The organism is Actinomyces bowdenii, assembly GCF_017592395.1.
Taxonomy (GTDB): domain Bacteria; phylum Actinomycetota; class Actinomycetes; order Actinomycetales; family Actinomycetaceae; genus Actinomyces; species Actinomyces bowdenii.
In genome coordinates this window covers 1-56,398 of the sequence record NZ_JAGFOU010000001.1, presented here as the reverse complement: position 1 = coordinate 56,398, position 56,398 = coordinate 1, and the positions used below count along the sequence as shown (strand labels likewise).

Below are 56,398 nucleotides of genomic sequence, written 5' to 3'. Positions count from 1 at the left end.
AGGACCCGGGCGGGCCCGGCCGGCGGGGGCTCCCCGCAGGCCCCGCCCGCGCCGCCGGCCGCTGCCCCGGCTGCGCCCCCCTGGCCGGCGCGCCCGTGCGGATGGGGCGCGGGCTCGGTGGAGCGCTGGGACAGGAACCACAGGCCGCCGACGATCTGCATGACCAGGGCCGCCGCCCACCCGGAGGTCACGGGGAGGAGGGGGGAGGTGCTCAGTGCGGTGGCCAGCACCGGGCCGATGATGAAGGCCACCTCATCGAGGGCCGCCTCCAGGGAGAACGCCGTGTGGATGTCCTCGGGGGTGCGCAGGATGGCCGTCCATCGTGCGCGCACCAGGGAGCCCATTGAGCCCGCCAGCCCACCGGCGAGGGCGGACAGGGCGACGATGACCACCAGGGGCATGCGCATGGTGGCCGCGGCGATGAGTCCGGCCAGGGCCGCGCCTGAGACGAGCGTGGCCGGGATCATCACCCGGGACTGGCCGCGCGCATCGACCAGGCGCGCCAGGAGGGGGGCGCCGATGGCCACCGCCACGATGTTGACGGCGCTGACCAGCCCGGCCGCGAAGTACTCCTCGTAGATGGACTCCACCGCCAGGATGGTGGAGATCCCCACCATCGACATGGGGAAGCGCGCGATGAGTCCAGCGGCGCTGAAGGATCGCGCCCCGGGGTGGGCGAGGACCCGGGAGTAGGGACTGGCCATAGAAGATATTAGCGCGAGGTGGTCTCCGAGGTGTCACGCGACAGGGAGAAGCCCTGGCCGGTGAACTGGTTCCAGCACTCGATCCCGGTCTCGGCGGAGGTGCAGGCGAAGGTGCTGTTCTTGGCCGAGGCCCCGTAGTTGAGGCTGGCGCCCGTGGTCCGGAAGGCCTCGGCGCATGAGCCCGTCGCCTGCCCCTCGGTGCCCACGGAGGCGGTGAAGGGCTTGGATCCGTCCGTGCAGGAGGGGTCCCTGCCGACGAAGTTGTAGCTGTTGATCGTGCAGGACACGGTGGACTCGCCGAGCACGCAGGTGATGTTGCCGCTGGGGGAGGTGAAGGAGCTCAACTCCACTGCGTCGTCGGGGGCGGGCGCCTTGACCTGCTGGGAGGGCGTGGCCGAGGGAGTGGCCGAGGGTGTGGGCGCCTGTGTGCCCTGCGCGGCGCCCGGGGTGGCCGGGGCGGTGGTCCGGTCGGCCTGCGGGCTGGCCGTGGGGTCGTTGTTGTTGCTGGTCAGGTACCAGGTCATGGCGAAGACCAGGAGGGCCAGCACCATCGCGCTGAGGATCCACAGGAAGAGGCCCGAGGGCGCCCCGCCGGAGCGCTCCTCGGTGCCGATGTCGGTGCCGACGCCGAAGACCGTCGCCTCGCTCCCGCCGGCCGCGGCCGCGGGCCCGGGGCTGACGGGGGAGGGGGAGGCCGCCTGGCCGGCGCTGGCGGTGGCCTGGACGGGGCGGCGGTAGACGGTCTGGGAGGCGGTCTGCTGCTCGGAGGCCGGCGCATCCGCCTGGTAGGGGGAGTGCGCGCGGGGGCCGACCGGCCGGGGCTGGTAGCTCGACGGCGCGGGCATCGCCTGGGTGGAGCGGGGGTCGGGTGAGGAGGCGGAGGAGTAGGGGGAGGCCGGGCTGTTGACCGGTGCGCTGCTGCCCGCGGCCACCTGCTCCGAGGCGGCGCCGGGCCGGGTGCCCACGGGGCCGCCGAAGGACTGGCCCATGACATGCCCCTGGCCCTGGAGCCCTGCGGCGCCGGCCGTGGCGGCGGAGCCGGCGGTCCGGGCGGTCGCAGCGGAGGCCGAGGAGGCCGCGGAGGCGGCCGAGACGGCCGAGGCCGCTGACATGGTCGGGCTGGCGCCGCGCGAGGCCAGGGCCTGGTCGACATCGGGGTCGCCCAGTGTTCCCAGCCACTTCAGCAGTGCGGGGTAGGTGCGGGGATTCGCAGCGATGTGCGGGCGCAGGGAGGGGTAGTTCTGCGCCAGCTGGTGCAGGGTCTCCAGAGGGGCATTGGGGTCCTGCGCGCGGGCGACAAGCTCATCATTGGCCTGTGACATGCTGGGTCCTTCGCTGGGTCGGGAGTCTGCATCCTGATGGATCGCCCGGGATGCCGGGCCACCACGCAGGGGCTGCCATGGGAGCGCAGCCCCACCGGGGCGGCGCGGCCGGGGCTCCGGCCTCCTGCAGGAGCGTACCCGAGGTGGGTGGCGCGGCCTCCTGGCGGATGTGGGTGTGCAGGGGGCCGCAGACCGGTATCGTCGCACCCGGATCGTTATACGGTGACCCATGGCCCATGCTCCTGGCAAGGCCGTGCCGTGATCCGGCTGGACAGAAAGGAAGCCGATGACTGAGGCCATCTGGGCAGGTAATGATGGCCACACCGCTGGTGAGGCCGGGAACGGCCCGGCAGTGACTGCTGAGTATGAGGCTGTCGGCGCCACCGAGTGGGGGCCGCCACATGCTCCTGACGCCTCCTTGCCGCCCATGAGCGCGGGGGCGGCCACCGATGTGGGGCGACTGCGCACCGTCAACGAGGACGGATACCTGGCGGTCAACCCGGCCTTCGTCGTCGTCGATGGGATGGGCGGGCATGCGGCGGGGCAGGCGGCCGCCCAGGCGGCCCTGGAGGAGCTCTACGCCCTGGCGGGAGCCACCATCACCTCCATCGATCCCATCCTGGGGGCGGTCTCGGCCGCCCAGGAGTCCATCATCGCCATCCCCTCCCATGCCGCCTTCCTGCCCGGGGCGACCATCGCCGGGGTGATCATGGCGCTCTTGGGCCCTCAGGGCTCGGAGCCGGCCGCTCAGGAGGCGCCGGCCCGGCCCACCTGGCTGGTGTTCAATATCGGGGATGCCCGGGTCTACCTCCTGCGGGACAACATCATGTCCCAGATCACCCGCGACCACTCCCAGGTCCAGGTGCTCATCGACACCGGCCAGCTCACCCCTGAGCAGGCCCGCCATGACCCCCGCCGCAATGTGGTCACCCGCGCCCTGGGCGGGGGGATCGCGGATTCAGCGATCCCCGACCTCTACAGCGTGCCCGTTCAGGCGGGGGATCGCATGCTCGTGTGCTCCGACGGCCTGAGCGATGAGCTCGACGACGACGCGCTGGCCACGATCCTGGCTGCGGGCTTCCCGCCCCAGCGCACCGCCGAGCTGCTCGTGGCCGCCTCCCTGGAGGAGGGCGGGCATGACAACTCCACGGCGGTGGTGGTCGACGCCCTGGCCGCGGACGGCTCGGCCCAGGTGCCCGCATGACGGGGGCTCTTGGGCGCGAGGCGCGGATCGTGGGCGGGACCGGTGCGGGCCCACCCGCGCCAGGAGGCGCCGATGAGGCCGGGGACGGCCTTCCGGAGGGCGTGACCCTCACGCGGGAGGGGGCTCTGCGCATCGAGGGCCTCGACGGCGCGGTGCTGCTCCTGGAGCCTGTCGCGCGGGCCCGCGGGCCGGTGGGCTCCGCGGCCACTGAGCCCGGGGCGCCGCGGCCGGGAGCCCCGCAGGAGGGGAGCCCGGTGGGGGAGGCGGCGGTGGATCCTGAGGCCCTGGAGGTGGCCGCACGACTCCTGGGGGCCCTGGGAGGGCCCCGCCTGTTCAGCACCGCCCCCTCGACCGTGGGGGAGGAGGCCGCGGAGCCGCCCCCGGCCCCTGGGGCCGACGTCCTCGAGGCGGATGACTCTGAGGCCGGCGGGAGCGCGACGGGAGCCCCGGGTGCGCCCGCCTCCCAGGGGGCCCAGGATCCGGAGGGGCCCGAGGGGGAGGACCCCCAGGCCACGGGAGTATGGATCGACCCCGATGATCCGCCCGTGGAGGAGGCCCCGGATGCCGAGGGCGCCGAGGGCACCGGCGGCGCAGAGCCCTCCCGGCGTGCGGCGGACTCCGCAGTGGCGCCGGAGCGGGCGGACCCGGCATGGTCGCGGGCCCCGCAGGCCGCAGCAGCCCCCGCCCGCGAGAGGGGGCAGGCCCCCGCGCAGGCGGGGGCTGCCGGGGGCGCTGAGGCATCCGGGACCCCCGGTCCCCCGGCCGGACCCCCAGCATCCTCCGGCACTCCGCCGCCGGGCCCCGCCATCGACCTGCCGGTCTTCAGCGGCTTCCCCGAGCCCGAGCCCGGGTCGGGGCGCCGACGCCGCAGCCCCCGCTCCGCCGCCAGCGCCTCGGCTGTGGCGGGTGCCGCATCGGCGGCCTCGGGCAGCCTGCCGCTCCCGGGGACGGCGACCCCGCCCCCGGCCCGCCATGAGCCCTCCCCCGGCCCACCGGGGGAGGGCGGTGCCCGCAGCGCTGAGACCTCCAGCGCTGCCGGGACGGAGGCGGGCCCCGGTGCGGGCTCCTCGGGAGCCGCGGCCTGGGACGAGGGCGAGGCGGGCAGGAGCACCGCCGTCATCCCCGCGGCCCTGGCGGCCCTGGGCGCCGCCCCCATCGTCCTGGCCTCGCTGTGCCCGCGCGGGCACGCCAACCCGCCGGACCTGGGCCAGTGCGTGCGCTGCGGCCACGCCCTCCTCGGCGACCTCCGCCAGGTGCCGCGGCCGGTCCTGGTCACTCTGGCCCTCTCCAGTGGCGAGCAGGTGCCGGTGGCGGGGGACGTCGTCGTCGGACGGGCGCCGCAGCCGCCCGCGGGGGCCGATGCCCATCTGGTGGCGCTGGTGAGCGTCCCGAGCGCCACCCACCTGGTCTCCCGCTCCCACCTCATCTTCACCACCGCCGAGTGGAACGTGTTCGTCCAGGACCTGGGCTCCTCCAACGGCACGGTGCTGGCGAGGCCGGGGCATGCCGCGGTCCTCCTCCCGCCCTATGTGCCCACGCCCCTGCTCGTGGGAGACTTACTCGATGTGGGGGACGGCGTGACGATCCATGTCGAGGCGCCCAGGTAGCCGCCCCGTCTACGGGCGCCCGCCATTGTCAGATCAACCGCAACCGCACTCGCGGCGAGTGCACCGCTGAACAGCCGCCGCACCGGAAGGAGATCTCATGAGCGACATGACCTGGACCGAGCTTCCCGAGGTCAGCCCCGACCGCCCCGATGAGCTCGTGCTGGACTTCTCGGGGGAGGTGCACCGCATCGCCACGGATGCCACCTTCGTCATCGGCCGGGGCGGTGACCTGGACATCGATGACAACCCCTACCTGCACCGCCGCTTCCTGGTCTTCGCCCACGCCGAGGGCCTGTGGTGGATCGCCAACGAGGGCTCCCGCCTGTCGGCCACCCTGACCGACGGCGAGGGACTGGTCCAGTCGCGCCTGGCGCCCGGGGCCCGCATGCCCCTGGTCTTCCCCCGGGTCATCCTCACCTTCTCGGCGGGCCCCACCACCTACGAGATCGACCTCATCACCGCGGGCGAGGACCACTTCAACCACATCGAGGGCGCGCGCCAGTCCACCGGGCAGACGACGATCGGCGTGACCCCCATGACCCGCTCCCAGCTGCTCCTGGTCCTGGCCCTGTCCGAGCCCGTCCTCAAGCGCGCGGGCACCGGGGCCGCCGAGATCCCCTCCTCCGCGGCGGCGGCCGCGCGCCTGGGCTGGCCCCTGACCAAGTTCAACCGCAAGCTCGACAATGTCTGCGAGAAGCTCGACCGGGTGGGCGTGCGCGGGCTGCGCGGCGGCCGCGTGGCGGGGGCTGCCTCCAACCGGCGCACCGCCCTGGTGGAGCACGCCGTGTCCACCCTCATGGTCACCGCCGAGGACCTCCACCTCATCGATGAGGAGCACGCCGCCAACCAGGAGGCCTCCCGCACTCAGGCCACCACCGCCTCGGTGGAGGACGGCCTGGGCGGATGAGCCGCCGCCACCGGCTGCCGCAGCGGGCCGGGGGCGCGTATGCTGCACCGCTCAGTGGCCCGTCACGGGGACGCGCCGCAGGGGAGGAAGGCCGCGATGGACGAGAGGGACGATGGGACTGCGAGAGGATGAGCCTGTGAGGCCGGAGGAGCTGTCGGATGATGCGCGGGGCGCCGGGGGCGGTCGCGAGACCATGACCATCCCGTCCACCGCCGCGTGGGCGGCCGCGGCCCCTGATCGGGCCGAGCCCGGCTCGCACGAGACCGAGGACGGCCGCCTCGACCTCGACGCCCTGGTGGCCGACCCGCCCGGCGGGGCAGGGGATACTGCCCCCCGGGTGGTGGGGCGGCGCCGTCGCCCCAGGCCCCTGGCGGCGGTCCTGGTCATCCTCCTGGTCCTGGTGGCGGCCCTGGCCGGTGGCGCGGTGTGGGCCGAGAACCACGCCCGTGAGCGGATCAGCGCTGCGGTCCAGGACGGCATGTCGGGACTGAGCCAGGACGCGAGGGTGACCACCGAGGGGATCATCCTGCCCCAGCTCGCCAGCGGATCCCTGCGCCGTGTGGATGTGGAGGCCTCCCGCCTCAGCCTGGGGCCGGTGCTGGGGATCCTCTCGGGCGAGCCGAGCCTCGGGCCGGAGGCGGAGCTGGCCTTCGACGACTTCGACGCCTCCATGACCCAGGTGGGCACCTCCTCCCCCCATCGCGCCAGGACGATCACCATGAGCGGGACCCTGGACTGGGAGACCGCCTCGGTCCTGCTCCGGGCCAGCTCCCAGGGGCTGGAGGGGGCCACGGCCTCGGCCGGAGCGGTGGGGACCTCGGCCCAGGAGCCCGGGACGGTGTCCATTGCCACCTCCCGCTACGGCGTCAACGCCTCGGTGGAGGCAGCCCCCTCGGTCACCCCCGAGGGCAACCTCCTGCTGACGGTGGAATCGGCGAGCGTGGGCTCCCAGGCCTCGGCCGACGTCCCCGCCGAGTGGCTGCGCTACGTGGGCCTGGACAGCACCGAGACGGAGGTGCCCATGACCCTGCTGCCCAAGGGACTGAAGCTGTCCGGCGCCGTGGTCACGCCCGAGGGACTGCGCCTGACCTTCGAGGGCCGGGACGTCAACCTCTCCGGGCTGTGAGCGGCCGGCTCGAGCCTCGGCGGTCACCAGACATCGCGACTCCTCGCGAGTGGGTCGTTTTGGGAAATTCCTTCCCCGATCGAGGGTCTCGATGTAGGCTGTTCTTATGCTGCTCACCTTCTCCGTTGGGAACTACCGGATCTTCCGAGATGAGGTGACCCTCGACCTCATCCGGGACAGCCTCACCACGCTCTCGCCCCGCCCCGGCTCCTCCTGGTCCGAGGCGGTCAGGCAGGTGGCGGCCGTCTACGGCGCCAACGCCTCGGGCAAGTCGACCCTGCTGGAGGCCATTAATGGCCTCCGCTACGCCGTGCGGGGACACCGCGACATCCTGCACCGCCCGTACGCCCTGGATGACCGCCACCGTCTGGAGCCCACGTCCTATGCGGTGGACTTCGTGCACGAGGGTGCGCGCTACCGGTACAGCGTGGAGGCGTACTCCTGGGGCATCGGGAGGGAGGAGCTGTGGCAGGCAGGCGCGCGCTGGAGGAAGCTCTTCGTGCGCACCCAGGAGGATGCGGACCAGGATCTGACCATGGAGCCCGGACCCTCGCTCAGGGGCGCGACGACGGAGGTACGGCGTATCACCACGGCCAGGGACCTCTTCCTGGCCATGGCCCTGCGCTACGAGCATGCGACGCTCGCCCCCGTGGCTCGAGGCCTCCAGGGGATCCGTATGATCCACCGCGACGACGATGAGCGGCTTGCCCGACTCCAATGGCTGATGGGGCGACTTGCTGATGGGCCAGCGCGATGGAGTGCGCTGTGCGATGCGATCGCCGTGACCGCTGACCTGGGCGTGATGCGGGTCGGCCTTGAGGAGCGGGACGTCCCCGATGAGGTTCTCGAGGAGGTGCGGCGCCTCCTTGCCGGCGATGAGGCCGAGGAGGATATCCCTGAGACGATCCTGCAGCAGCTCCAGCGCTCCCTTGTCTTCTTCCATGCGGGGGCTGATGGGAAGGAGCGCCGTCTGCCCGTCGGCGCTCAGAGTCAGGGCACCCTCACCTGGCTCGCCACCATGGGCCCCGCCGTCGATGCTCTCCGGCTGGGGCAGACCCTTCTCGTCGATGAGCTCGATGCCAGCCTGCACCCGGTGCTGGTCGCCGAGCTCGTTTCGATGTTCCAGGACCCCGAGGTCAACCGCACAGGGGCCCAGCTGGTGTTCACCACCCATGACGCCTCCCTGCTCGACAACTCGCCCACGCAGCTGCTCGAGGCGGGCGAGGTGTGGCTCTGCGAGAAGAACAATGAGGGCGCGAGTGATCTCTTCAGCCTGTCCGACTTCTCCACTACCCGCAAGGGCACCAACAAGCAGCGGCGCTACCTGGCGGGAGCCTTCGGTGCGGTTCCCCGGGTCGATACCTCCGGTATTCGCCGTCTTCTGCGCACCGAGGGATCGGAGGGCTGAGGTGGCGCCCAGGAGGTCTCAGCGGCGCCAGAAGCGTGCGGAGCGCCGCACCGTCCTGCTTCTCACCAACGGCAGGAAGACTGAGAAGACCTATCTCGAGAGTCTCAAGAGAAGGGTGGGCCGGGGCATCTCGGTGAACACCCGCCTGATCGAGGGCGATCCATCGACCATCCTCAAGGAGTTGAAAGGGCCCAGATCCGATATCCGCGCCTACCGCGAGGTGTGGATCGTCGTCGACCATGACGGGACCGATCGTGAAGGCTTCCTGGCCGGGTGCCGCAGCCTCAGCAGTCGGCAAACCACTGTGCACGGCGCCGTGTCCGTGCCGTGCTTCGAGGTCTGGCTCAACGCCCACTACGAACCGATCCGCAGTTACCAGGATCAGCGTGATGCCCAGCGCCACTACCGTGAGCTCACCGGCCTGCCGTCAGGGCAGGACAAGGAGATCCCGGGTTCCTTCCCCTGGGATGCGATGGAGCAGGCGGCCCGGCGCTGCTACCTGCCCTCCCAGGGATTGCCGGGGCTCGATACCCAGGGGCCGTGCCCCTCCACCACCATGCCGCACCTCCTGCGCAGTCTCGGCCTTCTGGATGAGCTGTCCTGAGAGGGCCTGCCGGGACGGGACTCACATCCGGCTGCGGATCGGCGCGCTCGCGCCCAGAACCCGGGCAGGTGAAGGCCTCCGGGCGGTCATGGGGACTGCGATCCACGCCGCGGGGCCCGTTGGAGGCCCACGGAGGCGGCGCCCCGTATTACCCTTCCAGGGCGCCGCCGGCGCACCGCGCTCGCAGGGCCCACGCAGGATGACCAGGAGAACCATGAGCACGCAGCCCGATCACGGAGCCCGGACCCCGGGACGGCAGCCCGCGCCGCACGGCGGGCAGCCGGGGGGTCACCGGCCCCCCAGCATCGCCCCCGGGGAGAGCGCGCCCCAGGCCGCGGCGGGCGCCCCCGGCGCCGTAGCGCCGGGCTCCGGAGTGCGGGGCCCGGCCTCCCAGGCGGGCCCCTCGGCGCCGGTCCCCGCGCCCATCCCCGGTGGGGCGTCCGGCGCTGCCGCTGGGCCCGCTGGGCCCGCCGTGCCCGCGCCCCCATCGCAGGGACTGCTCCAGCCCCCCGGGCAGCAGCCGGTGCAGTACAACCCCGCGCCGCAGCGCCCCGCACAGGCCGCGGATGCGGGCATGGGCTACGGGGTGCCGCCGGCCGCGCCCGTGGAGGAGGCGGCCACCACCGGCCCGCTGCCCTCGCGCGAGGCCCTCAAGCGCGAGGCCCGGGCCGCCTCCACCTCCTCGGGGGGCTCGGAGGCCGACGTCGAGAGGGCCGGCGCCCTGCTGGGCACGGTGGCCGAGATCTTCGCCCAGCGGGTGGTCGGCCAGGAGCAGCTGCGCATCGCCCTGGTGACCACGCTCATGGCCGGGGGCCACATCCTCCTGGAGTCCGTGCCCGGACTGGCCAAGACCACGGCCGCCCAGACCCTGGCCTCCGCCGTCTCCGGCTCCTTCCGCCGCATCCAGTGCACCCCCGACCTCATGCCCAACGACATCGTGGGCACCCAGATCCTCAACTACGCCACCGGTGAGATGACCACCCAGCTGGGGCCGGTGCACGCCAACATCGTCCTGCTCGATGAGATCAACCGCTCCAGCGCCAAGACCCAGTCCGCGATGCTGGAGGCCATGCAGGAGCGCCAGACCTCCATCGGCGGCGTCGTCTACCCCCTGCCGCACCCCTTCATGGTGCTGGCCACCCAGAACCCCATCGAGGAGGAGGGCACCTACGTCCTGCCCGAGGCCCAGATGGACCGCTTCCTGCTCAAGGAGGTGCTCAGCTACCCCCGGCCCAGCGAGGAGGCCACGGTGCTCGAGCGCATCTCCTCGGGCTCCTTCGACAAGCCCATCACCACCGAGGCCATCTCCACTCAGGACGTCGAGTGGCTCCAGGGCGCGGCCGAGCGCGTCTACGTCGACCCCGTCATCAAGCAGTACATCGTGGCGCTCATCAACACCTCCCGCGGCGGCGGCCCGCGGCCCGTGGCGGGCCTGGAGGCCCAGGTGCGCGTGGGCGCCTCGCCCCGCGGCGGCATCGCCCTGATGAAGGTGGCCCAGGCCATCGCCCTGCAGGAGGGCCGCACCTACGTCATCCCCGACGATGTGCGCCTCCTGCGCCACAGCGTGCTGCGCCATCGCCTGGTCCTGACCTACGACGCCCTGGCCGACGGGGTGGCTCCAGAGGCGATCATCGACGCGATCTTCGCCGCGGTGCCCACGCCCTGAGCCCCGCGGAGGAAGCCTCGTGATGAGCAGGAAGGCCCGGCGCGGCCCCACTGGCGATCCCGGCCGGCCGAGTCGGCAGAGCCGTCAGGACCATCCTGATCGGGGCGGCCGCCCCGGCCAGGAGGCCCCGGGCGCTGCTGGCGCGCCGGGCGCACCCGGGGCGCCGGGGGAGGCACCGGGCGAGGAGCCCCGGACCACGGGCTGGTCGCGCCGCCGGGGCAGCCGCATGGAGCGCCTGCGCGCCGCGCTGACCCTGCCCACCCTGCGGCGCGCCACCGGCCTGCTCGATGGGCGGCACAAGTCGATCTTCGTGGGCCGCGGCCAGGACTTCGACGACATGTCCCTCTACCGGCCCGGCGACGATGTCACCGATATCGACTGGAAGTCCTCGGCCCGGGTCGGCCAGCCCGTCATCAAGCGCTATCAGCGCGAGTCCATGGTGCCCCTCATCCTGGCGGTGGACACCGGGCGGACCATGGCCGCCCAGGCCCCCAGCGGCCAGGACAAGCGCGACCTGGCCCTGGGGGTGGCCGAGGTCTTCTCCTACCTGGCCCGCATGCGCGGGGACTCCGTGGCGCTGGTGGCGGGGGACTCGGCCCGCACCATCTCCCGGCCCGCCCGCAGCGGGGCCAAGCACGCCGAGACCCTCCTGGCGCTCCTGGCGCGCACCTTCGAGGCCCTCGACGGCCCCGACGGGCGACTGCTGCCCCAGGCCCCGGCCTCCAGCCTGCCCCGGCTCATGGAGCGCGTGGTCACGTGGCACCGCCGCCGCAGCCTGGTCATCCTCATCACCGACACCTCCCACCCCGGCCCCGAGAGCGCCCTGTGGCTGCGCCGCCTGTCGATGCTCCACGAGGTCATCGTCGTCCAGGTCGACGACGACGACCCGCTGCGCGCCGACGGCGGCCGGGCCTGGGACATCGACGCCCCCGTGGAGGTGCCCGCCTTCCTGCGCCACGACCCCCTGCTCAGGTCGCAGCTGGAGCTGGCCGCCGCCTGGCGGCGGGACGTCGCCGAGGACCTGCTGGACGCCCGCCACCTGGAGCACGGAACCATCAAGGACGAGGAGGGCCTCATCGACTCCCTGGCCGATCTGCTCCAGCGCGAGCGGGCCGCCGTGGCCCGGGGGAGGCGGTGAGCATGTCGCCCCATCCCCCCGTGCTCATGCCGGCCTGGCTGGTCATCGTGGCCACGATCTGCCTCATCATCGTGGTGGCCTGGCTCCTCTTCGTCTTCCTGACCACCCGGCGCGACACCTCCGCCCAGGTCGGGGACATCCCCATGGCCCCGGGCGAGCGGCGCCAATGGGTGGAGCGGCTCGATGAGGTCACCGGGCGCTGGCGGGCCGGGGAGCTGGATCTGCGGGGCCTCCACCTGGAGCTGGCGGCCCTCGTGCGCGGCTTCGCCGAGGCGCGCAGCGGCCAGGAGATCACCACCGCCACCGTCACCGAGATCCTGGCCATGGCCGACACCACCGGCCCGCGCTCGGTGATGGCCCGGCTGCGCCAGGTGCGCAGCGCCGGACGGCCACTGGATGCCAACCCCCTGGGGCGCGTGGGCGAGCTCCTGGCGATCTGGGAGCAGCCCTCCTTCGACCGCGAGTCCGAGGCCGTCGCCCAGGAGGCCCTCGACCATGCCGGGGAGGTGGTTCACCGATGGTGATGCCATGGCTGCTCGCCCTGCTGCTCCTCGCGGCGGTGGGCATCGTCCTGCTCATGCTCCTGCGGCCCGGGGCCGGGCCGCAGCGCCCCTCCCGGGAGGCGCAGGGCCCCGGCCCGCGGCGCCTGGCCAACTCCGTGAGCCTGTTCGACCTGCCCCAGGTCCGCGCCCGCATCCGCCAGCGCCGCTGGCTGCACGCCGCGATGGCGGTCCTCATCGTCCTCGCCCTGGTGTCGGCCTCAGCGATCGCCGCCCGGCCGGTCCGCGAGCGTGAGCGCTCCGACCGCCTGGCCAACCGCGATATCGTGCTGTGCCTGGACGTGTCCACCTCCATGGTGAAGGTGGACGCCTCCGTGCTCGAGACCTTCGCCGACCTCATCGAGTCCTTCGACGGCGAGCGCGTGGCACTGGTGGCCTGGAACTCCTCGGCCCAGACCATCGTGCCCCTGACCGACGACTACGAGCTGCTCCAGACCGAGATGGAGGATCTGGCCGACGTGCTGGACATCGACCCGGAGAACCCGACCACCCTTCAGGCCACGCGCTACGCCCTGGAGCTGGGCGGGACCATCGACTCCTCCCTGGACGCCTCCTCCCTGGCCGGCGACGGCCTGGCCTCCTGCGCCACGGCCTTCGACAACCAGGGGCTGGACCGCTCCCGATCCATCATCCTCGCCACCGACAACCAGGTCATCGACCCCTACGACCAGCAGATCTACCCCCTGCCCGATGCCACCGAGCTGCTCAAGGAGCGTCAGATCCGCCTGTTCTCCATCTTCGGCGCCGATGAGCGGTACAGCGGCGACTGGGAGGCGGAGAAGACCCTGGAGGAGGGCCGCGAGGAGCTCAAGACCCTCACCGAGGGGCTCGATGGCCGCTTCTACGACGTCGAGGACTCCGGCGCCGGCGGCGATATCGTCGCGCGCCTGGAGTCCACCCAGGTCGCCGAGCTCGGCGGCAACACCGAGGTCAGGCGCACGGATGAGCCCGAGAGGCTGAGCATCCTGCTGGCCGTCGCGGTGCTGGCCCTGCTGGGGCTGGCCGCATGGAGGCGGGCATGACGCTGCGTCCGATGCTGCCCATGGCGCTCGTCGTCCTCATGGCCCTGGTCATGGCGGCCCTGCTGGGGCTGGCCCGATGGCGCATGCGCGCCTCGGAGGCCGAGCCCGGCGCCCGGGCCGCCTGGTGGCGCCGGGCGGGAGCGGCCGCCCTGGTGATCGTCATCCTCGCGGGCCCCTCGGTGCGCGCCTCGGAGGCCGTCTCCGTGTCCAATGTGGAGATCTACATGCTGGTGGACCGCACCGGCTCCATGGCCGCCGAGGACTGGGCCGGCGATCCCCCCGAGGGGGTGGAGAACCCCACCGCCACCCGCCTGGACGGGGTGAGGGCGGATATGGCCTCCATCAGGCAGGCCTTCCCCTCCGCCCGCTACTCCATCGTCGCCCTGGACTCGGCCGCGGCGGTCGAGCTGCCCCTGACCACCGACGTCGACGCGGTGGACTCCTGGGTGGGCTCCCTGACCCAGGAGGTCACCGACCGCTCCACCGGCTCCTCCCTGGAGACCGCACTGCCCCAGCTCTCCCAGCTGCTCGCCCAGTCCCACGAGGCCAATCCGCAGAACATCAGGCTGGTCTACATCCTCTCCGACGGCGAGGCCACCGACGGCGGCCGGGCCGCCCAGGAGGCCCAGTCCCAGGGCTGGGACTGGCAGGCCATGGCCCCGGTGGTCGACGGCGGCGCCGTCCTGGGCTACGGGACCGCCGAGGGCGGGCAGATGCGCTCCTACGACGGCAGCCCCTCCACCGGCGAGCACACGAACGCCGACTACATCCCCGACGGCCCCGACGGCCAGCCCGGCCTGTCGGTCATCGACGAGCCCGCCCTGGAGGCCGTGGCCCAGGACCTGGGGGTCGACTACCTTCACCGCACCGGCGGCCCCGACGACGACCCTCCTGAGTCCTTCACCGACCTCGATATCCAGGCCGTCCTGAGTGACGGGCGCGTCGCCAAGGGCCCCAGGCACTACGTGGTGTGGCCCCTGGCCCTCGTGGTCAGCGGCCTGCTCATCTGGGAGCTGGCCGACCTGGCCCGGGCCGACCGGCGCCTGCGGCTGATCCTGAGGCCCAGGAGGCAGGCATGAGCGAGAACCAGAACCGCCAGGACCCCGGCGACCAGGAGCGCTTCGGCCCCCGGCCCGGGCAGAGCGCGCCGGGGGAGGCGGCCCCGCCCGCCCCCTCGGCGCCCTCCCCGGGCGGGCGGGCCGAGCAGCCCTCTCGGGGCGGGGCCGGCACTGAGGACCCGCAGCTGCGCGCGGCCCGGATGCGCCGTCGTCGCCGGCTCCTGCTCCTCGGCGCGGCTCCGGCGCTCCTGGCCACCGCCGCGGCCCTGTGGTGCGGAGCGGTCTTCGGTCTGAGCATGGCCGCCAGCCATGCCCTGACCCGGGGCGACCACGAGACCGCGGTCTCCCGGTACCGCACCGTGGCCGCCATCAACCCGTGGCTGGAGCAGTGGCGCGTCCACTACAACCTGGGCACCGCCCTGTACGTGGCGGCCGATCTCGACGGTGCGCAGGCGGCCCTGGAGACCGCCCTGGGCGAGGTCCCCATCGCTGATGAGGTCGATCCCGGCACCGGGCTGAAGCCCGAGGGCTCACCGGAGTGCCGGGTGCGCCACAACCTGTCCCTCACCCATGCGGCGAGGGCCGCGCAGGCGCAGGAGAGCGGCGACACGGCCCAGGCCGATGAGTCCGCCGCAGCGGCCCAGGAGGCCCTGGGGCAGTGCCCGCCCCCGCCTTCCCCGGATCCCTCCCAGAGCCCTTCGCCTGACCCCTCCCCGCAGCCGTCGCAGACCCCGTCCCAGGGCTCCTCGCAGGATCCGTCCGCCTCGCCGTCCCCGGAGCCCTCGCAGGACCCCTCCGCCCAGCCCTCGCAGGAGCCCTCGGCTCCGCCGTCCCAGGACCCCTCGTCCAGCCCCTCCGCCAGCTCGTCCAGCTCCTCCAGCCCCTCGGCCAGCGCCTCCTCCAGCCCGGATGACCGGGCGGAGCGCCTGCGGCGGCGCAATAACGACGAGTCGGAGAACGGGGCGACCCGCAAGGGCGAGAGCCAGCAGCCCCAGGACGGGACCAAGCCCTGGTAGCGGGCGCCCCGGGCATCCCGGGCGCCGGCGGCGGCTGGCGCCCGCGCGGTCAGCCCGCGGCGCCGTGGTGGGCGCGTTGCGCGGGCTCCCCGCGATCCCGCCCCTCCACCGGCTCGGTGGCGTAGTGGTGGGGGATCTCGGGCACCCCATGGCTGGGCGGCGCGGCTCCCACGGCCCGCAGCACGAAGGAGTCCAGGCTCTTCAGATAGGCCTTGCGGGCCTCCGGCTCCTCGGGGGTGGGACGCCCTCCCATGATGGTGGCGTTGAGCAGGGGGATGACCTGTGCCGGGTCCTGGGGCGGGATGAGCCCCTGGTCCATGGCCTCGGTGAGGATCGAGGAGAGCATCTGGGCCAGGAGGGCGCCATGGGCCCGCAGGCGCCCCGCGGTGCCCCGGGAGACCGCGTCGGCCAGGGGCCCGGTGGAGGGGAAGTGGTAGTGGCGCTTGATGAGGGCCTGCTGGCGCACGTAGATGCGCAGGCGGTCGATGGGGTCCTCGGTCCCGGCCAGCGCCCGGGACAGCTCCTCGGCGTAGCGGCCCGCCTCATGCTCCATGAAGGCCAGGAGGAGGTCCTCCTTGTCCGCGAAGTGGTTGTAGACGGCGGTGCGGCCCACGCCCGCATGGGTGGCCACGTCGGACAGGGTGATCCGCTCGAAGCTGCGCCGGCTCATGAGCTCGGACAGCGCGCTGAAGAGCGCTGCACGGGTGCGCTCACGATGCTCGGCCAGTGAGGAGCCCATGATCTTCGGCATGCGGCTACCCTAACCGCTGAGGTGACGGGTGCGCCAGAAACGTCATGAAACGACGGGGTCGGTGCGTGGTCCTGGAGGACCGGGGCGCACCAGGGCCCCAATGGCCTGCACGATGGGGATATCCGCCTCCAGCCAGTCCAGCTCGCCGAGCCGGTCGATGGGCGTCCACCGCAGGAGCAGATGATCATCCCCGGCAGTGCCCCGGTCGTGGGGATCGGCGGGCTCCGCCAGCCACACCCGGATGCGGTGGCCATTCATCGCCGGCCAGGCGGGGGCATCATCGGTACCGTGCGGTGCCTGCGGGGCGGGCGAGTGCCGTCCGCTCAGCCCCGCCGTCGAGGGCCCGGGCGGGTCGGCGGGGGCGGGGACCGCCAGGTCGGCAGGCGGGCGCAGCTCGTCCCCCAGCCGCACCCGCAGGCCGATCTCCTCGGCCAGCTCGCGGATCAGCCCCTGGAGCGGGGACTCCCCGGGCTCCACCTTGCCGCCCGGCAGCTCGAATCGGCCCGCGAGCTCGGCGGGGTAGGCGCGGGCGGCGCACAGCAGGCTGGTGGGGCGGCTGAGGCGGTCCACCACCGCCGCCGCCACGACCAGCCGCGAGCGCGCCGGCGGGTGTGGGGTGTCCTGCATGCGCCCGACCCTACAGGCGGGCCCCTCAGCCAGGGGGCAGGAGCCCACAGGCCGACCTGGCAGACTGCGGGTCGTGAGTCCTGAGGCATGGAATGAGATCGTCGCCCGCACCCGGCCCGGGGAGGTGCCGGAGCCCTGGGCCCTGTGGCCGGCCCTGGCTCTCCTGGCCATCGTCCTGGTCTGGCCGCAGGCGCGGCGCTGGGGGCGGACCCTGGTGACCATCGTCCACGAGGCGGGGCACGCCGCCGTCGGCATCCTGGTGGGCAGGCGCTTCCACGGCTTCGTCGTGGGCAGGGACCTGTCCGGGCACGCCGTCACCAGTGGCAGGACCCGTGGAGCGGGCAGGGTGCTGACCACCTGGGCGGGCTACCCGGCGCCCGCGGTGCTGGGAGCCCTGGTGGCGCTCGGCGCCATGCGGGGCTGGGCCGGCCTCATCCTCGTGCTCTGCCTGCTGCTCCTGGCGGTGCTGCTGGTGATGTCCCGCTCCCCGCGCACCGCCTTCCTGGTGATCCTGGTGGGGATCGCCGCGGGCCTGCTGTGGTGGTGGGGCGGCCCCTGGCGCGACGGGCTGGTGGCCGGCACTGGCCTGATCCTGCTGGTGGGGGCCTGGGACTCCCTGCGCGATGTCGCACGTTCCCGTGACGGCGGTCAGGACCACCGCACCCTGGCCCAGCTCACCCCCGTGCCGGCGGGCCTGTGGCTGGCGACCTGGTTCCTCGCCGATGCGGCAGCCACTGCCGCTGTCCTGCTCGCGCTGCGCCCGATCCTGGGGCCGCTGGCCCCATGACCCGCTGCCCCCGCGACCGGTGCTGTGATCCGGCCTCGTCGCGGTCCCGATGCCGGGGCGGGTCTGGATTGTGACCTTGGATGAGGCCCTGGATCGGGCCTGGGGGTCGGTGAGGGTCGGCTGGTGCTCTAACCTGCATCCTGCTGCCCCCTCCCTACCCGAGCATCTCAAGGAGAACCCATGATCATCACCCGCAGGGCGCTGGGCCTGTCCGCCACAGCCGTCGCGGCCGCAGCCCTGTCCGGCTGCAGCCTGTTCAGCAGCGATGAGGAGTCCTCTGCGGAGGAGTCCTCCCTGGTCCTGCTCGTGGAGTCCTCGGGCCAGGCCGAGACCGCGGCGCTGCGCGATGCGGTGGAGGCCTTCACCGACAAGACCGGTGTCGCGGTGGTGCTCCAGGTGACCACTGAGCTGGAGCAGGAGCTCAGCCGGGGCCTGGCGGGGGACAGCCCCGTGGATGTCTTCCATCTCACGCCGGGGCTTCTGGCGGCCCATGCGCAGGCCGGCTCGCTGCACCCCTACGGGGACCAGCTGGCCGTCAAGGACGACCTCGCGCCCGCCCTGGTCGCCGCGGCCACCTACGGGGGCGTCTTCTACGGGGCGCCGACACCCGCAGCCACCCTGGCCCTGTTCATCAACACCGATCTGTGGGCCTCAGCAGGACTCTCCGAGGCCGACTACCCCACCACCTGGGAGGAGCTGGAGCAGGTCGGCACCGCCCTCGCCGGGGGGCAGGGAGCGGGCCTGGTCCTGGGGCCGCAGTACTCCCGCCTGGGCGCCTTCATGGTTCAGGCCGGCGGCGGGCTGACCGATGCCGAGGGCGCGATCACCGCCAACTCCGAGGGATCGGTGGCGGGGCTCTCGCAGGTCAAGAGCCTGCTGGACGCCGGAGCCGCCACCCTGGCGCCCGAGCTGGAGGCCTCCTCGGGCGGGGAGGCCTTCGGCGCGGGGCAGGCGGCCATGACCATCGAGAGCACCGCCTTCGTCGGGGTGCTGGCCTCCCAGCACCCCGAGCTGGGCTATGCCGTTGTCGAGCTGCCCGCCGGGCCGGCCGGTCAGGGATCCTTGCAGTTCTCGCGCGTCTACGGGATCGCCGCGGCCTCTCCCCGCAAGGAGGAGGCACTGTCCCTGGTGGAGTTCCTGACCTCGGCCGAGCAGCAGGCGCCCCTGGCGGCCGCCGCCGGGGCCGTGCCCTCATCGATGTCCGCGGCCACCGCCTGGAGCCAGGAGAACCCGGGGCTGGCCGCCTTCGCCGCCGCCCTGCCCTACGCGGCGGGCATGCCGGCACTGGCGGGAGCCGGCGATGCGCTGGCCGACCTGGATGCCCAGCTCGCCGGTCTGGCCGGTGCCGACCCCCGGGCCATCCTGGACTCCGCCCAGGTCAACCTGGAGGCGGTGACCTCCTGAGGCTGCGGGGCGCCCCGGACTGCGACGGGGCGGGACGAGGGCCGACATGACGATTGGCCGGCCCCTGGGGGCCGGCCAATCGTGGTGGAGCGGGTGACGGGAATCGAACCCGCGCTGTCAGCTTGGGAAGCTGAAGTTCTACCATTGAACTACACCCGCGTGCTGCTCCTCCTGGGAGGTGCTGGTGAAGCATACCCCATCGGGGGGCCGGTGCGGCAAATCGATGCGCGGCGCGGGCGGGCCCGGTGCTGCGCCACGGGGCCCGGCAGGCGGATCGCGGCATGGAGCGGCTGCGTCACCTGCGATGATGACCCCATGTCCGATCCCAGTAGCAGCGATCCCCATCACGTGAGCAGCCCCCAGGGGGACTTCCCGACCGACGTCCTCCCGGTCCCGCAGGCCACCAGTGCCTACCCGGGCCAGGGAGTCGGCGGCGTGCTGCAGGGCCAGGCCCGCGCTGCGGCGCCGGGCCGGCCGGAGTACGCGCCCTCCACGGCACTGGCGCCCTTCGAGCCCGCCGCCGTCCACGAGCCGCGCGTGGAGGCGCAGGGCGATCCCTACGGTGCGGCGCACAGCGGTGGTGCCGGCCTCCCGCCCCAGGGCGCTGCCCACGCCGGGGCCTACGGCCCGCCCCAGACCGCCTATGCCCCTGCTCATGGCGGCCCCTATGCCGGTGCCCACGGCCCGGTGCCCGGTGCCCCGTACGCCGCCCCCTACGCCGGCGCCGCACCCTATGCGGCTGCCGTCCCCTACATCCCCTATGCCCAGCCCAAGTCCAAGGTGATCGTCCTCCTGCTGGCGCTCTTCCTGGGGACCCTGGGCATCCACAACTTCTACCTGGGGCACACCGGCAAGGGCGTGGCCCAGCTGCTCATCAGCCTGCTGTCCCTCGGCTCCCTCGCCGCGCTGGTGTGGATCTGGGCCGTCATCGAGGGGATCTGCGCGTGCTCGGCGCAGTCCGGCTCCCACCCCTGGGGCGTGGACGCCTACGGCACTCCTGTGGTCTGAGCGCCGGCCGCGGCCCGGCCCCTGCTCGCCGGGCCGTGGCCGCACCTGGCACAATCGCCCCGTGCTGCTCTCCGACCGTGACATCCGTGCCGAGCTCGACGCGGGCCGCATCGCCCTGGCGCCCTACGATCCGCAGATGATCCAGCCCGCATCCATCGATGTGCGGCTGGACCGATGGTTCCGCCTGTTCGACAACCACCGCTATCCGGTCATCGACCCCTCCGCCGAGCAGGAGGGCCTCACCCACCTGGTGGATGTGGGCCCCGATGAGCCCTTCGTCCTGCACCCCGGCGAGTTCGTCCTGGGGGCCACCTATGAGCGCATCACCCTGCCCGATGACGTGGCCGCCCGCCTGGAGGGCAAATCCAGTCTGGGGCGCCTGGGCCTGCTGACCCACTCCACCGCCGGCTTCATCGACCCCGGCTTCACCGGGCACGTGACCCTGGAGCTGTCCAACACCGCGACCATGCCGATCATGCTGTGGCCGGGCATGAAGGTGGGCCAGCTGTGCTTCTTCCGCCTCTCGAGCCCCGCCCAGGCCCCCTACGGCTCGGGTGCTGCGGGCTCGCGCTACCAGGGGCAGCGCGGCCCCACCGCCTCGCGCTCCCACCTGTCCTTCCACCGGCTGCGGATCACCGACGCCGGGCACCGCACCGACTCCGAGGAGAGCGCATGAGCGAATCGACCGACCTGGCAGTCTCCCTGCCCACCGACACCGGCACCTTCTCCGCCGGCTCCATGCTGCCCGTGGGGCGCCTGGACACCCACCACCTCCTCCTGCTGGCCGACGACGTCACCCCCGACGAGGTCGAGGCCCTGGCCCTGTCTCAGGACGTCCAGGCCGGCTGGGTGGGGGTCTCCAACCTCCAGCTCTTCCCGGGCGCCTCCCTCCAGGGCCCCTGGGACGTCGATGCGGAGATGCGAGCCCTGCTGGGGGCCCCGGAGTGGACCACCCAGCTCATGGTCCTGGACTGCCCGCGCGTGCGGGCCGGGGCGATGCCCCCCGAGCTGGCCGGCAAGGACCCCCTGGCCGACGCCTTCCCGCTGGCGCAGCCCACCGGCGTCGAGCTGGTGGCCCTCACCCGCCTGCGGGCGATCGCCCGCCGCCTGGCCGGCGCCCTGCGCGTCGTGCCGGGCCTGCCCGAGGGCGCCGCCCCGGTCCTCATCGAGCCCAGCCCGGAGGTCTCGGTCTCCCTGACCGTCTACGCCCCGGTGTGGATGGGCCCGGAGGATCTGGCCGGGCTCCTGGGAGAGGCCGCCCCCGGGATGAGCCCCGCCCTCCATGCCGTCCAGCCGGCACGGGTCATCGGCCTGGACGCCGTGGACCCGGACAAGCTGGAGCGGCTCGTGGAGCGCATCGGGGCGGATGTCTTCGAGGAGGCCTGGCGCACCTCCCAGAAGGTGCGCGCCCGGACTGAGGCCGAGGAGGCCCGGGCGGCGGCCTCCGGGGAGGTCATCGAGGAGGAGCGCGACGGCTACGCCGTGGTGGCCCCGGTCGACGCCCAGCGCGAGGGCTGGGGGAGCATCGAGGTCCAGGTGGGGGCCACCGATGGGCTCCCCCTGGCGGTGCGCGGCGAGAGCTGGGCGCGCGGCGCCGTGCTGTCCTACGACCTCAGGTGGAAGCCGCTGGAGCAGGCGGACGCCTATGAGGAGACCGTCTCGCGCGCCAGGCGCCGCGAGCGCCAGGCCGCCCGCGACCTGGTCGAGGAGCTGGCCACGGTCCTGGTCAGGGCCGTGTCCGGGGTGGCGGTGGACGACGACGGCTTCCTGGTCTCCCTGGGCGATGAGCCTGAGGAGCCCCGGAGCGCCTCATCGGGCCAGTAGCCCGCCGGCGCGCGCATCCTCGGCGGGCGCCAGGGGCGGCTCGCCGGGGCCGATGCGCGTGAGGCCGCTCCCGCCGCGGCGGGAGCGCAGGTGGGGGTGCGCTGCAGGGGCGGGGTCAGCCGGGCTGGGAGCCGGGGGCCCGGGGGTCGCGCAGGGCTCCCGGACGACGGCGCTCGACCAGGAGGGCGCGGGCACGATCGGCCCGGTCCGCATCCCAGGTCCAGCCGGTGAATACCCGGGCGTCCTCCAGGGCCCGGCCCCAGGCGGGGGGCTCGCCGCGCCGGGCCCCGACCGCCAGGTAGTGCCGCAGCAGCCCGGCGGCGGCCATGGCGTCGTCGAGGGCCGAGTGGTGCTGGTCGATGGCCACCCCGGCAGCCCGGCAGCAGGCGGTCAGGCGGCGCGAGGGGGTGTCCATGAAGCGGCGCGACCACTCCATCGTGCACACGCGCGGCACGCGGGCCCCGCGCCGCAGCAGCCCCAGGCCGCCCAGCGCCTGGGTGAGGAAGCCCAGGTCGAAGCGGGCGTTGTGGGCCACCACGACGCGGCCCGCCAGGTCCCTGACGAGCAGGTCGGCGACCTGCGCCAGGGCCGGGGCGCCGATGAGGTCCTCGGCCACCAGCCCGTGGATGCGGGTGGGGCCCACCGCCGTGCCCGCCCCGGGATCGATGAGGGTGGACCAGCTGTGCTCGGCCCGGCCCTGCGCATCGGTGAGGACCAGGCCGATCTCGATGATGGCGTCCGTGGTGGGGGACAGGCCCGTGGTCTCCAGGTCGACGACGGCGTAGCCCCCGGCGCCCACCCCGCCTCCGGGGGCGCCCGCGGCTGCGGTGGCGGGTGAGGGGCGGGTGGCGCCGGGGCCGCGGGTGCCCGGGAGCGGGGTCACGGGGGCTCCGGTCTGGTCGGCCAGGGGCCGCAGGGGTCCGCGGTCGGCGGGGGCGCGGTGGTAGAAGGGCATCCCGGCGAGCCTAGCCGCATCGGGCGGACCGGTGCTGTGAGCCCCTGGCCGGGGCCGGGCCCCGCCGGCCGTGCGCAGCCTGCCGGCAGGGCGCACCTAGGACGCCCGGTTCTCCGCCGGTGGTGAGGAGTCGCGGACCACCAGGCTCGGGGCGGCGCACTGGACGGCCCGGCCCCCCTCCTGGGACAGGTGCTCCAGCAGCAGGCGGGTGGCGGTGTCGCCCATGATCGCGGGCTCGCGGTGCACGGAGGTCAGCGCTGGGCTCAGTGCCCGGCACAGCGGGGAGTCCTCCAGGGAGACCAGGGCGATATCGGCCCCGGGCCGCCGCCCCTCCTGGCGCAGCGCGGCCAGCCCGCCGACGGCGAGGACCTCGTTGTCGTAGACGATGGCGTCGGGGGTGCGGGGCCCGGCGATGAGCTCGGTCGTGGCCTGGGCCCCGGAGCGCTCGGTGTAGTCCGGGGCGGTGGAGACCATGATCTCCACTCCCCGGCTGCGCCCCAGCGAGGCGATGGCGGCGCTGCGCCGCTCGGTGTGCAGGAGGGTGGACATGCCCGACATGTAGGCGATGCGCCGTCGTCCCCGCTCCAGGAGGTGGTCGACGACGATCTCGATCATCCCCTCCTCATCCCCGATGACCGAGGGCATGCCGGCCTCGTCGCGCTCGCCCACCAGGACGTAGGGCAGGCCCAGCTCGGACAGGGAGGCCAGGCGGGGGTCGTCGCGGCGCGGGTCGACCACCACCACCCCGTCGACCCGCTGCTGGGACCACCAGGCGCGGTAGATCGCGATCTCCTGGGCGGGATCGGTGACGATCTGCAGCAGCAGCGCCACGCCGGCGGAGGTCAGGGCCGCCTGCATGCCCAGGATGAACTCGAAGAAGAACCGCTCGGCGGCCACGGACTGGCTGGGGCGGGCGATGACCAGGCCGAGGGCGCCGGCGCGGGAGGCCGACAGCGCCCGGGCGGCGGCATTGGGGGTCCAGCCCATCTCGTTGGCCACGGCCAGGATGCGGCGGCGGGTGGTCTGCGATACCCCGCTGCGGCCGTTGAGGGCGAAGGAGACGGCCGAGGGGGAGACACCGGCGACGGTGGCGATGTCTCGGATCGTGGGGCGTTCCATGGTGGGAGTATTCCACTGGGGCGGCCATTGCGGGGGCCGGTGGTCATCGCCGGCCCCGGGAGGGAGGGCTTCTTGCCCGAATGACTAATGCGGTTTAGTCTAGGTGCGGTTGAGACCGAGCCCCTCCCCGCGGCTCCCGCTCATCGTCTGCCAATGGAGGCCGCTGTGCACGACAACCGTCCCATGCTCCTCAAGCACATCGATCGCATCCTCGATGAGCGCATCCGCCCGGCGATCCTGCGCGACCTCGCCCCGGTGGAGGTGGAGGCCTGGGAGCTGGTGGACCGCGAGGGCCCCGTGGCCGGGGTCCCCGGGGCGGGCGAGCCCATCGCCCCGCAGCGGGCCATGGCGCCCCAGGCCCCCTACCGGCCCGTGAGCCTGCCCGCGGCCTGGGGACCGGCCTGGGGCACCACCTGGTTCCGCCTGCGGGTGGCCCTGCCGGCCCACCTCCGGGACGGCGGCCCGGACCCGGAGCGCCTCGAGCTCGACCTGGACCTCGGCTGGGCCGACCACTCCCCGGGATTCCAGTGCGAGGCCCTGGTGCGCAGCGCCTCGGGGGAGATCCTCAAGGCGGTCAACCCCCGCAACCGCTGGGTGCCGCTGCGCCCGGGGATGATCGATGAGCAGGGCGTCGCGCTGATCTACCTGGAGGCCGCCTCCAACCCCCTCCTGCTCGATGTCCACCCCTTCCTGCCCACCGAGGAGGGATCCCGGTCCACCCAGTCCCATGAGCCCCTCTACACCTTCCGCCGAGCCGCCCTGGTGGAGGTCCGCCACGAGGTGCGCGACCTGGCGGCCGACGTCGAGGTGCTGGAGGGCCTGGCCCGCGTGCTGCCGGAGTCCTCCCCCCGGGCCTGGCGGCTCCTCACCGGCCTCGCGCGCGCCCTGGACCACCTGGACCTGGCCGATGTGCCGGGCACCGCCGCCCAGGTGCGGGCGATGCTCGCCCCGCTGCTGGAGGCCCCCGCCCACGGCGATGCCATCACCCTGGGGGCGGTGGGCCACGCCCACATCGACTCGGCCTGGCTGTGGCCCGTGCGCGAGACCCGCCGCAAGGTCGCCCGCACCCTGGCCAATGCGCTGCGGCTGCTCGACGACGGCGCCCCCATGGTCTTCGCCCTCCCGGCGGCCCAGCACCTGGCCTGGCTCCAGCTCGATGAGCCCGCCCTGTTCGAGCGGGTGCGCCGGCATGTCGCGGCGGGGCGCATCGTGCCGGTGGGCGGCATGTGGGTGGAGCCCGACGCCGTCCTGCCCTCGGGGGAGTCCCTGGCCCGCCAGCTGACCGAGGGCACCGCCTTCTTCCGCCAGGAGCTGGGGGCCCAGTGCCACGAGATCTGGCTGCCCGACTCCTTCGGCTACAGCGGCAGCCTGCCCCAGCTGGCCCACCTGGCCGGCTACGACAGCTTCCTGACCCAGAAGCTCAGCTGGAACCAGGTCGATGACTTCCCCCACCACACGCTGTGGTGGGAGGGCATCGACGGCACCCGGGTCTTCACCCACTTCCCGCCCGCCGACACCTACGGCGCCGAGGTCAGCGCCGAGGAGCTCGAGCGCGCCCAGAGCGGCTTCAAGGACAAGGGGCGCGCCGACGTCGAGCTCCTCCTCTACGGCTACGGCGACGGCGGGGGAGGGCCCACCCGCGAGATGCTCCAGCGGATCGAGCGCACCGCCAGCCTGGCGGGCTCACCGCGCGTGGAGCACATGAGCCCCCGGGAGTTCTTCGACCGGGCCCGCGCCCAGTACCCCGACGCCCCGGTGTGGGTGGGGGAGCTCTACCTGGAGAAGCACCGCGGCACCCTGACCACCCAGGCCGCCACCAAGCGCGGCAACCGCCGGGCCGAGGCCGCCCTGCGCGAGGCCGAGACCTGGTGCACCACCGCCTGGGTGCGGGGCCTGCTTCCCACGGGCTACCCCCACGCCCTCCTGCGCGACCTGTGGCGCACCGCGCTGCTGTGCCAGTTCCACGACATCCTGCCGGGATCCTCCATCGCCTGGGTCCATGAGGATGCGCGGGCAGCCCAGGACAGCGTCATCGCCACCGCCCTGTCCCTGTCCCAGACCGCGCGCCGCGCCCTGGCCACGGGGATCCCCGTGCAGGACGGCGCCCCGGCCCAGGCCCCTGACCCCCTTCGGGGGCCCGCCGGGTCATCCGGGCCGGCGCAGTCCGCCGAGCCCGATGGTCCGCACCGGGCCGGCGCGGCGGGCCCCATCGTGGCCTTCAACACCGCACCGGTGGAGCGGCGCCACGGCGGGGCGCGGCTCGCCCCCATGGGCGCGGCCCTCCTGCCGGCGCGGGCCTCCCGGGGCGCCGAGGGCGCCGCGCCCACCATCGAGCGCACCGAGGGGGGCGTGATCATCGACAACGGCCTCCTGCGCGCCCGCTTCACCCCCGATGGCGCCGTGGACTCCCTGCTGGCCCGCCACGACGGCACCCCGGCGCAGGAGATCGTCCCGCCCGGCCAGCGCCTCGGGGTCCTCCAGATCGCCCAGGACCTGCCCAATGAGTGGGACGCCTGGGACCTCGACCCCTTCTACCGCGGATCCCTGCGCGAGCTGGGCGGGAGCCTGGAGTCGGTCGAGGAGCACGACGGCGTGGTGCGCGTCGTCGTCGAGGTCGCCTTCGGCCGCTCCCGCGCCTGGCTGCGGTGGAGCCTGGGGGCGGGCAGCGGCGTCCTGGGCCTGGATGCGGAGGTGGACTGGCGCGAGAGCGAGAAGGTCCTCAAGCTCGCCCTGCCGGTGGATGTCCACACCGATCACGCCGTCTACGGCTCCCAGTTCGGCCACCTGGCGCGCCCCACCCACGAGAACACCTCCTGGGAGGCCTACCGCTTCGAGGTCTGCGCCCACAAGTGGCTGCACGTGGGCGAGCCGGGCCGCGGTCTGGGCGTGGCCAACGACTCCACCTACGGCTGGGACATCACCCGCCACAGCCGGCAGGGGGCGGGCACCTGGTCCCTGGTGCGCGCCACCCTCCTGCGCGCCCCGCGCTTCCCCGACCCGCGGGCCGACCGCGGCGTGCACCGCTTCGGCTTCCGCCTCCTGGCCTGCCCCGCCCCCGACGCCGTGCGCGAGGAGGCCTACCGCCTGGACCTGCCCGTGCGCGAGCTCGCCCTGCCCGCCGGGGCCGGGCCGGCGGGCCTGGAGGAGCGGGTGGCGCCCCTGGTGCGGGCCACCGGCGCGGTCGTGGAGTCCCTCCACGCCGCCGAGGAGGGCAGTGGGGATGTCCTGGTGCGCCTCTACGAGGCCCGCGGCGCCCGCAGCCGGGTCACCCTGCTCGCCCCCGAGATGGGCGGGGCGGTCGGCGCCGACCTGCACGGGGCGCCCTCGGAGCTCGGCGTGCGGGTCGAGCCCGCGGGGCCGCAGGGCCCGCAGGGGCGGCAGAGCGGTGGGGATGGTGGGGACCAGGGCGCCTGGTCCTTCGAGCTGCACCCCTTCGGCGTGGCCACGATCCGCCTGAGCCCCAGGCGGCCGGTGAGTGGAGAGGGTGAGCGGTGATGCGCTTCGGAGTCAACTACACCCCGCGCGTGGGCTGGTTCCACTCCTGGCTGGACCTCGATGCGGGCCTGGTGGCCGAGGACATGGAGGCCATCGCCGCCCTGGGGGCGGACCACGTGCGGATCTTCCCGCTGTGGCCCCTCCTGCAGCCCAACCGCGGCCTCATCCGCCCCCGCGCCATCGACGACGTCCTGAGCGTGGTCGATGCCGCCGGCCGCGCCGGTCTGCGCGTGACCGTGGACGCCCTCCAGGGGCACCTGTCCTCCTTCGACTTCCTGCCCTCATGGGTGACCACCTGGCACGGGCGCAACCTGTTCACCGACCCCGAGGTGGTGGGCGCCCAGAGCGCCCTGGTGGGGGCGCTGGCCACCGAGCTGCGCGGGCGCCCGCATGCCGAGGGGCTGAGCCTGGGCAACGAGTTCATCCAGTTCGCCGCCCACCGCCACCCCGCCCGGAGCGAGCTGACCCCCCAGCAGGCGCAGGACTGGGCGCGCGCCCTCATGGGCGCGGCGCGGCAGGCCTGGCCCGAGGCCCGCCTGACCCACAGCTTCGACGACGACCTGTGGTTCGACGACACCCACCCCTTCCAGCCCGCCCACGCCGTGGGCCTGGGCGACATGACCACGGTGCACTCCTGGGTGTTCATGGCCGTGGGCCCCCGCTACGGGCCCGGGCACCCGGCACTGATGCTCTTCGCCCGCTACCTGGTGGAGCTGGCCCGGGCCTGGGGCGGGCCGGACCGCCCCATCTGGCTCCAGGAGGTCGGCGCGCCCAGCACCCACGTCGCCCCTGAGGAGGCGCCCGGCTTCGTCGAGCAGACCATCGCCCGCCTCACCGGCCTGGACGGCCACCCGCCCGCGCCGGGCCTGGAGGCCATCACCTGGTGGTGCTCCCACGACGTCAGCCGCGATCTGGCCGACTTCCCCGAGCTGGAGCACACCCTGGGCCTCATCGACTCCGCGGGCCGCATCAAGCCCGCGGGCGAGGCCTTCCGGCGGACCGCCGAGCGCGTCCGGGCCCTGCCCGGGGCGGGGCCCGGCCTGCCCGCCGCCAGCACCATGACCCTGCCCAGCGCCAGCCCCTCGCGCCGCTCCCTGAGCGCCCCGACGGGGGAGTTCTTCGACCGGTGGGTCGGGGAGGCGTCCCGGGGCCCCGCCCCGGCCCTGGCCCTGCCGCCCGGCGCGAAGCCGGCCACCGCAGGGTGAAGGGCGCGGGAATCGCAATGGGGAGGGATGGGAAGGAGGGCCTCTGCAGCACTGCTAAACCGATGTAGTATTCTCCAGCCAGGCAATGACGCCGCAGTTTCCTCCAACGACGAAGGGAAACCCTCCGATGAACCTCCCCCACCACGTCTCCCGCCATGTCTCCCGCCGCGGGGTCCTGCTCGGCCTGTCCGCGGGCGCCGTCGCCGGCCTGGCCGCCTGCACCGGATCCACCGGATCGACCGGGTCCTCCGCCGGCGGCTCGGGATCCACCGGCGGCAGCGTCTCCGGCGAGATCACCTTCCAGACCTGGTCGCTGAAGAACGACCGCTTCACCCCCTACTTCGAGGACCTGGTCAAGGCCTTCCAGGACGCCCACCCGGGCGTGAGCGTCAAGTGGATCGACCAGCCTGGGGACGGCTACGAGGACAAGATCCTCCAGCAGGCCAACTCCGGGGAGCTGCCCGATGTCATCAACCTTCCCCCCGAGTTCGCCTACAAGCTCGCCCAGGTCGACCAGCTCACCGACCTGGGGGCCGCCGACGCGGCGCTCCTGGACGGGTACGTCGAGGCCGCCGCCGAGGCCTACGCCTTCCCCGGGATCGAGGGGCACTACGGTTACCCCTGGTACCTGGGCACCGACCTCAACTGGTACAACACCGAGCTGCTGTCCTCGGCGGGCGTGGACACCGCCAAGCTGCCCACCACGCTCGACGAGCTCTTCGAGATGGCCTCGACGGTGGCCAAGGCCACCAACGGCGAGGTCAAGATGATCTCCGACGTCCCGCGCACCGGAACCCTGTCGGCCGCCGGGGTGGAGATCTACAAGGACGGCGCCTTCGTGTTCAACACCGCCGAGGCCGTCAAGGTCGTCGAGCGCTACAAGAAGGCCTATGAGGAGGGCGCCATGCCAGCCGAGGCCCTCAACGCCGACTACCTGGGCAACAAGGACCTCTACATGCAGGGCAAGGCCGCCTGGACCACCGGGGCCGCCGGCTTCGCCTCGGACATGGCCAAGGACGCCCCCACCGTCCTGGAGAAGTCGGTGGTCACCCCGCGCATCGGCCACCCGCCGCTGTTCATCCAGGGCATCTGCGTCTCCCAGGCCTCCAAGGCCCCGCAGGCGGCGCTGGCCTTCGCCCAGTTCGTCACCAGCACTGAGAACCAGGTCGCCTTCCTCAAGATCGCCCAGGGCTTCTTCCCCGGCACCAGGGAGGGCAACGAGTCCCCCGAGGCCTTCACCGACGCCGTCGACAACGAGCTGCAGAGGACCGCCATCACGGAGGCCTCCGCCGTCATCGACGAGGCGCGACCGGAGTACCCCATCCAGTTCACCTACGACATGGACACCTACCTCAAGCAGCAGATGGCCCTGGCCGTCAAGGGCGAGATCGGCATCCAGGAGGCGCTGGACAAGTCCGTGGAGTACGCCAACGCCAACCAGGCCGGCTGAGCCGGGCGGACCGCGATTCCCCAGCCCCACCCATGACGTCAGGAGAATGACACGCGATGAGAACGCACCGCTGGTTCGTGCCCTACCTGCTGCTGGCACCGGCGATCCTGTGGGTCGTGGTGTTCTCGATCTGGCCGTTCCTCAACACGGTCGTGCTGTCCTTCACCGATGCGCGCCCGCTGCGCACCCCGCAGTTCGTCGGCATGGAGAACTTCGCCCGGCTCCTGGCCGACGAGCGCTTCGGCTACGCCATGGTCACCAGCCTGGTCTACGTCCTGGTCTGCGTGCCCCTGCTGACCTTCCTGCCATTGGGGCTGGCGCTGCTGGTGCAGCGGCGGCTGCCGGGAATCGCGGTCTTCCGCACCACCTACTACTTCCCCGTCATCGCCTCGGTGGTGGTCGTGGGCATCATCTGGGCCTGGGTCTTCGACACCAGGGGCATCATCAACGAGTCCCTGGCCTTCACCGGGCTGACCGATGAGCCCATCGAGTTCCTCATCGACCGCTGGCTCATCCTGCTCTCGGCCATCTCCCTGACCGTGTGGAAGGGGCTGGGCTACTACATGGTGGTCTACCTCGCCGCCCTGACCGCGGTGGACCGCGAGCTCCACGAGGCCGCCGCCCTGGACGGGGCCGGGGCGTGGCGCCGCTTCTGGACGGTGACGGTGCCCGCGGTGCGGCCCGCCATGCTCCTCATCTCCGCGCTCATCACCGTGGCCGCCATGCGGATCTTCTCCGAGATCTACGTGCTGACCAACGGCTCGGGAGGGCCGGGCGGCCAGGCCCAGTCCCTGGTCATGCTCATCCAGCTCACCGGCAAGGGCCTCAACGGCAACCTGGGCTACGCCTCGGCCATCTCCGTGGTCCTCTTCCTGCTGACCATCGGCCCCCTGGCGCTGGTGGGCTGGATCAACCAGGGCGGTGAGATCCGCGAGGCCCTGACCCAGCGCCGGCGCGCCCGCGCCGCCCGGAGGACCCCCGCGGCCCAGCGGGGCGCCGGGGCCGCCGGCCGCGTCGAGGCGGGGGAGCAGTGATGGCGCCCGCATCGAGCGCCGCCTCCCGGCGCCGTCGGCCCGCCGGCATCGAGCGCCCCTGGAGGCGCCGTGGCGAGACCGGCTTCAACAAGCCCAGCCTCGCGGGGGTCCTGGCCCGCTACGCCCTCATGGCCCTCATCATGGTGCTGACCGTCGGCCCCTTCCTGTGGCAGCTGTCCACCTCCCTCAAGGGCCCCATGGAGGACATCTACTCCTTCCCGCCCGACCTGGTGCCCAAGGACCCCACCCTGGCCAACTACGGGGAGGTCATGCGGACCATCCCCGTCATCTCCTACGCCTGGCACTCCCTGCTGGTGTCCGTGGCCACGGTCATCACCAACGTCGTCTTCGCCACCATGGCGGGCTACGCCCTGGTGGCCATGCGCTTCCGCGGCAAGGGACTGCTCATGGCCCTCATCCTGTCCACGCTGCTGCTGCCCGGGGAGGTCACCCTGACCTCCCAGTACCTGACCGTGAAGTCCCTGGGACTGGCCAACACCCTGGCGGGCGTCTTCCTGCCCACGGCCATCACCTCCATCAACGTCCTGCTCATGGCCACCGCCGCCCGCGCCATCCCCACGGCCATCCTCGATGCGGCCGCCATCGACGGCGCCTCCACCCTCCAGCGCCTCCGGCACATCGTGTGGCCCAATGTGCGCGGGATGGCCTCGGTGGTGGCGCTCATGTCCTTCATCCAGGCCTGGGACGACTTCCTGTGGCCCCTGGTGGTCCTGTCCGACCCCGCCAAGTACACCCTGACCGTGGGCATGCAGTACCTCAACTCGACCTTCGGCTCCAACCCCCGCGTCGTGGCGGCGGGGACGATCATCGCCCTGACCCCCGTCATCATCCTGTTCGTCGCCGCCCAGAAGCAGTTCTTCCGCGGCGTGGAGGCCGGGGGCGTCAAGGGCTGAGCCAGGGGCGCTCCAGGGCCGAGCCCGGACGGGGGCCGTAGGATCGGGGAACGAGCACAGGAGGATCCATGACCGATGCCGCGACCGACGCCGCCCCCGGGCCGCTGCGCGCCCCGCAGACCACGCCCCTGACCAACGAGACCATCGCCACCCTCATGGCGCACCGCACCATCCGGGCCTTCACCGACGAGCCCCTGGACGAGGCGACCATGACCACCGTGCTGGATGCGGCCCGCCACGCCGCCACCTCCTCCTTCCTGCAGCAGACCACCATCATCCGCGTCACCGACCCCGCCGTGCGCGAGGCGGTCCACGGCGCCTCCGGCCAGCCCTACGTGGGAGGCACCCGCGGGGAGCTGCTCCTCTGCGTCGTCGACCTGCACCGCAACGCCGTCATCCGCCAGCGCGCCGGTGCCGACCTGGAGCCCCTGGAGCGCATGAGCGTGTTCCTCCAGGCCGTGGAGGACACCCTCATCGCCGCCCAGTCCATGGTGGTGGCCGCCGAGTCCCTGGGGCTGGGCACCGTCTACCTGGGCTCCATCCAGGGCGATGCGCCCGCCGTCATCCGCGCCCTGGACCTGCCCGAGCGGACCTTCCCCCTGCTGGGGCTCATCGTGGGCCACCCCGACCAGGACCCCCAGTACAAGCCCCGACTGCCCCGCGGGATCACCACCGGCCTCAACACCTACCCGCGGCTCGAGGCCCACGAGCAGGCCCTGGCCGACTACGACCGGCTCGTCCAGGACTACTACGACCTGCGGGACGCGGGCGCCCGCCTGGACTCCTTCACCCGCATCATCGCCACCAAGCTCGGGGTGGGCGCCGCCGCGACCGCCCCCACCCTGGAGATCCTCCACGCCCAGCGCCTGGCCCTGCACTGAGGCCGGGCCGGCCGCGTTGTGCCGGCTCACCCGCACTCCGCCGGCTCAGCAGGCGAAATGTCAGCCAGCGGGATGCGGATGTCCCAGCGAGACTCGTACGACCCCACGACAGGAGCTGCAGCACCGCCATGAGCCCCCGCACATCACCGACATCGCCGGCATCGCTGGCATCGCTGGCATCGCCGGCATCGTCGACATCACTGAGCGGGCCCGAGGTCGTTCGGGCCCTGCCCGCTCTGGAGGCCCTCGCCTTCCCCTGCGCCCTGGTGGCCACCGGCGGTGGGCGCACGCTCATCGAGGCCGGGGCGGTCGATGAGGTCTTCCCCCTGGCCTCGGTGACCAAGCCGATCGTCGCCTGGGCGGCGCTGGTCGCCGTCGAGCGGGGGATGCTGGACCTGGACGATGCCGCCGGGAAGCCCGCCCCCGAGGGCGCCACGATCCGGCACCTGCTGGCCCACGCCTCCGGGATCGCCTTCGACTCCGATGCCCACCTGGCCGAGCCGGGCACGCGCCGCATCTACTCCAACCGGGGCATCGAGATCCTGGGGCAGCGGCTGGAGGAGGCCACGGCCACGCCCCTGGAGGCGTGGATCGAGACGGCCGTCCTGGAGCCCCTGGGGATGGCCAGCGTCATGATCCCCGGCTCGCCCGCCCACTCCGGTGAGGGCAGTGCCCGCGACCTGGCGGCCTTCGCCCGCGAGCTGGCCGAGCCCCGCCTGATCTCACCGGCGCTCGCGGCCCGGGCCTGCGCCCCGGTCCTGCCGGGGCTCGACGGCGTCCTTCCCGGGTACGGGCGCCAGTCGCCCAACGACTTCGGCCTGGGGGTGGAGGTGCGCGGGGCCAAGCGGCCGCACTGGACGGGCGGGGCCAACAGCGAGCGGACCTTCGGGCACTTCGGGCAGTCCGGCTCCTTCCTGTGGGTCGATCCCGTGGCGGGGCGCCAGGCGGTCTTCCTGGGGGCCGAGCCCTTCAGCGCCGTGCACAAGCGGGTCTGGCCGGAGCTGAGCGACCAGGTGCTGGCCCTGGGCGGTGGGCCCGACCGGGCCTGAGCACAGGAGCGCCGTCCCGGTCGCAGGGGCCTGAGCGCACCGGGCCGCTCCGTGCGGTTGCGCCCGGAGGCCCGGGTCCCAGCCCTGGAGAGGACACCGATCCGGACTGCGGCCGCCCTCCCCTCGCGAGCTGCACATCTTCGGCGCTCCGGTCAGCCGCCGGCCCTGACTTTTCGGCATGATGCCGTCGGATCGCTCCTCCGGGCTGGGCTGAAGATGTGCGGCGCCGCCCTCGTTGCACATCTTCAATCGGCCAGGGGTGGAATCCAGGCCTGATGAACCGCAGGATCATGCGGATCCACCCTTCGGCCCCTCCTCGATGATGTGCGATGAGGGGACCGTGGGACCGCGTGGGCCGACGCGCCCCCGGCCGGCGGGGGATCGGCGCATCAGGGCGTGCCAGTGAACCCGTTCCGGGGCGCAGTCGAGAGGCTGGGCATCGCTTGACGCACCGGGGCCTGGGAGCAGGGGGTAGTGCGGCCGGGGCTGTCGGAGTGCTCAGTCCACCTCGACAATGACCGGCACGTGGTCCGAGGCGCCTTTGCCCTTGCGCTCATCGCGGTCGATGGCGGCTGCCCGCACCCGAGCGGCCAGGGCAGGGGAGGCGAAGACGAAGTCGATGCGCATCCCCTCGTTCCTGGGGAAGCGCAGCTTCTGGTAGTCCCAGTAGGTGTAGTTCGTCACCCGATCCCGGGTCACCTCCTCCATGCCCGCCGACTCGAAGGCGGCGAAGGCCTCGCGCTCGGGGGCCGAGACATGCGTGGCCCCCTCGAAGGCCGCCATGTCCCACACGTCCTCATCCCGGGGCGCCACATTCCAGTCGCCGACCAGCGCCAGGGGAAGATCCGGTGCCTCCTCCAGCCAGGAGCCCGCCGCCTCGCGCAGGCGCTGGAGCCACTGGAGCTTGTAGGCGTAGTGCGGGTGGGTGAGCTCGCGGCCATTGGGCACGTACAGGCTCCACAGCCGCACCGGGGCCCCGGAGTCGGCGGACGCGCCCACGCTCGCCCCCAGTGCGCGCGCCTCCACCACCGGCTCGGCCCCCTCCCTGGCCGCCCAGGCGGGCTGGTGGGGGAAGGAGGTGGCGACGTCGTCGAGCCCCACCCGCGAGGCGATCGCCACCCCATTCCACTGGTCCAGGCCGTGGACGGCGAGCTCGTAGCCGGCGGCCTCGAAGGACTCGCGGGGGAACTGCTCGGGGCGGCACTTGATCTCCTGCATCGCCAGGACGTCGACGTCCTGGCGCTCCAGGAAGGCCAGGACGCGATCGGCGCGGGTGCGGATGGAGTTGACGTTCCAGGTGGCAAGGCGCATGAGGGCAGGGTAGCCCGCCGCGCCCGTTCCCCCGGTGGTGGTGCCCGGCGCTGGCTCATGGCCGCCGGCCGGTGCCGGCACCGCCCCGTTCGCCGTCGGCGTCGGCCAGGTGCTGGGCGCCTGGGGCGGTGCGGGCCCGAGTAGCCTGACGCCATGGGAACCGCACTTGTCACCGGGGCCACCAGCGGGCTCGGGCTGGAGTTCGCCTGGCAGCTCGCCCAGGCCCACCACGACCTCGTCCTGGTGGCGCGCACTGATGAGCGGCTGCGGGCGGTGGCCGAGGAGCTGCGGCAGTTCGCCGGCGTCCAGGCCGAGGTCCTGCCCGCCGATCTGGCCGATCGCGCCGACCTGGAGCGGGTGGCCCAGCGCCTGCGCGACCCCGGCCTCCCCGTGGGCCTGCTGGTCAACAATGCGGGCTTCGGCCTGGGCCAGGGCTTCGTGGGAGGCGACCTCGCGCGCGAGGAGCGCGCCCTGGACGTCATGGTCCGGGCGGTCCTGGTCCTGTCCCATGCCGCCGCCGAGGGGATGGTCGAGCGCGGCCGCGGGGCGATCCTCAACGTCTCCTCCATGACGGCGCGCACCGCCATGGGCACCTACGCCGCCCACAAGGCCTGGGTGCTCAGCTTCACCGAGGGCCTGGCCTCCGACCTGGAGGGGACCGGGGTGAGTGCCACCGCCCTGTGCCCCGGGCTGGTGCACACCGGCTTCCACAGCGCCGCCGGCGTCGACGAGGGGGCCTGGAGGGGCCCGGTGTGGCTCGATGCCGAGCGCGTGGCCGAGGAGGGGCTGGCGGCAGTGCGGCGCGGCCAGGTCATCTGCACCCCCAGCCTGCGCTACCGGGGGGCCAGCGCGCTGCTGCGCACCGCCCCGCGCTGGCTGGTGCGGCGCGTGGCGGGGACCGGAGCGGCCGGCCGGCCCCGGGGGTAGGCGGGCGGGGCCGGGCGCAGGACCGCGGCCGGCGGGCGACGCCGCGGGAGGGCTGCCCGCGCCGGTCTCCTGCCAGCCTCTCAGCGGCCAGCGGAAACCAGGTGCCCGGCCCTGGCGCGGGGGCCGCGGACCTGGGACGATCGGCCCATGGCTTCAATCACTTTCCGCGGAACCCCGGCGAGCACCGTCGGCGAGCTCCCCGCCGTGGGCAGCACTGCCCCCTCCTTCGACCTCGTTGGCGCCGAGCTTGACGCCGTCACCAGTGACTCCCTGCGGGGGCGCCGAGTGGTGCTCAACATCTTCCCCTCCGTGGACACCGGCGTGTGCGCCTCCTCGGTGCGCCAGTTCAACAAGCTCGCCGCTGAGCTGGAGAACACCACGGTCGTCTGCGTCTCGGCCGACCTGCCCTTCGCGGCCGCCCGCTTCTGCGGGGCCGAGGGGCTGGACAACGTCATCACCGCCTCCACCTTCCGCTCCACCTTCGGAGCCGACTACGGGGTCGCCATGGCCGACTCCCCCCTGGCCGGGCTGATGTCCCGCGCCATCGTCGTGCTCGACGCCGAGGGCACGGTCCTGCATACCGAGCAGGTCCCCGAGATCGGCCAGGAGCCCGACTACGACGCCGCCGTGGCCGCCCTGTCCTGACTCCCGACTTTCGACAATTTGCATGAGATCGGCCTTTTCCAGCGCTGGAGAAGGCCGATCTCATGCAAATTGTCGAAAGTGGTGGGGGTAGGATCGGGTGCGTGAGCACCAACGATTCCCACCGCGCCCGCCTGGCCGGCCTTGTCAGCGAGCTCGCCGTCGTGCGCGGCGCCGTCACCCTCGCCTCCGGGCTGGAGTCCGACTTCTACGTCGACATGCGCCGCGCCACCCTCCACCACGAGGCCGCCCCCCTCATCGGGCACGTCATGCTCGACATGCTGGAGGAGGCGGGCCTGGGAACCGACGAGATCGACGCCGTGGGCGGGCTGACCATGGGGGCCGACCCGGTGGCCACCGCCATGCTCCACGCCGCCGCCTCCCGCGGCCTGGACCTCGACGCCTTCGTGGTGCGCAAGGCCGCCAAGGACCACGGGATGAAGCGCCGCATCGAGGGGCCGGAGGTGGCCGGGCGCGAGGTCGTGGTCCTGGAGGACACCTCCACCACCGGGGGCTCACCCCTGGAGGCGGTCGAGGCCCTGCGCGAGGCCGGGGCGACGGTGCGGGCCGTGGCCGTCGTCGTGGACCGCGACACCGGTGCCCGCGAGCGCATCGAGGCCGCCGGCCTGCCCTACCACGCGGCCCTGGGCCTGGCCGATCTCGGGCTCGCCTGAGCGTGGGCCGTCCTGCCCGCCTCCTCTCTCCCGCCCCGGGAGCCCCGGTGAAGGGGCTGATGCCCGGATGAGCGCAGACTCCCATGGGGGCGCGCCGCTGCTGCCCGAGGGGGAGCCATGCGCCCGGCCCGGCGCGCTGGACGACGACGCCCCCGCTGATCGGCGAGAGGTCGGGGCGGGGCCGTGGCCAGGGGGGCCCGAGGCCTGGCCCACCGACCCCCGATACGATCCCGTCCTGCTCGCCGGGGGCGACCGGCGCAATGTCGTGGACCGCTACCGGTACTGGACGGTGGAGGCGATCCGCGCCGATCTGGCCTCCAGGGCCCACCCCTTGCACATCGCCATCGAGAACGTGAGCCAGGACCTCAATATCGGCTCGATCGTGCGCAGCGCCAACGCCTTCAACGTGGGGCGCGTCCACATCATCGGCCGGCGCCGCTGGAACAAGCGCGGCGCCATGGTCACCAACCGCTACCTCGACGTGCGCCATCACGCCGAGCCCGGCGAGCTGCTGTCCTGGGCCGGCGCCGAGGGCTACGAGGTGATCGGGATCGACAACGGGCCGGGCGCCGGCCAGCTGGAGAGCGCCGTGCTGCCGCTCAGGTCCCTGATGGTCTTCGGCTCGGAGGGGGAGGGGATCAGCCCGGGGCTGGCCGCCGGATGCGCGCGGATGCTGCGCATCGGCCAGTACGGCTCGACCCGCTCGATCAACGTGGCCGCCGCGGCAGCCGTGGCCATGCACGCCTGGGTCCTCCAGCATGCGGGCCCCGCCCCGGACTGAGGCCGCCCCGGGCTGCACATCTTCGGGTGGGGAGCTGACGTGATCATGCGGAGAAGCCGGGGTCATCAGCCCGCCGGCGGCCTGAAGATGTGCAACGCGCCCCCCGCTGCACATCTTCAGGGCGCCGGCAGGCTGGGAGGGCCGGTGGAACCGCGTCATCTCGCCACTGACACGTCCGCGGGCGGGCTGAAGATGTGCAACGGGGGAGAGGGCCGGGGCGGGGTGGGCGACCCGGGACCATCAGCCGGTACACCTCGCTCCAGAATCATGGAACAATCAGCACCGCACCACTGAACCATCACGAATACCAGGAGGCACCCAGTGGCCATTGCAACCCCGGAGTCCTACGCCGACATGCTTGACCGCGCCAAGGCTGGCAAGTACGCCATCCCCGCGATCAACGTCACCTCCTCCCAGACACTGTCCGCCGCCCTCAAGGGCTTCGCCGACGCCGAGTCTGACGGCATCGTCCAGATCTCCAACGGTGGTGCGGCCTACTGGTCCGGCTCCTCGCGCGCCGACAAGGTCAAGGGCTCCATCGCCTTCGCCGCCTACGCCCGCGCCGTGGGCGACCTCTACCCCGGCACCATCGCCCTGCACACCGACCACTGCCCCAAGGCCATGCTGGAGCCCTGGATCCTCCCCCTGCTGGAGATCGAGGCCGAGCAGGTCAAGCGCGGTGAGCAGCCGATGTTCAACTCCCACATGTGGGACGGCTCGGCCGAGTCCCTGGACGACAACATCGAGATCGCCGTGGACATGCTGGCCCGCGCCAAGGCCGCCAACGTCATCCTTGAGATCGAGATCGGCGCCGTGGGCGGTGAGGAGGACGGCATCACCGGTGACGAGAACGCCAACCTCTACACCACCGCCGACGACGCCTGGCGCGCCATCGAGGCCCTGGGCCTGGGCGAGAACGGCCGCTACATCACGGCCCTGACCTTCGGCAACGTGCACGGCTCCTACAAGCCCGGCCACGTCAAGCTGCGCCCCGAGATCCTGGGCGAGATCCAGGACGAGTGCGCCAAGCGCCTGGGCGACCGCCTGTCCACCAAGGTCGGGGACAAGGCCTCGCCCTTCGACCTGGTCATGCACGGCGGCTCGGGCTCCACCGACGAGGAGATCGCCACCGCGGTGCGCAACGGCGTCATCAAGATGAACGTGGACACCGACACCCAGTACGCCTACACCCGCCCCGTCGTGGACTGGATGCTCACCAACTACGAGGGTGTGCTGAAGATCGACGGCGAGGTCGGCAACAAGAAGAAGTACGACCCCCGCGCCTGGGGCAAGGCCGCCGAGGAGGGCATGGCCGCCCGCGTGGTCGAGGCCTGCGAGCGCCTGGGCTCCGTGGGCTCGGCCAAGCGCTGATCCCGCCGGCCCGAGACCGCGGTCGACGACGGCGGGGCGCGGCCGCCGTGCCGTCCCCGCCTGCCGCCGACGCTCGGGTCCCGGATCCTGCCTGCTGGTCCCGGCACCCCGTGGTGCCGGGACCAGTGGCGTTGCGGGAGGGGGCCATCACCTGCGGAGCCCACAGCGTGCCGGGCTGTTGGTGCTCGCGCGGCCCCGGCCCCGGGCTCTCCCAGTCCCGGGGCCGGGCTCGTCCGCGGTAGGCTGGCCCGTGGCGTGCGCTCCGCCACGCCGCCACCAGAAAACAGGGGAGAGACCCATGCCAGCTGTTGTCGTCGTCGGCACCCAGTGGGGGGATGAGGGGAAGGGCAAGGCCACCGACCAGCTCGGCCAGGACGTGGACTACGTCGTGAAGTTCAACGGTGGCAACAACGCCGGCCACACCGTTGTCATCGACGGGGAGAGCTTCGCCTTCCACCTCCTGCCCGCAGGCGTCCTGACCCCCGGGGTCACCCCCGTCATCGGCAACGGCGTGGTGGTGGACCTGGAGGTCCTCTTCAGTGAGATCGCCGAGATCGAGTCGCGCGGCAAGGACGCCTCCGGCCTGCTCATCAGCGCCAATGCCCATATCATCCCCTCCTACAACCGCGTCCTGGACCGCACCATCGAGCGCTTCCTGGGCGCCCGCCAGCTGGGCACCACCGGGCGCGGCATCGGCCCCACCTACGCGGACAAGATGAACCGCGTGGGCCTGCGCATCCAGGACCTGTTCGACGAGTCCATCCTGCGCCAGAAGGTCCACTCCGCCCTGGACCAGAAGAACAGCCTCTTCCTCAAGGTCTTCAACCGCCCCTCCATCGATCCCGACTCCGTGGCCGATGAGCTGCTGTCCTACGCCGAGCGCGTGCGGCCCATGGTCATCGACTGCTCCGTGGTCCTCAACGACGCCCTCGACGCCGGCAGGACCGTGCTCTTCGAGGCCGGCCAGGCCACCATGCTCGACATCGACCACGGCACCTACCCCTTCGTCACCTCCTCCAGCCCTACCGCCGGCGGCGCCTGCACCGGCACCGGAGTGGGCCCCACCCGCATCGACTCCGTGGTGGGCGTGGTCAAGGCCTACACCACACGCGTGGGCGAGGGCCCCTTCCCCACCGAGTTGCACGACGACGTCGGTGAGCGCCTGCGCACCGAGGGCGGGGAGTTCGGGGTCACCACGGGCCGCCCCCGGCGCTGCGGCTGGCATGACGCCGTCGTCACCCGCTACGCCACTCGGGTCAACGGCCTGACCGACCTGGTGATGACCAAGCTGGACGTCCTCACCGGGCACGAGACGATCCCCGTGTGCGTCGCCTACGACGTCGAGGGCGAGCGCATGGAGGAGATGCCCCTGACCCAGTCCGACTTCCACCACGCGGTTCCGGTCTACGAGGAGCTGCCCGGCTGGAGCCAGGACATCACCGAGGTGCGCGACTTCTCCGACCTGCCCCAGGCCGCCCAGGACTACGTGCTGCGCATCGAGGAGCTTGCCCGCTGCCGCATCTCCGCCATCGGTGTGGGGCCGGGCCGCGAGGCCACGATCTCGCGCCACCGGCTCATCTAGATCCGGGGCGCCCCGGCCGGGGGCCTCTCCCCTGCTGGGGCGCAGCGGGCGCCGGGCCCGATATGCGAGTGCGGGGTGCAGAAAGCGAGTGCGGGGTACTCGCATTCTGCACCCCGCACTCGCATTCTGCGACGGCGCTGCCAGGCCCTCGGGCGCCGACCCTACTGCTGGAAGCGGGAGGGATCCTCCGGCTGCTGCCAGGGCTGGGGCTGGGGCTGGGGCGCCGCGGCACTGCCGGGAGCCTGGGGGGCGGCTGGCCATGGCTGCTGGGGCACCTGCGCCACCGGCGCCTGGCCGGGGGGCTGCTGCCAGGCCTCGGGCGGCTGCTGGGGCTGTGGGGCGAGCCCGGCCTGGGGCGGGCCGGCGGGCGGCACTGCTCCGGCGGCCTGGGTCTGGGGGGCCTGGGGATCGGCTGGGAACGGTCCAGCGGCCTGCGGGGCACCCGGGGCGGGCAATGCCTCCGGCCCGGACTGGTGGGCGGCGCTCGGCGAGGCCCCGGCAGTGGCGCCCGACCTCCTCCGGCCGAGCAGGATGACGGCCAGGACGACGCCGACGGTCGCCAGCACGCCGACCACCCCGAGGATGATCCACAGCCAGGGAAGGCCCGAGGGGGAGTCCTGGCCGCGCACGACATGGCCGCCGATGGAGTCGAAGGAGACCGAGGTGCCCCTGACCGTCCCGCCATCGGACTCGGTGACCTCCCCGGGGAAGGTGACGGTCAGGCTCATCCTCACCTCATCGGAGCCGGCGAAGTCCCCGGTGTCCACGACGTACTCGTCATCCTCGTGGGTGATGAGGCCCTTGGTCTGGGAGATCGGCTCCGAGCCCGTGACAGTGCAGGTGCGCACGCCGTCCTTCTCGATGAACTCGGCCGTGCCGTCACTGAGCCCCGTGCCGCCCGATGAGAAGGACTCGATGGTGCACTGCTCCTGCGTGATCCGAGGCGTGGTCGAACGGTCGACGAGCACCATCTTCAGGGAGTAGGTGTCGTCGGGGCTGATCGTGATATCGAAGGAGATGTCGTAGTCGTCCTGGGCGCTGCCGCTGGCGGCCAGTGCGTGCCCGACGGGCGAGGGCAGGGCCAGCGCCAGCACGAGGGACAGGCCCAGGGGAAGGGACAGCGCGAGTGCGCGCAGCGCACGGTGGGTGCGGCGCGCGGAGGAGGCGGGATTCATGGGGCCACCGTAGTCGCAGCGTGATCTCCCTGTGAACTCAGCGGGGTCCAGCCGCACTCCGGACCGCCTCCGAGGGGGGGGGAAGGCCTCGGGCCCCGACCAGCCGGCACTGGTCGGGGCCCGAGGATGACGGGGCCGATGGCGGGATCAGCTCACTGCTGGGGGTACTGGCCCTGGGGCGGGTACTGCCCACCGGGCTGCTGGGGGTACTGCTCACCGGGCTGGCCGGGCGCCGCGTAGGGCTGGGCGAGCTGGGCCTGCTGAGTCTGCTTCTTCTTGCCCTTGAGCACGATGGCCACGATTGCGCCGACCACCGCGGCCACGATGAGCAGGCCGATGAGGATCCACATCCATGGCAGGCCGGCGGAGTCCTTGCCACGCACCACCTGCTGCTGGAGCTTGTCGAAGGACACGGTGTTGCCCTCCACCTCGCCGCCGGCGGCCTCGGTGACCTCGCCGGGGAAGGTCACCGAGTAGGCGATCTCAATACTGCCGGTGTCGCCCGAGGCGGAGCTCATGTCCACGACGTACTCGTCGCCCTCGTGGGTGATCGTTCCCTCGCTGTCCGAGACCGGCTCGCTGCCCTCGATGACGCAGGTGCGCTTGCCATCCTCCTCGGTGAAGGTGGCCGTGGCGTTATCGGGCACGATCCCGATGCTTCCGGAGGACTCCTGGGCGGTCGTGCAGTTCTCCTCGGTGAAGATCGCCGTCTCGGAACGGTCGATAATAGTGAGCTTGGTGTGATAGGTGTCGTCCGATCTGATGGTGACATCGACGGAGACCTCGTAATCAATGCCAAGATCCGAGTCTGCATGGGCCGGCGCGGCGGCCAGGGTGGAGGCGATCAGGAGCAGGAGCGCGGCGATGAGGGGCCGGATACCGCGCATCGGGGAGATGAGAGTCATGCCCTCACCGTAACGGCAGGGAGCGCTCGCTGGGAAGGTCCTGCCTATGGTGCGTGCTCCCCGGGCCCCGCGCCCGACCCTGCTCAGGCCCCTCGATGCCCTCTGATGCGCTATCGATCCACGGTGGGGATGTCTGGCGGGCGGTATGTCGCGTTGCGGGGGTCGTTGTAGGGGTGCGGGGGCTGCGGCGAGGTGCCCGCCTGCCCGGGCGGGGACTCCTGGTAGGGGGCGGTCGGGAGCATGTACCCGGGAGTGGGGGACTGGGGGTAGGGCTCGTCGAGCGCGGCCTGCGCGGGGCCGATCGTGGCCCCGGCCTGGCCCGGCGGGGCGGGGCTGTGCCCGGGGACGGCGGGCGGGGACTGCGCCGGCTGGTGCTGGCCCTGCGGGAGGGCCGGGGCGGGCCCCGGTGCGGTCGGAGGATCCTGCAGGAAGCCCTGGAGAGCGGCGCGCTCGGCCCGCTTGCGACGACGGCTGGCCATGACGCTGACCGCCGTGAGCACGATCATGGCGATCACGAGGAGGATGACGACGAGGGTCGGAACGACGGGGAAGCCGGAGCCGTCGTTCCCCCGGGCCTCAAGCCTCTCCGAGGAGCTGGTCACCTCCCGCCAGGTCACGGTGCTGCCGTCGATCTCCCCGTTGGCGGAGCTCACCTCGCCGGGGAAGGTCACGGAGACGGTCGCCGTCATGCCCGCGGCCGCCTCGACGCCCCCCGCCTGGGACAGTGCCGAGGGGGACAGGGAGAACACGTACTCGCGCTCCTCATGGGTCACGCTCCAGGCCCCGCTCTGGCCATCCAGCTCGGACAGGGGGATGGCCGAGCCGCTGATCTGACAGGCGGGATCCTCGCCGTGGGTGGTGTAGGTGTAGGTGGCCCGGGCGCCCGGGGGCAGGGGCGTGGAGTAGGAGGACATCGCCTCCTGGGTGCAGGTCTCCTCCGTGATGATCTCCAGGCCGGAGGAGTCCCAGAGCGTGTAGGTCAGGTCCACCGTGTCGTCGTCGTGGATGACGACGTCGTACTCCGCCCCGCAGGCGGGCAGCAGGACGAGTGCGAGCACCGCTGCCGCCCAGGTCAGTGGGCGCCTCCATGCGGGCCGGTCGTGCATGCGCTGAGCCGAGCGGTGGATCCTCATACCACGAGTCTAAAGCGAGTGGATCACAGGTCCAGGACGGCGGATCGCCGTGGCCCCGGGGGTGCCCCCGGCACTGGGACGGATGCGGGGCCGGGGCATCACCGGCGCCGGCGGCGCCCAGGGGCGCGCCGCCGGCGCACCGCCGCCACCCCCGCGCCGGCGCCCGCCATGACCAGGGCGGCCGTCAGCCAGCCGCCGGCGCGCTTCCACCACGGCACGCCGCGCGCGTCCTGGGCGTAGCCCGAGGCGCTCACCCCCTCGACCAGGACGTCGGCGTCCTCCCAGGTCACGGTCCTGCCATTGATCCGGCCGCCGTCGTCGGCCCGGGTGACGGCACCGGGGAATGCTATCGAGGCACGGGCCCTGACCACGGAGTTGAAGGAGCCGTCCTGGCCCTGGGCGGCGCCCTGGGAGGCGTCCGGCCCGAAGGCGGGGATCGTGACGGTGTAGAGGTCGCCGTCGCGCACCACCATGGTGCCCTCGGCGGCCTGCGAGGTCTCGGGGATCTCGACACCGGTGATGGTCACCAGGCAGCCGTTGCCCTCCTCGCCGGTGAGGACCTCGGTGGTCACCGAGGTGCCCTCGGGGATGCTCATGGCGGTGGGGTCCTCGTAGGCCGAGCAGTCGGGGGAGGGCCCGAAGGTGGAGCCCGTGGTGTCCCGCATCTCCAGGATGACGTCGTAGGTGCCCTGGGCCGAGATGGTCATGTCCATCGTCGCCGTGCACCCGGCCAGCGCCAGGCAGGCCGGGGCCACCAGCCCTGCGCGCAGGCCGAGGCGGGGCAGGCGAGTCAGGCGGGCGCTGCGGAGCATGCCCAGCACGCTACACGCAGGCCGCTCGGGCCGCCCGGAGCGGCGCCCGCGGGCCTTCTCTCAGGGCGGACAGGGCCGGCTCAACGCCGCCCAACTCCCCGCCAGCCCGTGGGTGTGGGCGAAAGCACGGCGCTCCGGGCGGTCTCGGCAGCTGGGTTGGGACCTTCGGGGATGTGACCTTTTCCGCCCCGTGCGCAAGGATGGGACCTGACCCCATGATGTCGATACCAACCCAAGGAAGGGACACTCATGACTGTGTCTGAGCAGGACATCCGCGCCGCCGCGCCAGCCAACGTGCCGCAGGACGTGATCGATTTCGTCACCCGCATCGCCGAGCTGGGCAAGCCCGAGGATGTGTACTTCTGCGACGGTTCCCAGGAGGAGTGGGACCGCCTGACCACCGAGATGGTCGAGTCCGGCATGTTCACCCGCCTCAACCCCGACAAGCGCCCCAACTCCTTCCTTGCCCGCTCCCTGCCCAGTGACGTGGCCCGTGTGGAGTCCCGCACCTACATCTGCTCGGAGAAGGAGGAGGACGCCGGCCCGACCAACAACTGGTACGACCCGGCGGAGATGAAGAAGATCCTCCACGAGAAGTTCGACGGCACCTACGCCGGGCGCACGATGTACGTCATCCCCTTCTCCATGGGCCCCCTGGGCGGCCCCATCTCCCAGCTCGGCATCGAGATCACCGACTCCCCCTACGTCGTGGTCAACATGCGCATCATGGCCCGCATCGGCACCCCCGCCATGGACCTCATCAACGAGGGCCGCCCCTGGGTGCCGGCCGTCCACTCCGTGGGCGCGCCCCTGGCCCCCGGCCAGGAGGACACCACCTGGCCCTGCAACGACGAGAAGTACATCACCCACTTCCCCGAGACCAACGAGATCTGGTCCTACGGCTCGGGCTACGGCGGCAACGCCCTGCTGGGCAAGAAGTGCTACGCCCTGCGCATCGCCTCGACCATGGCGCGCCGCGACGACTGGATGGCCGAGCACATGCTCATCCTGCGCCTGACCGACGAGAAGTCCGGCAAGCAGTACCACGTCACCGCCGCCTTCCCCAGCGCCTGCGGCAAGACCAACCTGGCCATGCTCCAGCCCACGATCCCCGGCTACAAGGTCGAGACCGTCGGCGACGACATCGCCTGGATGCGCCAGGGCGAGGACGGGCGCCTGCGCGCCATCAACCCCGAGGCCGGCTTCTTCGGCGTGGCCCCCGGCACCTCCTACAAGACCAACCCCATGGCCATGGAGACCATGAAGGCCAACACCATCTTCACCAACGTCGCCCTGACCGACGACGGTGACGTGTGGTGGGAGGGCATCGACGCCGAGCTGCCCGAGCACCTCATCGACTGGCAGGGCAACGACTACACCCCGGCTGACGCCGCCGAGGGCAAGAAGGCGGCCCACCCCAACTCCCGCTTCACCACCCCGGCCTCGCAGTGCCCGATCATCTGCCCGGACTGGGAGGCCCCCGAGGGCGTGCCGATCGACGCGATCCTCTTCGGCGGCCGCCGCGCCACCAACGTGCCGCTGGTGGCCGAGCAGTACGAGCCCGCCCACGGCGTGTTCATCGGCGCCTCCGTGGCCTCCGAGGTCACCGCCGCCGCCCTGGACGCCAAGGTCGGTGCGCTGCGTCACGACCCCTTCGCCATGCTCCCCTTCTGCGGCTACAACATGGCCGACTACTGGGGCCACTGGCTCAAGCTCCAGGAGGAGCTGGGCGAGAGCTTCCCCAAGGTCTACCAGGTCAACTGGTTCCGCAAGGACGAGGACGGCAAGTTCATCTGGCCCGGATTCGGTGACAACTCCCGCGTTCTGGACTGGATCGTGCGCCGCGCCGGCGGCGAGGTCGAGGCCGTCGAGGGCGTGACCGGCCTGTACCCCAAGTTCGAGGACTTCAACCTGGAGGGCCTGGAGCTGGGCGAGGACGAGTGGGCCAAGATGTACGACATCGACCCCGAGGCCTGGGCCGCCGAGATGGAGGACACCGAGGAGTACTTCAAGCAGTTCGGCGACAAGGTGCCCGCCGCCATCGCCGAGCAGCTGGCCAAGTTCCGCGAGCGCATCGCCGCGGCCAAGGCCTGAGCAGCCGAGGCTGAGCGCTCCTCATCGGAGCATCCTGGGGTCCCGACCGGCTCGCCGGTCGGGACCCCGCGGATCATCTGGGCCCTGTGGTGTCCGGATTCCTCACAAAGGGCGGATCGTTGCCCGATCGGCTCTTCATGAGCGTTGGAATGGCGGGCCTCTCATGCGGTTGCGGTGGCATGCTGGGGGTGTTTGTAAGGGATCCGGACACTGCGGAGCCGCGCAGCAGCGCCGGGACCTCCCGTGCGACCCGCCCGGCGAGCACATCCGCCCTGGTGAAGCGCGCTACCGGTATCCCGCGCTTCATCAGCTCCCGGTCGCGCCACCTGTCCCTGGCGAACTGCCTGCGGTCGGAGTGGAACTGGTACCCGTCGAGCTCGATGACCAGGGACCCGTCCACGACCAGGTCGACCTCTCCGATATCGCTCATGTCCACACCGACCTCCACTGCCATGCCCGCGTCCTCGAGCTGGAGGCGCGCCAGGCTCTCCAGCGGTGAGCGGCAGCGGCTGCTGGTGCGGCGCAGGCGGCGCCGGGCCTCGACGGATCCTGGACCATGGAGCAGATCCGCTACCTGCTGCAGGGACACCTGCTCGGCGTGCAGTGCCGCATCGCAGGCCATGATGGGCGCCGCCGCATCCGAGGAGCACCTGAGGTATCGAGAGAGCGCGCGGGCCAGGGGAGCCACCGGGAACTCTGTGGGGGAGGGCGGCGGCAAGGAGCGCTCAATATGGACGACCTCGTTCCCGATGATGGGCATGCGCCAGCCCGGCGGCACTGACAGGTGGATGTGGTGCGTCCCTGACGGGAGCGGCAGCCCGTAGTACTCCGCAGCGCTCTGGCAGGTCATGACACCCCCGTGGATACGGGCCAGGATGATTGCGGTCTCGGTGCCGGGGATGGAGACGACTCCGTGGAGGTGGGCGTCGAGCAGCCCCTCCTCGATGAGCCCGGCGAGGCGCCGGCGCTCGGTGCGGTCCGGGCTGAGATCACGCACCCGCACTGCCCCATAGCAGCCGCGGATCCGCGAGAGCATGTCCTCGTCCATGGAGGCATCATCGGCGCGCCTGCGCGGGGAGGCCGAGTGGATGCCCGGCCTTGTGGATCCCTGTGTCGGTGGGGGCGTCTGTGGATCCCGATCGCCGTTGGAATCCTGGCCAGCGGAGGTGCGAGCCGGGGCCGGTCGAGCGCCGGCCTCCGACGGGCCGGCCGACCAAGGCGCGCGGATCCACCATGTGGCGGGCGGCTCCCGGTAGGCCGTGTCCGGCTAGGCTGAGCCTGTGAAGATCCTGCTTCTGGGGTCCGGCGCGCGCGAGCACGCCCTGGCCCGCGCCCTCGCATCCGACTCCGCCACCACCGAGCTCGTCGTCGCCCCCGGCAACCCGGGTACCGCCGCGATCGCCACGAACCTCCTCATCGATCCCACCGTGCCCGAGGAGGTCGTGGAGCTGGCCGTCCAGATGGGGGCGGACCTGGTGGTGGTCGGCCCGGAGGCGCCCCTGGTGGCGGGCGTGGCTGACGCCGTGCGCGACGCCGGCATCCCCTGCTTCGGGCCCGGTGCGGAGGCCGCCCGGTTGGAGGGCTCCAAGGCCTTCGCCAAGGAGGTGATGGCCGCCGCCGGCATCCCCACGGCCGAGGCCGCCGTGTGCACCACCGAGGAGGAGCTGGCCCTGGCCCTGGAGCGCTTCGGCGCCCCGTATGTGGTCAAGGAGGACGGCCTGGCCGCGGGCAAGGGCGTCGTGGTCACCGAGGACCGCCAGGCGGCCCTGGCCCACGGGCGCGCCTGCCTGGCCCGGGAGGGTGGGCGCGTCGTCGTGGAGGACTACCTCGATGGCCCCGAGGCCTCCGTCTTCTGCGTCTGCGACGGCGCCACCGTCCGCCCCCTGGCCCCCGCCCAGGACTTCAAGCGCCTGGGAGACGGCGACGCCGGCCCCAACACCGGAGGCATGGGCGCCTACACGCCCCTGACCTGGGCGCCCGCCGACCTGGCCGAGCAGGTGGTGCGCGAGGTCGCCCAGCCCGTGGTCGACGAGATGGCCCGGCGCGGCACCAGCTTCATCGGCCTGCTCTACTGCGGCCTGGCCCTGACCGCCGAGGGCCTGCGCGTGGTGGAGTTCAACGTCCGCTTCGGCGACCCCGAGACCCAGGCGGTCCTGGCCCGCCTGACCTCCTCCCTGCCCGAGCTGCTGCTCGCCGCCGCCACCGGCTCCCTGACCCAGGCCCCTGCGCCGACCTGGAGCGAGCAGGCGGCGGTCGATGTTGTCATCGCTGCCCCCGGCTACCCCGGAACGGTGTCCACCGGGGGGCGGATCACCGGCATCGAGGCTGCCGAGGAGGTCGAGGGCGTGCACGTCCTGCACGCCGGCACCGGCCTGGGCGAGGACGGCGCCCTGGAGGCCACTGGCGGGCGGGTCCTGTCGGTGGTCGCCCTGGGCGAGGACGTCGCAGCGGCCCGGGCCCGCGCCTATGAGGCCGTGGCCCGCATCCACCTCGACGGCGCCCAGTACCGCACGGATATCGCCGCCGGGCGCTGAGGGGCGGGGCGGCCCGGTTCGCTGAGGGGCTCGCCGCCGCGGCCCCCATGGGCGGCGGCTGCCCGTCGGTCTCACCAGTGCGGTTCCACCGTGAACTGTGCCGGGGAGGGCCCCTGGCATGGTGCTCTTCTGCTGGCCCCGTACCGGATCATCGAATCGCTCAAAGACTCCTCAAAGCACGGCTCGACATCGGGTGCCATGGTGGACGGGGGCATGATTGGGCTCTGCGCCCGCGGCTCCCAGCGCATCCTTGTCCCCTCATTGCTGTGTTATCGAGTTGGGTGCTGGCCAGCGCACTCATCCGGCACTCGCTGACCGATGGAGAGTGGTGAGCGAGCTCCTCGAGGTTGCCTGTCGAAGGTGCACTACTGGCACGGTGCGGGCAATGACATGATTCAATCTGCAGTCGATCTCATGGTGCCGGGACTGCGGCTATCTTATCATTTTTCGGGTCTCTTCGGGGAAGCTGCTGGGAGGTGACTGAGAGCTTCAAGGCTGTTGCTTGAGTTTACCCTTGTGGAGGATCGTCCTCTCTTGGGTCTGAGGATCATCTTTGCAAGCGGTGCCAGTGGAGCTGGGCATGGTGGGACTTGGGTCGCATGCGGAAGAGCCGTTGTCCATGCTTGCATGGTGAGGCATGGGATCGTTGCGAGTGCGGGAACTAGTTTCTGTAAGATCCGGTCTGCCTCAGAAATGGGTGCCGCATCACTTTTCGGGGAAGAGAGGGGAGGCGGAGGTGGTCGGCACCTCTTGTGGGCCACGAGGTGATTGCGGGCAAGAGGATGTGCTGGGTTCCTTGATGAACGAGCTGCATGGCGGTCAGGGCTGGTTCTCTGGGGGCGGCCAGGGGTTCAGGCCTTCGCGTGAGGTGCGGGCTTGGCGCGCAGTGGGGATCTCCTCCTTCCTGGCCTTTCTTATCGCATTTCTCTATGTGTACATGAGGGTTGTGATCTGGTCAAAATTCTGGAGAGGTCCGGATGGTCGTGAGACTGTGGATTTCTGGACGGTGGTTGATCGGCTCAACGAAGGGGACTTCGGTGGGGCTGATTTTGATTTCATGGGTTACATGCTCGCATTCGTGTCCTGCATCGGCGCGTTGCTGTTCACTCTGATCACACTCTCGTGGTCACGGCGGGAGGTGCCCTCGGATCCACATCGGCAGTACTTGTGGCTGCAGGGGGTGATCGATGATGCTCACCGCGAGGAGGTGGCCATGGGGGTGTCCATCATCCTTGTCACTTCGTGTGGCGTCATTGTGATCGCAGACGTGTTCTACATGGTCGGGGGTGAGGTCAATGACGGTAGGATGGTGGTTCTTCTTCTCTCGGTCATGATGTACTTGATCGTGGCGATGATCCCGGTCGTGGTCAAGCGTGGGAGTAGTGTTGGAGTGAAGGGTTACGTGATCGCGCTTCAGCAGGTCGGAAGAATGGAGATGTATGTGCAGTCGATTCCCGGGTTTCCGGTTCTTGGTCCGGAGAATCGCTGGCGCAGGTCGCTGTGGTTTCTGGGCTTCAGCTCAAGGTCCAGCTCGCTGCTCTCCCTTCTTACGGCCCTCCTGTACTCGACTCCGGTAGTCGTTCTGGCGGTCGTTGGCAGTATGGGGCTGTGGGGTGCGGTGGTCCTGCTTGCCTGGACTGCACTGGTGGTGGCGCTGGGGTATGGGGGTTTTGTTCGCCGGTCTGTTTTCGCCTCCTTTATTGCAGTCCTTAAGAATAATGGGCGTTTAAGGCCTTTGAGTGGGGTCGCCACACTCCTTCCCCAGTCGTTTATCATGCTATTGGCTGGCGTGACTCCGTTCTTGGCTGCTCTGGTGCAATTCAACCCCGAGGTCTCCCTCGCTGAAGTGGTTCTTTGGCTGACTCCTTTTATTGTGGCGACCGTGATGCTTAGTACTATTGCTCTGGTGGGAGGCAGGAGGCCGAGGGTGTGGGCTTTTGGTGAGTACTATTATAGGCTGATCATCAAGGAGCGCGATGAGTGTGCCGACTCGTTCGATTCCTATATTCTGGGCCTGCAGGAGCAGGAGTACTCTGCTACGATCGTGGAGCTGGTGCTGGAGGATATGGTGCATCCAGGTGGGCGAAGTGGGGACGGTGTGAGGACTGGGGAGGCCAGGCGTCGCCAGCGATCCGTCGATGACTCTCAACGGGCGCGCGTCCAGGAGCTGAGGGCGCTGATCAATAACGTTCTTGAAAAGCCGCTGCCAGGCTCGACTCCCGAGCAGGGCGGTGCGTCGCGAGAAAAAGCGCTGGTAGCCAATCGCCTCACCCAGGCGTTGCGCCGCCTTCGTCGTCATTCTCGGACACGCGAGAGGACCGCGCATGTCCGGGGCGCCGTTGAGCCTGATCGGTAGCGGACGGTGGGCACGGCTCCTCGAAGGTGTCGTGGGCCGGTGGCAGGATTGGGGGTATGAGCCAGCCAGCCAGCTCCACTTCCCCCACGCCCCCCCACCCGCACACCGCTCCAGGCTCCACGACCCCCGGCCTGCCCGAGCCCCCGGCCCTGCCCGGGTGGGAGCACCTCTCCAGCGGCAAGGTCCGCGACATCTACGCCCCCGCGGCCGGCGGTCCCTGGGCGGGCCGCGACGTCCTGCTCGTCGTCGCCTCCGACCGCATCAGCGCCTACGATCACGTCCTGCCCACGCCCATCCCGGACAAGGGCCGCGTCCTGACCGCCCTGAGCGCCTGGTGGCTCGACCGGCTCGCCGGCATCGTCCCCCACCACCTGGTCTCCCTCGACGTCCCCGCCCCCGTGGCCGGCCGCGCCATGATCTGCACCCGCCTGGACATGCACCCCGTGGAGTGCGTGGCCCGCGGCTACCTCACCGGCTCGGGCCTGGCCGAGTACCGCGAGCACCGCACCGTCTGCGGCCTGCCCCTGCCCGAGGGCCTGGACGAGGCCTCCCGCCTGCCCGAGCCGCTCTTCACCCCCGCTGCCAAGGCCGAGCTGGGCGAGCACGACGAGAACATCACCTACCGGCGCGTGGAGGACATGGTGGGCCCCGCCATCGCGGCCCAGCTGCGCGGGATCACCCTGGAGCTCTACTCCCGCGCCGCCCGGATCGCCTCCCGGCGCGGCATCATCCTGGCCGACACCAAGTTCGAGCTCGGCACCGACCCCGAGGGCCGCCTGACCCTGGGAGACGAGGTCCTGACCCCCGACTCCTCCCGCTTCTGGCCCGCCCCGGCCTGGCAGCCGGGCCGGCCCACCCCCTCCTTCGACAAGCAGTACGTGCGCGACTGGCTCGCCTCGCCCGCCTCCGGCTGGGACCGCACCGGCGACCAGGCGCCACCGCCCCTGCCCGACGACGTCGTCGAGCGCACCCGGGAGCGCTACCTCGAGGCCTACCGCCTCCTGACCGGCTCCGCCCTGGAGCTGTGAGCCGGGCGCCATGAGCCAGGACCACCGCGGGCCCACCCCGCCGCATCCAACCCCGCCCGCCCAGGGGCAGGGCGCCGACCCCGGCCGGCCGGGGTCGGCGCCCATGCGCGCCTTCAGGCCGGGACCCGGTTTCATCATCGTCCTGGCCCTGGGCGCGCTCGTCATCCTGCTCGCCCTGTCCGCGGCGATCAGCACCGCCCTGGGAGCACGCGGCGTCTCCAGCATCCTCGGCGGCATGGCGCTCATCATCGTCGGGCTGGGCCTGCTGGCCGTCCTGCGCGTGCCGGCCCGCTCCCTGGTGGTCAACGCCCCCAGGCTGCGCCTGGAGCGCAACCGGGCCCGGGCCGCACGGGCCCGCCGCGAGCAGGAGGCCCGGGTCGTGGGCCGCTGGTGGGCCCGGCGCCGAGGCGTGCGGCCCGGCGCCCCGGCGCCGGCGGGCGGCAGCGGCACTGGCGGTCCCTCCGGACCTCGCGGCGCGAGCGGAGGCGGCACCGGCCTGGCCCCGCTCACCGTGCCGGGCACCTCCCTGGTCATCCCCGAGTCGACCGGCCGGCGCGAGCTGACCACCCTCGACGTCGTCTCCGGGCCGCTGACCACCGCCTTGGCCACCACCCGGATCGGTCGGGCCGCCGATGAGCGCCTGGCGGGCACCACCGCGGGGGAGTCCCTCGTGCGCGTGGGCCAGCTGCTCCTGGGCGCCCTCGGCTTCGTCCTCATCGCACTCGGACTCGCGTCCGTCCTGGGGCAGGTGATCGCATGACCCCGCGCGACCGGCGGCCCCGGGACGAGCGCGGACCCGTGGACTGGGGGACCTCCCGCCCCGCCCAGGGGCGCCCCCGGGGCGGGGCATCCGGCCCCGACCGCTCCCCGGTCGACCCGCCCGAGCTGCTCGACGACGGGGCGCCCACCTCGGCCCCGGACGGCCCCGACTGGGGAGTGGGGCGCGGCGAGGCCCACCGGCCTCCCGCCTCCTCCGGCGGGCCCGACTGGGGCGTGGGCCGGGGCCGCTCCCGGCCCGTGCGCTCCCCCCGGGGCCGCGGCGGTGCCAGCCCCTGGCCGGCCGCCGCCGGCGGGCAGCGCTGGGCGGGGGTGGCCTTCGCCCTCGTGGGACTGGTGCTGGCCACGGTCTCCGCCATGAACCTGGCCCGCAACGCCGAGGCCGGCCACCTGTGGGTGCCGCCGTGGCTCGTGGCCGTGCTCGGCGGCGCCGGTCTCGTGGCCGCCGCCGGATACCTCGCCTGGGCCGGTGGGACGCCCGTGCGCCAGGAGGCCGGCCGGTGGAGGCCCACGGTCCTCGACGCCGCGGCGGGCCTGACCACCGGGACCGTCGAGGTCCACGACCCCCAGCGGCTCCTGGCCGGGGACCGGGCGCACCCGGGTGGGCCCGGGCTCCCGGGGCAGGCGCCCCCGACGGGCCGGGATCCTGCCGGGGCGCCCGAGGCGGCTCCCTCGGCCCGCACCGGTGGCTCCGAGGCCTCCGTCCACGCCACCATCCACGCCACCATCCACGCCACCATGGACTCGGGGCCCCGGCCGATCATGGGCACCTCCACGGTGGACCAGTCCATGCACGCCCCTGCCGGCGTGGCCGGGGCCGTGGGCGGCTTCCTGCTCGCCGGAGCCGTGGTCTGCGCCGTCATCGCCCTGGTCCTGGGGCCCGCCTGGCTCATCGCCACCGGCGGGCTCGCCCTGGGCGGGATCGTCTCGATCTACCTGGCCAAGGACTGGCTGGGCGCCATCTGAGCGCTCCCCGGCGCCAACGCGCGCCGCGGCGGGCGGGAGCAGCGGGTGAGCGGGTAGGGTGGGCGGCGCAGTCATCCCGCACTCTCCCAAGGAGCACCGATGGGACGCATCGTCGTCGAGGTCATGCCCAAGCCCGAGATCCTCGACCCCCAGGGCAAGGCGGTGGTAGCCAGTCTTCCCCGGCTCGGCTTCGACCAGTTCACCGGCGTGCGCCAGGGGCGCCGCTTCGAGTTGACGGTGGAGGGCCCGGTGACCGAGGAGCACCTCGCCGCCGCCCGCGAGGCCGCCGACACCCTGCTGTCCAACCCGATCATCGAGGATGTCGTGTCCATCACCGCGCAGGAGGCCTGAGCCGTGACCGCACCCTGCGACTCCACTGCCGACTCCACTGCCGCCCGCATCGGCGTCATCACCTTCCCCGGGACCCTCGACGATGTCGACGCCGCCCGCGCCGTGCGCCTGGCGGGCGCGGAGCCCGTCGCCCTGTGGCACAAGGACGCCGATCTGCGGGGCGTGGACGCCCTCGTGGTCCCCGGCGGCTTCTCCTACGGCGACTACCTGCGCTGCGGGGCCATCGCCCGCTTCGCCCCGGTCATGGACGAGGTCATCGCCGCCGCCCGGGCGGGCATGCCCGTGCTGGGGATCTGCAACGGCTTCCAGATCCTGGCCGAGGCCCACCTGCTGCCCGGGGCGCTCATCCGCAATGACCACCAGCGCTTCATCTGCGTCGAGCAGCGCCTGCGAGTGGACAGCTCCCGCACCGCCTGGACCAACCAGTACGCCGAGGGCCAGGAGATCACCATCCCGATGAAGAACGCCGAGGGCAACTTCATCGCCTCGCCCGAGGAGCTCGACCGGCTGGAGGGTGAGGGGCTCGTCGTCTTCCGCTACCTGGGCACCAACCCCAACGGCTCGGCCCGCGGCATCGCCGGGGTGTGCAACGAGCGGGGCAACGTCGTGGGCCTCATGCCCCACCCCGAGCACGCGGTCGAGCCGGGCTTCGGCCCGGCCTCCCCCGCGGGGCCCCGGACGGGCACCGACGGGCTGGCCCTCTTCCGCTCCGCCATCCACTCGCTGCTGTCGGCCTGAGGCCGGCTGGGGGAGCCCTGTGGGGGTCCTGGCCGCGCGGCGCTGAGCGGGCCCATGAGCGCCGAGGAGACTGCTCCGCCCGGGCGTGACATGGTCCTCCCCGGCCCCCGGCCCCCGGCCCCCGGCCCCCGGCCCCCGGCCCCCGGCCCCCGGCCCCCGGCCCCGGGCGGGGCCATCGCTCATGGCAGCGGCCCGCCCGAGGCTCGCGAAGGGCCACAGCGCTCCGGGGCGCCCGCCTGCGGCCCATGACCCATCGGGGCGGCCCTAGCTGTACTTCCTCGGGAGGTTGTGAACGTCGGGGGTGAGGAGGAGGCCTCCGGCATGATGTGGGTGTGCACGTTCACATCTGTACCGGAGGCCTCCATGACTCACGCTAACGCACCTTTGACGCCCCAG

At 72.6% G+C, this 56,398-nt stretch carries 50 protein-coding genes and 1 tRNA gene (1 of these 51 cut by a window edge); 38 read left to right on the top strand and 13 right to left on the bottom strand.

Going from position 1 to position 56,398, the window contains the following annotated elements:
* Both J5X07_RS00255 and J5X07_RS00250 read right to left on the bottom strand, forming a co-directional pair.
* Positions 1-704, bottom strand: the 5' portion of a protein-coding gene (locus tag J5X07_RS00255) for an MFS transporter (RefSeq protein ID WP_208478301.1). 583 nt of this gene lie to the left of the window's left edge; only the first 704 of its 1,287 coding nucleotides appear in the window; it begins with the start codon at positions 702-704; the stop codon falls past the left edge of the window.
* An 8-nt stretch (positions 705-712) separates the two neighbouring features.
* Entirely contained in the window at positions 713-2,026 is a 1,314-nt protein-coding gene (locus tag J5X07_RS00250) for a variant leucine-rich repeat-containing protein (protein WP_208478300.1), read from the bottom strand.
* Positions 2,027-2,453: 427 nt separating this feature from the next.
* On the opposite strand from J5X07_RS00250, the gene J5X07_RS00245 reads away from it, so the two are divergent.
* The 12 genes from J5X07_RS00245 to J5X07_RS00190 all read left to right on the top strand — a co-directional run bounded on the left by J5X07_RS00245 (position 2,454) and on the right by J5X07_RS00190 (position 15,342).
* Positions 2,454-3,230: a PP2C family protein-serine/threonine phosphatase gene (locus J5X07_RS00245; RefSeq protein WP_124932945.1), complete on the top strand. Its 777-nt coding sequence runs from the start codon at positions 2,454-2,456 to the stop codon at positions 3,228-3,230.
* Entirely contained in the window at positions 3,227-4,837 is a 1,611-nt protein-coding gene (locus J5X07_RS00240; RefSeq protein ID WP_208478299.1) for an FHA domain-containing protein, read from the top strand. The genes J5X07_RS00245 and J5X07_RS00240 overlap by 4 nt, the downstream gene beginning before the upstream one ends.
* A 97-nt stretch (positions 4,838-4,934) precedes the next feature.
* Positions 4,935-5,744 carry an FHA domain-containing protein gene (locus J5X07_RS00235; protein ID WP_124932857.1) on the top strand — a complete coding sequence of 270 codons (810 nt, stop codon included), beginning with the start codon at positions 4,935-4,937 and terminating at the stop codon, positions 5,742-5,744.
* Between the two features lie 136 nt (positions 5,745-5,880).
* Entirely contained in the window at positions 5,881-6,870 is a 990-nt protein-coding gene (locus tag J5X07_RS00230) for an LmeA family phospholipid-binding protein (RefSeq protein WP_208478298.1), read from the top strand.
* A 106-nt stretch (positions 6,871-6,976) separates the two neighbouring features.
* Entirely contained in the window at positions 6,977-8,278 is a 1,302-nt protein-coding gene (locus tag J5X07_RS00225) for an AAA family ATPase (protein ID WP_208478297.1), read from the top strand.
* A 1-nt stretch (position 8,279) separates the two neighbouring features.
* Positions 8,280-8,882: an RloB domain-containing protein gene (locus J5X07_RS00220; protein WP_208478296.1), complete on the top strand. Its 603-nt coding sequence runs from the start codon at positions 8,280-8,282 to the stop codon at positions 8,880-8,882.
* Between the two features lie 214 nt (positions 8,883-9,096).
* Positions 9,097-10,548: an AAA family ATPase gene (locus tag J5X07_RS00215; RefSeq protein WP_243896141.1), complete on the top strand. Its 1,452-nt coding sequence runs from the start codon at positions 9,097-9,099 to the stop codon at positions 10,546-10,548.
* Between the two features lie 22 nt (positions 10,549-10,570).
* Positions 10,571-11,686 carry a DUF58 domain-containing protein gene (locus J5X07_RS00210; protein WP_208478295.1) on the top strand — a complete coding sequence of 372 codons (1,116 nt, stop codon included), beginning with the start codon at positions 10,571-10,573 and terminating at the stop codon, positions 11,684-11,686.
* 2 nt (positions 11,687-11,688) lie between these two features.
* Positions 11,689-12,210: an alpha-amylase gene (locus tag J5X07_RS00205; protein WP_208478294.1), complete on the top strand. Its 522-nt coding sequence runs from the start codon at positions 11,689-11,691 to the stop codon at positions 12,208-12,210.
* Positions 12,204-13,268, top strand: a complete 1,065-nt coding sequence (locus tag J5X07_RS00200; RefSeq protein WP_208478293.1) for a vWA domain-containing protein — start codon at positions 12,204-12,206, stop codon at positions 13,266-13,268. Before J5X07_RS00205 ends, J5X07_RS00200 begins: the two co-directional genes overlap by 7 nt.
* Positions 13,265-14,347 carry a vWA domain-containing protein gene (locus tag J5X07_RS00195; RefSeq protein WP_243896139.1) on the top strand — a complete coding sequence of 361 codons (1,083 nt, stop codon included), beginning with the start codon at positions 13,265-13,267 and terminating at the stop codon, positions 14,345-14,347. Before J5X07_RS00200 ends, J5X07_RS00195 begins: the two co-directional genes overlap by 4 nt.
* Complete coding sequence (locus tag J5X07_RS00190; RefSeq protein WP_208478291.1) at positions 14,344-15,342, top strand: tetratricopeptide repeat protein; 999 nt, start codon at positions 14,344-14,346, stop codon at positions 15,340-15,342. Before J5X07_RS00195 ends, J5X07_RS00190 begins: the two co-directional genes overlap by 4 nt.
* A gap of 49 nt (positions 15,343-15,391) precedes the next feature.
* Here the strand turns inward: J5X07_RS00190 and J5X07_RS00185 are convergent, their stop codons facing one another.
* Positions 15,392-16,093 (bottom strand): TetR/AcrR family transcriptional regulator, encoded by a 702-nt coding sequence (locus J5X07_RS00185; RefSeq protein ID WP_124932850.1) that lies wholly within the window; start codon positions 16,091-16,093, stop codon positions 15,392-15,394.
* Between the two features lie 42 nt (positions 16,094-16,135).
* Positions 16,136-16,720: an NUDIX domain-containing protein gene (locus J5X07_RS00180; RefSeq protein WP_208478290.1), complete on the bottom strand. Its 585-nt coding sequence runs from the start codon at positions 16,718-16,720 to the stop codon at positions 16,136-16,138.
* A 73-nt stretch (positions 16,721-16,793) separates the two neighbouring features.
* Between J5X07_RS00180 and J5X07_RS00175 the strand changes: the two genes are divergently transcribed.
* Together J5X07_RS00175 and J5X07_RS00170 are read left to right on the top strand one after the other, a co-directional pair.
* Positions 16,794-17,507 carry a M50 family metallopeptidase gene (locus J5X07_RS00175; protein ID WP_341769348.1) on the top strand — a complete coding sequence of 238 codons (714 nt, stop codon included), beginning with the start codon at positions 16,794-16,796 and terminating at the stop codon, positions 17,505-17,507.
* A 180-nt stretch (positions 17,508-17,687) separates the two neighbouring features.
* Complete coding sequence (locus tag J5X07_RS00170) at positions 17,688-18,911, top strand: ABC transporter substrate-binding protein (RefSeq protein ID WP_208478288.1); 1,224 nt, start codon at positions 17,688-17,690, stop codon at positions 18,909-18,911.
* A gap of 85 nt (positions 18,912-18,996) precedes the next feature.
* Here the strand turns inward: J5X07_RS00170 and J5X07_RS00165 are convergent.
* Positions 18,997-19,070, bottom strand: a tRNA-Gly gene (locus tag J5X07_RS00165).
* 156 nt (positions 19,071-19,226) lie between these two features.
* Here J5X07_RS00165 and J5X07_RS00160 point away from each other — a divergent pair.
* From J5X07_RS00160 to J5X07_RS00150, 3 genes are all read left to right on the top strand, one after another.
* Positions 19,227-19,919 (top strand): NINE protein, encoded by a 693-nt coding sequence (locus J5X07_RS00160; RefSeq protein WP_208478287.1) that lies wholly within the window; start codon positions 19,227-19,229, stop codon positions 19,917-19,919.
* 61 nt (positions 19,920-19,980) lie between these two features.
* Positions 19,981-20,595, top strand: coding sequence for a dCTP deaminase (gene dcd, locus J5X07_RS00155; protein ID WP_124932845.1), 615 nt, complete (start codon positions 19,981-19,983; stop codon positions 20,593-20,595).
* Complete coding sequence (locus J5X07_RS00150) at positions 20,592-21,743, top strand: hypothetical protein (RefSeq protein WP_124932844.1); 1,152 nt, start codon at positions 20,592-20,594, stop codon at positions 21,741-21,743. The genes dcd and J5X07_RS00150 overlap by 4 nt, the downstream gene beginning before the upstream one ends.
* 115 nt (positions 21,744-21,858) lie before the next feature.
* Here the strand turns inward: J5X07_RS00150 and J5X07_RS00145 are convergent, their stop codons facing one another.
* Entirely contained in the window at positions 21,859-22,698 is an 840-nt protein-coding gene (locus tag J5X07_RS00145; protein WP_124932843.1) for a 3'-5' exonuclease, read from the bottom strand.
* 96 nt (positions 22,699-22,794) lie between these two features.
* The gene (locus tag J5X07_RS00140; RefSeq protein ID WP_124932842.1) at positions 22,795-23,817 is read right to left on the bottom strand and encodes a LacI family DNA-binding transcriptional regulator; all 1,023 of its coding nucleotides are present in this window, start codon (positions 23,815-23,817) and stop codon (positions 22,795-22,797) included.
* Positions 23,818-23,982: 165 nt separating this feature from the next.
* On the opposite strand from J5X07_RS00140, the gene J5X07_RS00135 reads away from it, so the two are divergent.
* The 7 genes from J5X07_RS00135 to J5X07_RS00105 all read left to right on the top strand — a co-directional run bounded on the left by J5X07_RS00135 (position 23,983) and on the right by J5X07_RS00105 (position 33,845).
* Positions 23,983-27,312, top strand: coding sequence for an alpha-mannosidase (locus J5X07_RS00135; RefSeq protein WP_208478286.1), 3,330 nt, complete (start codon positions 23,983-23,985; stop codon positions 27,310-27,312).
* A complete protein-coding gene (locus tag J5X07_RS00130) occupies positions 27,312-28,517 on the top strand; it encodes a glycoside hydrolase 5 family protein (protein WP_243896171.1) in 1,206 nt (401 codons plus the stop codon). Before J5X07_RS00135 ends, J5X07_RS00130 begins: the two co-directional genes overlap by 1 nt.
* 127 nt (positions 28,518-28,644) lie before the next feature.
* Complete coding sequence (locus J5X07_RS00125; RefSeq protein WP_208478284.1) at positions 28,645-29,967, top strand: extracellular solute-binding protein; 1,323 nt, start codon at positions 28,645-28,647, stop codon at positions 29,965-29,967.
* A gap of 56 nt (positions 29,968-30,023) precedes the next feature.
* A complete protein-coding gene (locus J5X07_RS00120; RefSeq protein WP_124932839.1) occupies positions 30,024-31,001 on the top strand; it encodes a carbohydrate ABC transporter permease in 978 nt (325 codons plus the stop codon).
* Positions 31,001-31,915 (top strand): carbohydrate ABC transporter permease, encoded by a 915-nt coding sequence (locus J5X07_RS00115; RefSeq protein ID WP_208478283.1) that lies wholly within the window; start codon positions 31,001-31,003, stop codon positions 31,913-31,915. The genes J5X07_RS00120 and J5X07_RS00115 overlap by 1 nt, the downstream gene beginning before the upstream one ends.
* A gap of 68 nt (positions 31,916-31,983) precedes the next feature.
* Entirely contained in the window at positions 31,984-32,796 is an 813-nt protein-coding gene (locus J5X07_RS00110) for an NADPH-dependent oxidoreductase (protein ID WP_208478282.1), read from the top strand.
* Between the two features lie 128 nt (positions 32,797-32,924).
* Positions 32,925-33,845, top strand: coding sequence for a serine hydrolase domain-containing protein (locus tag J5X07_RS00105; protein ID WP_208478281.1), 921 nt, complete (start codon positions 32,925-32,927; stop codon positions 33,843-33,845).
* Positions 33,846-34,343: 498 nt separating this feature from the next.
* Here J5X07_RS00105 and J5X07_RS00100 read toward each other — a convergent pair whose 3' ends face one another.
* On the bottom strand, positions 34,344-35,156 hold the full coding sequence (locus tag J5X07_RS00100; protein WP_208478280.1) for an exodeoxyribonuclease III: 813 nt from the start codon (positions 35,154-35,156) through the stop codon (positions 34,344-34,346).
* Positions 35,157-35,309: 153 nt separating this feature from the next.
* On the opposite strand from J5X07_RS00100, the gene J5X07_RS00095 reads away from it, so the two are divergent.
* From J5X07_RS00095 to J5X07_RS00070, 6 genes are all read left to right on the top strand, one after another.
* Positions 35,310-36,083: an SDR family NAD(P)-dependent oxidoreductase gene (locus J5X07_RS00095; protein WP_208478279.1), complete on the top strand. Its 774-nt coding sequence runs from the start codon at positions 35,310-35,312 to the stop codon at positions 36,081-36,083.
* A 147-nt stretch (positions 36,084-36,230) separates the two neighbouring features.
* A complete protein-coding gene (gene tpx, locus J5X07_RS00090; RefSeq protein ID WP_124932833.1) occupies positions 36,231-36,728 on the top strand; it encodes a thiol peroxidase in 498 nt (165 codons plus the stop codon).
* Between the two features lie 101 nt (positions 36,729-36,829).
* Positions 36,830-37,399: an orotate phosphoribosyltransferase gene (gene pyrE, locus J5X07_RS00085; RefSeq protein ID WP_179901314.1), complete on the top strand. Its 570-nt coding sequence runs from the start codon at positions 36,830-36,832 to the stop codon at positions 37,397-37,399.
* Between the two features lie 67 nt (positions 37,400-37,466).
* A complete protein-coding gene (locus J5X07_RS00080) occupies positions 37,467-38,180 on the top strand; it encodes a TrmH family RNA methyltransferase (RefSeq protein WP_208478278.1) in 714 nt (237 codons plus the stop codon).
* Between the two features lie 321 nt (positions 38,181-38,501).
* Entirely contained in the window at positions 38,502-39,551 is a 1,050-nt protein-coding gene (fbaA, locus tag J5X07_RS00075) for a class II fructose-bisphosphate aldolase (protein WP_124932830.1), read from the top strand.
* Between the two features lie 298 nt (positions 39,552-39,849).
* Positions 39,850-41,133 carry an adenylosuccinate synthase gene (locus J5X07_RS00070; protein WP_208478277.1) on the top strand — a complete coding sequence of 428 codons (1,284 nt, stop codon included), beginning with the start codon at positions 39,850-39,852 and terminating at the stop codon, positions 41,131-41,133.
* A gap of 161 nt (positions 41,134-41,294) precedes the next feature.
* Here J5X07_RS00070 and J5X07_RS00065 read toward each other — a convergent pair whose 3' ends face one another.
* From J5X07_RS00065 to J5X07_RS00050, 4 genes are all read right to left on the bottom strand, one after another.
* The gene (locus J5X07_RS00065) at positions 41,295-42,308 is read right to left on the bottom strand and encodes an LppM family (lipo)protein (RefSeq protein ID WP_208478276.1); all 1,014 of its coding nucleotides are present in this window, start codon (positions 42,306-42,308) and stop codon (positions 41,295-41,297) included.
* A 152-nt stretch (positions 42,309-42,460) separates the two neighbouring features.
* Complete coding sequence (locus J5X07_RS00060) at positions 42,461-43,213, bottom strand: LppM family (lipo)protein (RefSeq protein WP_208478275.1); 753 nt, start codon at positions 43,211-43,213, stop codon at positions 42,461-42,463.
* Between the two features lie 110 nt (positions 43,214-43,323).
* Complete coding sequence (locus J5X07_RS00055) at positions 43,324-44,346, bottom strand: LppM family (lipo)protein (protein ID WP_208478274.1); 1,023 nt, start codon at positions 44,344-44,346, stop codon at positions 43,324-43,326.
* A gap of 98 nt (positions 44,347-44,444) precedes the next feature.
* Positions 44,445-45,158, bottom strand: coding sequence for an LppM family (lipo)protein (locus tag J5X07_RS00050; RefSeq protein WP_243896137.1), 714 nt, complete (start codon positions 45,156-45,158; stop codon positions 44,445-44,447).
* A 249-nt stretch (positions 45,159-45,407) separates the two neighbouring features.
* On the opposite strand from J5X07_RS00050, the gene J5X07_RS00045 reads away from it, so the two are divergent.
* Positions 45,408-47,252 carry a phosphoenolpyruvate carboxykinase (GTP) gene (locus tag J5X07_RS00045; protein ID WP_124932825.1) on the top strand — a complete coding sequence of 615 codons (1,845 nt, stop codon included), beginning with the start codon at positions 45,408-45,410 and terminating at the stop codon, positions 47,250-47,252.
* A 73-nt stretch (positions 47,253-47,325) separates the two neighbouring features.
* Here J5X07_RS00045 and J5X07_RS00040 read toward each other — a convergent pair whose 3' ends face one another.
* Positions 47,326-48,300, bottom strand: coding sequence for a PDDEXK family nuclease (locus tag J5X07_RS00040; RefSeq protein WP_208478273.1), 975 nt, complete (start codon positions 48,298-48,300; stop codon positions 47,326-47,328).
* Positions 48,301-48,532: 232 nt separating this feature from the next.
* Between J5X07_RS00040 and purD the strand changes: the two genes are divergently transcribed.
* The 7 genes from purD (at position 48,533) to purQ (ending at position 56,002) form a co-directional block, all read left to right on the top strand.
* Positions 48,533-49,786 (top strand): phosphoribosylamine--glycine ligase, encoded by a 1,254-nt coding sequence (gene purD, locus J5X07_RS00035; protein WP_124932824.1) that lies wholly within the window; start codon positions 48,533-48,535, stop codon positions 49,784-49,786.
* 799 nt (positions 49,787-50,585) lie between these two features.
* Positions 50,586-52,142: a hypothetical protein gene (locus tag J5X07_RS00030; RefSeq protein WP_208478272.1), complete on the top strand. Its 1,557-nt coding sequence runs from the start codon at positions 50,586-50,588 to the stop codon at positions 52,140-52,142.
* Positions 52,143-52,198: 56 nt separating this feature from the next.
* The gene (locus tag J5X07_RS00025) at positions 52,199-53,170 is read left to right on the top strand and encodes a phosphoribosylaminoimidazolesuccinocarboxamide synthase (RefSeq protein ID WP_124932822.1); all 972 of its coding nucleotides are present in this window, start codon (positions 52,199-52,201) and stop codon (positions 53,168-53,170) included.
* Between the two features lie 103 nt (positions 53,171-53,273).
* Positions 53,274-53,930 carry a hypothetical protein gene (locus tag J5X07_RS00020; protein ID WP_208478386.1) on the top strand — a complete coding sequence of 219 codons (657 nt, stop codon included), beginning with the start codon at positions 53,274-53,276 and terminating at the stop codon, positions 53,928-53,930.
* Positions 53,927-54,913: a PsbA protein gene (locus tag J5X07_RS12755; RefSeq protein ID WP_243896135.1), complete on the top strand. Its 987-nt coding sequence runs from the start codon at positions 53,927-53,929 to the stop codon at positions 54,911-54,913. The genes J5X07_RS00020 and J5X07_RS12755 overlap by 4 nt, the downstream gene beginning before the upstream one ends.
* 99 nt (positions 54,914-55,012) lie before the next feature.
* Positions 55,013-55,264: a phosphoribosylformylglycinamidine synthase subunit PurS gene (purS, locus tag J5X07_RS00010; protein ID WP_124932821.1), complete on the top strand. Its 252-nt coding sequence runs from the start codon at positions 55,013-55,015 to the stop codon at positions 55,262-55,264.
* A 3-nt stretch (positions 55,265-55,267) separates the two neighbouring features.
* On the top strand, positions 55,268-56,002 hold the full coding sequence (gene purQ / locus J5X07_RS00005) for a phosphoribosylformylglycinamidine synthase subunit PurQ (protein ID WP_124932820.1): 735 nt from the start codon (positions 55,268-55,270) through the stop codon (positions 56,000-56,002).
* Positions 56,003-56,398: the final 396 nt, after the last annotated feature.

Excerpts from the sequence above, each read along its gene's own strand:
- J5X07_RS00250 (WP_208478300.1), bottom strand. The coding sequence starts at position 2,026 with ATGTCACAGGCCAATGATGAGCTTGTCGCCCGCGCGCAGGACCCCAAT.
- J5X07_RS00245 (WP_124932945.1), top strand. The coding sequence starts at position 2,454 with ATGAGCGCGGGGGCGGCCACCGATGTGGGGCGACTGCGCACCGTCAAC.
- J5X07_RS00240 (WP_208478299.1), top strand. The coding sequence starts at position 3,227 with ATGACGGGGGCTCTTGGGCGCGAGGCGCGGATCGTGGGCGGGACCGGT.
- J5X07_RS00235 (WP_124932857.1), top strand. The coding sequence starts at position 4,935 with ATGAGCGACATGACCTGGACCGAGCTTCCCGAGGTCAGCCCCGACCGC.
- J5X07_RS00225 (WP_208478297.1), top strand. The coding sequence starts at position 6,977 with ATGCTGCTCACCTTCTCCGTTGGGAACTACCGGATCTTCCGAGATGAG.
- J5X07_RS00215 (WP_243896141.1), top strand. The coding sequence starts at position 9,097 with ATGAGCACGCAGCCCGATCACGGAGCCCGGACCCCGGGACGGCAGCCC.
- J5X07_RS00210 (WP_208478295.1), top strand. The coding sequence starts at position 10,571 with ATGAGCAGGAAGGCCCGGCGCGGCCCCACTGGCGATCCCGGCCGGCCG.
- J5X07_RS00205 (WP_208478294.1), top strand. The coding sequence starts at position 11,689 with ATGTCGCCCCATCCCCCCGTGCTCATGCCGGCCTGGCTGGTCATCGTG.
- J5X07_RS00200 (WP_208478293.1), top strand. The coding sequence starts at position 12,204 with ATGGTGATGCCATGGCTGCTCGCCCTGCTGCTCCTCGCGGCGGTGGGC.
- J5X07_RS00195 (WP_243896139.1), top strand. The coding sequence starts at position 13,265 with ATGACGCTGCGTCCGATGCTGCCCATGGCGCTCGTCGTCCTCATGGCC.
- J5X07_RS00190 (WP_208478291.1), top strand. The coding sequence starts at position 14,344 with ATGAGCGAGAACCAGAACCGCCAGGACCCCGGCGACCAGGAGCGCTTC.
- J5X07_RS00185 (WP_124932850.1), bottom strand. The coding sequence starts at position 16,093 with ATGCCGAAGATCATGGGCTCCTCACTGGCCGAGCATCGTGAGCGCACC.
- J5X07_RS00180 (WP_208478290.1), bottom strand. The coding sequence starts at position 16,720 with ATGCAGGACACCCCACACCCGCCGGCGCGCTCGCGGCTGGTCGTGGCG.
- J5X07_RS00170 (WP_208478288.1), top strand. The coding sequence starts at position 17,688 with ATGATCATCACCCGCAGGGCGCTGGGCCTGTCCGCCACAGCCGTCGCG.
- J5X07_RS00160 (WP_208478287.1), top strand. The coding sequence starts at position 19,227 with ATGTCCGATCCCAGTAGCAGCGATCCCCATCACGTGAGCAGCCCCCAG.
- J5X07_RS00150 (WP_124932844.1), top strand. The coding sequence starts at position 20,592 with ATGAGCGAATCGACCGACCTGGCAGTCTCCCTGCCCACCGACACCGGC.
- J5X07_RS00145 (WP_124932843.1), bottom strand. The coding sequence starts at position 22,698 with ATGCCCTTCTACCACCGCGCCCCCGCCGACCGCGGACCCCTGCGGCCC.
- J5X07_RS00140 (WP_124932842.1), bottom strand. The coding sequence starts at position 23,817 with ATGGAACGCCCCACGATCCGAGACATCGCCACCGTCGCCGGTGTCTCC.
- J5X07_RS00130 (WP_243896171.1), top strand. The coding sequence starts at position 27,312 with ATGCGCTTCGGAGTCAACTACACCCCGCGCGTGGGCTGGTTCCACTCC.
- J5X07_RS00125 (WP_208478284.1), top strand. The coding sequence starts at position 28,645 with ATGAACCTCCCCCACCACGTCTCCCGCCATGTCTCCCGCCGCGGGGTC.
- J5X07_RS00120 (WP_124932839.1), top strand. The coding sequence starts at position 30,024 with ATGAGAACGCACCGCTGGTTCGTGCCCTACCTGCTGCTGGCACCGGCG.
- J5X07_RS00115 (WP_208478283.1), top strand. The coding sequence starts at position 31,001 with ATGGCGCCCGCATCGAGCGCCGCCTCCCGGCGCCGTCGGCCCGCCGGC.
- J5X07_RS00110 (WP_208478282.1), top strand. The coding sequence starts at position 31,984 with ATGACCGATGCCGCGACCGACGCCGCCCCCGGGCCGCTGCGCGCCCCG.
- J5X07_RS00105 (WP_208478281.1), top strand. The coding sequence starts at position 32,925 with ATGAGCCCCCGCACATCACCGACATCGCCGGCATCGCTGGCATCGCTG.
- J5X07_RS00100 (WP_208478280.1), bottom strand. The coding sequence starts at position 35,156 with ATGCGCCTTGCCACCTGGAACGTCAACTCCATCCGCACCCGCGCCGAT.
- J5X07_RS00095 (WP_208478279.1), top strand. The coding sequence starts at position 35,310 with ATGGGAACCGCACTTGTCACCGGGGCCACCAGCGGGCTCGGGCTGGAG.
- tpx (WP_124932833.1), top strand. The coding sequence starts at position 36,231 with ATGGCTTCAATCACTTTCCGCGGAACCCCGGCGAGCACCGTCGGCGAG.
- J5X07_RS00080 (WP_208478278.1), top strand. The coding sequence starts at position 37,467 with ATGAGCGCAGACTCCCATGGGGGCGCGCCGCTGCTGCCCGAGGGGGAG.
- J5X07_RS00070 (WP_208478277.1), top strand. The coding sequence starts at position 39,850 with ATGCCAGCTGTTGTCGTCGTCGGCACCCAGTGGGGGGATGAGGGGAAG.
- J5X07_RS00065 (WP_208478276.1), bottom strand. The coding sequence starts at position 42,308 with ATGAATCCCGCCTCCTCCGCGCGCCGCACCCACCGTGCGCTGCGCGCA.
- J5X07_RS00060 (WP_208478275.1), bottom strand. The coding sequence starts at position 43,213 with ATGACTCTCATCTCCCCGATGCGCGGTATCCGGCCCCTCATCGCCGCG.
- J5X07_RS00055 (WP_208478274.1), bottom strand. The coding sequence starts at position 44,346 with ATGAGGATCCACCGCTCGGCTCAGCGCATGCACGACCGGCCCGCATGG.
- J5X07_RS00050 (WP_243896137.1), bottom strand. The coding sequence starts at position 45,158 with ATGCTCCGCAGCGCCCGCCTGACTCGCCTGCCCCGCCTCGGCCTGCGC.
- J5X07_RS00045 (WP_124932825.1), top strand. The coding sequence starts at position 45,408 with ATGACTGTGTCTGAGCAGGACATCCGCGCCGCCGCGCCAGCCAACGTG.
- J5X07_RS00040 (WP_208478273.1), bottom strand. The coding sequence starts at position 48,300 with ATGGACGAGGACATGCTCTCGCGGATCCGCGGCTGCTATGGGGCAGTG.
- J5X07_RS00030 (WP_208478272.1), top strand. The coding sequence starts at position 50,586 with ATGAACGAGCTGCATGGCGGTCAGGGCTGGTTCTCTGGGGGCGGCCAG.
- J5X07_RS00025 (WP_124932822.1), top strand. The coding sequence starts at position 52,199 with ATGAGCCAGCCAGCCAGCTCCACTTCCCCCACGCCCCCCCACCCGCAC.
- J5X07_RS00020 (WP_208478386.1), top strand. The coding sequence starts at position 53,274 with ATGCGCGCCTTCAGGCCGGGACCCGGTTTCATCATCGTCCTGGCCCTG.
- J5X07_RS12755 (WP_243896135.1), top strand. The coding sequence starts at position 53,927 with ATGACCCCGCGCGACCGGCGGCCCCGGGACGAGCGCGGACCCGTGGAC.
- purS (WP_124932821.1), top strand. The coding sequence starts at position 55,013 with ATGGGACGCATCGTCGTCGAGGTCATGCCCAAGCCCGAGATCCTCGAC.